Source organism: Afipia sp. GW821-FHT04G03, from assembly GCF_059419985.1.
Window position 1 is genome coordinate 115,344 of record NZ_JBWKSV010000004.1, and the last position, 57,671, is coordinate 173,014.

Annotated in this window: 52 protein-coding genes and 1 pseudogene (2 of these 53 cut by a window edge); 15 read left to right on the top strand and 38 right to left on the bottom strand. The window is 56.5% G+C overall.

Annotated elements, in window-relative coordinates; translation table 11 throughout:
- The 3 genes in view from AC07UB_RS18675 to AC07UB_RS18685 are tightly spaced (each overlapping or abutting the next) and all read right to left on the bottom strand, a layout consistent with a single transcriptional unit that may run on beyond the window.
- On the bottom strand, positions 1-1,650 hold the 5' portion of the coding sequence (locus AC07UB_RS18675) for a MazG nucleotide pyrophosphohydrolase domain-containing protein (protein ID WP_062316922.1). Its footprint begins 36 nt before the window's first position; only the first 1,650 of its 1,686 coding nucleotides appear in the window; its start codon is at positions 1,648-1,650; the stop codon falls past the left edge of the window.
- Positions 1,647-2,285, bottom strand: a complete 639-nt coding sequence (locus AC07UB_RS18680) for an Nmad2 family putative nucleotide modification protein (protein WP_062316924.1) — start codon at positions 2,283-2,285, stop codon at positions 1,647-1,649. Before AC07UB_RS18680 ends, AC07UB_RS18675 begins: the two co-directional genes overlap by 4 nt.
- Positions 2,282-2,734 carry a hypothetical protein gene (locus tag AC07UB_RS18685; protein WP_062316926.1) on the bottom strand — a complete coding sequence of 151 codons (453 nt, stop codon included), beginning with the start codon at positions 2,732-2,734 and terminating at the stop codon, positions 2,282-2,284. Before AC07UB_RS18685 ends, AC07UB_RS18680 begins: the two co-directional genes overlap by 4 nt.
- A 413-nt stretch (positions 2,735-3,147) precedes the next feature.
- Here AC07UB_RS18685 and AC07UB_RS18690 point away from each other — a divergent pair, with 413 nt between their 5' ends.
- The 3 genes from AC07UB_RS18690 to AC07UB_RS18700 all read left to right on the top strand — a co-directional run bounded on the left by AC07UB_RS18690 (position 3,148) and on the right by AC07UB_RS18700 (position 8,476).
- Positions 3,148-4,314, top strand: coding sequence for an ImmA/IrrE family metallo-endopeptidase (locus tag AC07UB_RS18690; protein WP_062316932.1), 1,167 nt, complete (start codon positions 3,148-3,150; stop codon positions 4,312-4,314).
- Between the two features lie 464 nt (positions 4,315-4,778).
- Positions 4,779-6,641: an ATP-dependent nuclease gene (locus AC07UB_RS18695; protein WP_062316934.1), complete on the top strand. Its 1,863-nt coding sequence runs from the start codon at positions 4,779-4,781 to the stop codon at positions 6,639-6,641.
- Positions 6,642-6,652: 11 nt separating this feature from the next.
- Positions 6,653-8,476 (top strand): UvrD-helicase domain-containing protein, encoded by a 1,824-nt coding sequence (locus AC07UB_RS18700; RefSeq protein WP_062316936.1) that lies wholly within the window; start codon positions 6,653-6,655, stop codon positions 8,474-8,476.
- A gap of 301 nt (positions 8,477-8,777) precedes the next feature.
- Here the strand turns inward: AC07UB_RS18700 and AC07UB_RS18705 are convergent, their stop codons facing one another.
- Positions 8,778-9,659, bottom strand: coding sequence for a hypothetical protein (locus AC07UB_RS18705; RefSeq protein ID WP_062316939.1), 882 nt, complete (start codon positions 9,657-9,659; stop codon positions 8,778-8,780).
- 189 nt (positions 9,660-9,848) lie between these two features.
- Between AC07UB_RS18705 and AC07UB_RS18710 the strand changes: the two genes are divergently transcribed.
- The 5 genes from AC07UB_RS18710 (at position 9,849) to AC07UB_RS18730 (ending at position 16,139) form a co-directional block, all read left to right on the top strand.
- Complete coding sequence (locus AC07UB_RS18710; RefSeq protein ID WP_062316941.1) at positions 9,849-10,796, top strand: trypsin-like serine peptidase; 948 nt, start codon at positions 9,849-9,851, stop codon at positions 10,794-10,796.
- A gap of 136 nt (positions 10,797-10,932) precedes the next feature.
- Positions 10,933-11,709: a trypsin-like serine protease gene (locus AC07UB_RS18715; RefSeq protein ID WP_184087195.1), complete on the top strand. Its 777-nt coding sequence runs from the start codon at positions 10,933-10,935 to the stop codon at positions 11,707-11,709.
- A gap of 41 nt (positions 11,710-11,750) precedes the next feature.
- Positions 11,751-12,659 (top strand): hypothetical protein, encoded by a 909-nt coding sequence (locus AC07UB_RS18720; protein WP_156449424.1) that lies wholly within the window; start codon positions 11,751-11,753, stop codon positions 12,657-12,659.
- 190 nt (positions 12,660-12,849) lie between these two features.
- Positions 12,850-14,775: a hypothetical protein gene (locus tag AC07UB_RS18725; RefSeq protein WP_184087197.1), complete on the top strand. Its 1,926-nt coding sequence runs from the start codon at positions 12,850-12,852 to the stop codon at positions 14,773-14,775.
- Positions 14,776-15,047: 272 nt separating this feature from the next.
- On the top strand, positions 15,048-16,139 hold the full coding sequence (locus AC07UB_RS18730; RefSeq protein WP_062316949.1) for a helix-turn-helix transcriptional regulator: 1,092 nt from the start codon (positions 15,048-15,050) through the stop codon (positions 16,137-16,139).
- A gap of 127 nt (positions 16,140-16,266) precedes the next feature.
- Here the strand turns inward: AC07UB_RS18730 and AC07UB_RS18735 are convergent, their stop codons facing one another.
- The 6 genes from AC07UB_RS18735 to AC07UB_RS18760 form a co-directional block, all read right to left on the bottom strand.
- Positions 16,267-16,875, bottom strand: coding sequence for a hypothetical protein (locus tag AC07UB_RS18735; protein WP_062316951.1), 609 nt, complete (start codon positions 16,873-16,875; stop codon positions 16,267-16,269).
- Positions 16,876-17,809: 934 nt separating this feature from the next.
- Complete coding sequence (locus AC07UB_RS18740) at positions 17,810-18,796, bottom strand: helix-turn-helix transcriptional regulator (RefSeq protein ID WP_156449426.1); 987 nt, start codon at positions 18,794-18,796, stop codon at positions 17,810-17,812.
- A gap of 902 nt (positions 18,797-19,698) precedes the next feature.
- A complete protein-coding gene (locus AC07UB_RS18745; protein WP_494654106.1) occupies positions 19,699-20,436 on the bottom strand; it encodes a glutathione S-transferase N-terminal domain-containing protein in 738 nt (245 codons plus the stop codon).
- A gap of 10 nt (positions 20,437-20,446) precedes the next feature.
- Entirely contained in the window at positions 20,447-21,979 is a 1,533-nt protein-coding gene (locus AC07UB_RS18750) for an acyl-CoA synthetase (RefSeq protein WP_494654105.1), read from the bottom strand.
- A complete protein-coding gene (locus AC07UB_RS18755) occupies positions 21,976-22,992 on the bottom strand; it encodes a glutathione S-transferase N-terminal domain-containing protein (RefSeq protein WP_494654104.1) in 1,017 nt (338 codons plus the stop codon). The genes AC07UB_RS18750 and AC07UB_RS18755 overlap by 4 nt, the downstream gene beginning before the upstream one ends.
- 14 nt (positions 22,993-23,006) lie before the next feature.
- Positions 23,007-24,203, bottom strand: a complete 1,197-nt coding sequence (locus tag AC07UB_RS18760; protein WP_494654102.1) for an ABC transporter substrate-binding protein — start codon at positions 24,201-24,203, stop codon at positions 23,007-23,009.
- Between the two features lie 138 nt (positions 24,204-24,341).
- Here AC07UB_RS18760 and AC07UB_RS18765 point away from each other — a divergent pair, with 138 nt between their 5' ends.
- Positions 24,342-24,992: a TetR/AcrR family transcriptional regulator gene (locus AC07UB_RS18765; protein ID WP_494654100.1), complete on the top strand. Its 651-nt coding sequence runs from the start codon at positions 24,342-24,344 to the stop codon at positions 24,990-24,992.
- A gap of 480 nt (positions 24,993-25,472) precedes the next feature.
- On the opposite strand, the gene AC07UB_RS18770 is transcribed toward AC07UB_RS18765, so the two are convergent.
- The 5 genes from AC07UB_RS18770 to AC07UB_RS18790 all read right to left on the bottom strand — a co-directional run bounded on the left by AC07UB_RS18770 (position 25,473) and on the right by AC07UB_RS18790 (position 30,797).
- Positions 25,473-26,090: a TetR/AcrR family transcriptional regulator gene (locus AC07UB_RS18770; protein ID WP_492792215.1), complete on the bottom strand. Its 618-nt coding sequence runs from the start codon at positions 26,088-26,090 to the stop codon at positions 25,473-25,475.
- Between the two features lie 72 nt (positions 26,091-26,162).
- Positions 26,163-26,570 (bottom strand): PaaI family thioesterase, encoded by a 408-nt coding sequence (locus AC07UB_RS18775; protein WP_492792214.1) that lies wholly within the window; start codon positions 26,568-26,570, stop codon positions 26,163-26,165.
- A 121-nt stretch (positions 26,571-26,691) separates the two neighbouring features.
- The gene (locus tag AC07UB_RS18780) at positions 26,692-27,912 is read right to left on the bottom strand and encodes an ABC transporter substrate-binding protein (RefSeq protein WP_492792213.1); all 1,221 of its coding nucleotides are present in this window, start codon (positions 27,910-27,912) and stop codon (positions 26,692-26,694) included.
- A 308-nt stretch (positions 27,913-28,220) separates the two neighbouring features.
- Positions 28,221-29,897, bottom strand: a complete 1,677-nt coding sequence (locus AC07UB_RS18785; protein ID WP_492792212.1) for an AMP-binding protein — start codon at positions 29,895-29,897, stop codon at positions 28,221-28,223.
- 93 nt (positions 29,898-29,990) lie between these two features.
- Entirely contained in the window at positions 29,991-30,797 is an 807-nt protein-coding gene (locus tag AC07UB_RS18790; protein ID WP_492792211.1) for a crotonase/enoyl-CoA hydratase family protein, read from the bottom strand.
- Positions 30,798-31,027: 230 nt separating this feature from the next.
- Here AC07UB_RS18790 and AC07UB_RS18795 point away from each other — a divergent pair, with 230 nt between their 5' ends.
- The 3 genes and pseudogenes from AC07UB_RS18795 to AC07UB_RS18805 form a co-directional block, all read left to right on the top strand.
- On the top strand, positions 31,028-31,714 hold the full coding sequence (locus AC07UB_RS18795) for a hypothetical protein (RefSeq protein ID WP_492792210.1): 687 nt from the start codon (positions 31,028-31,030) through the stop codon (positions 31,712-31,714).
- A gap of 316 nt (positions 31,715-32,030) precedes the next feature.
- A complete protein-coding gene (gene tnpA, locus AC07UB_RS18800; RefSeq protein ID WP_002714872.1) occupies positions 32,031-32,171 on the top strand; it encodes an IS66 family insertion sequence element accessory protein TnpA in 141 nt (46 codons plus the stop codon).
- Positions 32,172-32,456: 285 nt separating this feature from the next.
- A pseudogene (locus tag AC07UB_RS18805) lies at positions 32,457-32,943 on the top strand (IS66 family transposase); the annotation flags it as partial.
- A 196-nt stretch (positions 32,944-33,139) separates the two neighbouring features.
- On the opposite strand, the gene merA reads toward AC07UB_RS18805, so the two are convergent.
- The 3 genes from merA to AC07UB_RS18820 all read right to left on the bottom strand — a co-directional run bounded on the left by merA (position 33,140) and on the right by AC07UB_RS18820 (position 35,416).
- Positions 33,140-34,579 (bottom strand): mercury(II) reductase, encoded by a 1,440-nt coding sequence (gene merA, locus AC07UB_RS18810; protein WP_494654097.1) that lies wholly within the window; start codon positions 34,577-34,579, stop codon positions 33,140-33,142.
- A 118-nt stretch (positions 34,580-34,697) separates the two neighbouring features.
- A complete protein-coding gene (locus AC07UB_RS18815) occupies positions 34,698-34,985 on the bottom strand; it encodes a cation transporter (RefSeq protein ID WP_494654096.1) in 288 nt (95 codons plus the stop codon).
- Between the two features lie 17 nt (positions 34,986-35,002).
- The gene (locus AC07UB_RS18820; RefSeq protein WP_494654094.1) at positions 35,003-35,416 is read right to left on the bottom strand and encodes a mercuric transporter MerT family protein; all 414 of its coding nucleotides are present in this window, start codon (positions 35,414-35,416) and stop codon (positions 35,003-35,005) included.
- 94 nt (positions 35,417-35,510) lie between these two features.
- Between AC07UB_RS18820 and AC07UB_RS18825 the strand changes: the two genes are divergently transcribed.
- A complete protein-coding gene (locus AC07UB_RS18825) occupies positions 35,511-35,981 on the top strand; it encodes a MerR family transcriptional regulator (protein WP_494654093.1) in 471 nt (156 codons plus the stop codon).
- A gap of 140 nt (positions 35,982-36,121) precedes the next feature.
- Here AC07UB_RS18825 and AC07UB_RS18830 read toward each other — a convergent pair whose 3' ends face one another.
- The 8 genes from AC07UB_RS18830 to AC07UB_RS18865 all read right to left on the bottom strand — a co-directional run bounded on the left by AC07UB_RS18830 (position 36,122) and on the right by AC07UB_RS18865 (position 44,555).
- A complete protein-coding gene (locus AC07UB_RS18830) occupies positions 36,122-36,385 on the bottom strand; it encodes a hypothetical protein (protein ID WP_034473580.1) in 264 nt (87 codons plus the stop codon).
- A complete protein-coding gene (locus AC07UB_RS18835; protein ID WP_494654091.1) occupies positions 36,382-36,780 on the bottom strand; it encodes a hypothetical protein in 399 nt (132 codons plus the stop codon). Before AC07UB_RS18835 ends, AC07UB_RS18830 begins: the two co-directional genes overlap by 4 nt.
- Before the next feature lie 593 nt (positions 36,781-37,373).
- Positions 37,374-38,015, bottom strand: a complete 642-nt coding sequence (locus tag AC07UB_RS18840; protein ID WP_002714864.1) for an NrsF family protein — start codon at positions 38,013-38,015, stop codon at positions 37,374-37,376.
- On the bottom strand, positions 38,012-38,569 hold the full coding sequence (locus tag AC07UB_RS18845) for a sigma-70 family RNA polymerase sigma factor (protein WP_002714863.1): 558 nt from the start codon (positions 38,567-38,569) through the stop codon (positions 38,012-38,014). Before AC07UB_RS18845 ends, AC07UB_RS18840 begins: the two co-directional genes overlap by 4 nt.
- Positions 38,570-38,688: 119 nt before the next feature.
- Positions 38,689-39,399 (bottom strand): c-type cytochrome, encoded by a 711-nt coding sequence (locus tag AC07UB_RS18850; RefSeq protein ID WP_002714862.1) that lies wholly within the window; start codon positions 39,397-39,399, stop codon positions 38,689-38,691.
- A gap of 139 nt (positions 39,400-39,538) precedes the next feature.
- Positions 39,539-42,736, bottom strand: coding sequence for an efflux RND transporter permease subunit (locus tag AC07UB_RS18855; RefSeq protein WP_494654088.1), 3,198 nt, complete (start codon positions 42,734-42,736; stop codon positions 39,539-39,541).
- Positions 42,733-44,151, bottom strand: a complete 1,419-nt coding sequence (locus tag AC07UB_RS18860) for an efflux RND transporter periplasmic adaptor subunit (RefSeq protein WP_002714859.1) — start codon at positions 44,149-44,151, stop codon at positions 42,733-42,735. Before AC07UB_RS18860 ends, AC07UB_RS18855 begins: the two co-directional genes overlap by 4 nt.
- On the bottom strand, positions 44,148-44,555 hold the full coding sequence (locus AC07UB_RS18865) for a FixH family protein (protein ID WP_002714858.1): 408 nt from the start codon (positions 44,553-44,555) through the stop codon (positions 44,148-44,150). The genes AC07UB_RS18860 and AC07UB_RS18865 overlap by 4 nt, the downstream gene beginning before the upstream one ends.
- 312 nt (positions 44,556-44,867) lie before the next feature.
- Between AC07UB_RS18865 and AC07UB_RS18870 the strand changes: the two genes are divergently transcribed.
- Positions 44,868-45,131 carry a hypothetical protein gene (locus AC07UB_RS18870; protein ID WP_157170045.1) on the top strand — a complete coding sequence of 88 codons (264 nt, stop codon included), beginning with the start codon at positions 44,868-44,870 and terminating at the stop codon, positions 45,129-45,131.
- A gap of 10 nt (positions 45,132-45,141) precedes the next feature.
- Here the strand turns inward: AC07UB_RS18870 and AC07UB_RS18875 are convergent, their stop codons facing one another.
- The 12 genes from AC07UB_RS18875 to AC07UB_RS18930 form a co-directional block, all read right to left on the bottom strand.
- The gene (locus tag AC07UB_RS18875) at positions 45,142-45,630 is read right to left on the bottom strand and encodes a DUF411 domain-containing protein (protein ID WP_002714856.1); all 489 of its coding nucleotides are present in this window, start codon (positions 45,628-45,630) and stop codon (positions 45,142-45,144) included.
- A 66-nt stretch (positions 45,631-45,696) separates the two neighbouring features.
- Complete coding sequence (locus AC07UB_RS18880) at positions 45,697-46,863, bottom strand: OpgC domain-containing protein (protein ID WP_002714855.1); 1,167 nt, start codon at positions 46,861-46,863, stop codon at positions 45,697-45,699.
- 140 nt (positions 46,864-47,003) lie between these two features.
- Entirely contained in the window at positions 47,004-47,336 is a 333-nt protein-coding gene (locus AC07UB_RS18885; RefSeq protein WP_002714854.1) for a four-helix bundle copper-binding protein, read from the bottom strand.
- A gap of 29 nt (positions 47,337-47,365) precedes the next feature.
- On the bottom strand, positions 47,366-49,294 hold the full coding sequence (locus tag AC07UB_RS18890; protein WP_002714853.1) for a DUF4396 domain-containing protein: 1,929 nt from the start codon (positions 49,292-49,294) through the stop codon (positions 47,366-47,368).
- Between the two features lie 10 nt (positions 49,295-49,304).
- Positions 49,305-50,030: a GNAT family N-acetyltransferase gene (locus AC07UB_RS18895; protein WP_002714852.1), complete on the bottom strand. Its 726-nt coding sequence runs from the start codon at positions 50,028-50,030 to the stop codon at positions 49,305-49,307.
- 153 nt (positions 50,031-50,183) lie between these two features.
- On the bottom strand, positions 50,184-50,489 hold the full coding sequence (locus AC07UB_RS18900; protein ID WP_002714851.1) for a copper-binding protein: 306 nt from the start codon (positions 50,487-50,489) through the stop codon (positions 50,184-50,186).
- Between the two features lie 35 nt (positions 50,490-50,524).
- Positions 50,525-51,010: a cupredoxin domain-containing protein gene (locus tag AC07UB_RS18905; RefSeq protein WP_002714850.1), complete on the bottom strand. Its 486-nt coding sequence runs from the start codon at positions 51,008-51,010 to the stop codon at positions 50,525-50,527.
- A gap of 62 nt (positions 51,011-51,072) precedes the next feature.
- Positions 51,073-52,440, bottom strand: a complete 1,368-nt coding sequence (locus AC07UB_RS18910) for a multicopper oxidase family protein (RefSeq protein WP_040301659.1) — start codon at positions 52,438-52,440, stop codon at positions 51,073-51,075.
- Positions 52,441-52,453: 13 nt separating this feature from the next.
- On the bottom strand, positions 52,454-53,926 hold the full coding sequence (locus AC07UB_RS18915) for a TolC family protein (protein ID WP_002714848.1): 1,473 nt from the start codon (positions 53,924-53,926) through the stop codon (positions 52,454-52,456).
- Positions 53,927-53,935: 9 nt separating this feature from the next.
- Positions 53,936-54,229, bottom strand: coding sequence for a hypothetical protein (locus AC07UB_RS18920; protein WP_002714847.1), 294 nt, complete (start codon positions 54,227-54,229; stop codon positions 53,936-53,938).
- A gap of 76 nt (positions 54,230-54,305) precedes the next feature.
- Positions 54,306-54,743: a hypothetical protein gene (locus tag AC07UB_RS18925; RefSeq protein ID WP_244432852.1), complete on the bottom strand. Its 438-nt coding sequence runs from the start codon at positions 54,741-54,743 to the stop codon at positions 54,306-54,308.
- A 166-nt stretch (positions 54,744-54,909) separates the two neighbouring features.
- Positions 54,910-55,185, bottom strand: a complete 276-nt coding sequence (locus tag AC07UB_RS18930; protein ID WP_024575748.1) for a metal-sensitive transcriptional regulator — start codon at positions 55,183-55,185, stop codon at positions 54,910-54,912.
- A 53-nt stretch (positions 55,186-55,238) separates the two neighbouring features.
- On the opposite strand from AC07UB_RS18930, the gene AC07UB_RS18935 reads away from it, so the two are divergent.
- Positions 55,239-57,671, top strand: partial view of a heavy metal translocating P-type ATPase gene (locus AC07UB_RS18935; protein ID WP_029659692.1) — the 5' portion only. 33 nt of this gene lie beyond the right edge of the window; 2,433 of the gene's 2,466 nt are visible here — the first part of the coding sequence; it begins with the start codon at positions 55,239-55,241; the stop codon falls past the right edge of the window.

Consider the following 57,671-nt stretch of genomic DNA (forward strand, 5'->3'; position numbering starts at 1 on the left):
GATCGCCGTGGCGGTACAGAGAACACTGCCAGCCGACTCGATAAACGCGGCCTTGTAATCAACGGCCCGTAATGCCCACGCCCGGTCGAGGGCCTTATCCCTGGCCTTCACATAGAGCGTATTCATGTCGTCGAGGCGGACTTCGATCTGCGACCAATAAGCCTCACTGGCCGCCTCCAGTCCGAGAGCGCCCAACAGCGCCCGCTTTGCGGCAAGCACGTAAGCTAGACGCGACTGCGCTGTCGCCGCCCGCTCCTGCGTCGATAACATCTTCTTCACCTCGCAGTCGGACGGAGCAAGAACCGCCGCTCCCATGCCGAGGCCGACGGTGATCCCCTGAACGTTGGGCGACACGATGGGCTCGAAAGTAAGACGGCGGTTCGCAAGATCGACGTGCACGGTCCCCTGCATCTCTTGGCATAACTGATGAAACATTTCGCAACCGGCGAAGATCGCATCTTCCCATTCCCAATAGGTGTTATGCCAAACCTCCAAGCCTTCGACATACATGCGCAGCGTTTTCAGAAGACGGAAGTTGATCAGCGAGCGACGCGGAAACAACCGCGTCGGTTGGCCGACGATACAACGGCCTGACGCTCTTGCTTGCCGGTCACCTTCGGAATGGATGGCCTTAATCACGAGCTCTTCGACGACCTTCGCGCGTCCTCCGTCCTCGACTTCATCGACCCGGTTGTTACCGCTCTTGCGCTTACGCTTCATGAGGCCGCGGATGACCGGCGACCAGCCAAGATGAGCGATGAAAGCGAGGTGGATCACGTCGTGAAAACGGTAGCCGTCGTCGTCATAGAAGTTGTCGGTGAGATCGTCGCCGAGCGGCCTGCCGCCGAAATACATGCGTGATTGCCCTGGCCCGACGCGAACGAAAGATACATCGAAGCAGCGCGGAAATTGTTCTTTTGGATCGCGGGCCTCGTCATGCAGGACAGTCGGCGTGCCGCGCTCAGAACGGAAGCTGACCTTCGTGCAATTGAACGCAATGACATTGTCGAGCGAAAGGTGGTAGAGACTCGCCATTGCCGACAGATGCCATGCGATTTCGCCGAGAACGACGTTGGTCGGTCGGTCGGCGACATTCTGGTTTAAGTCGATCTCGATGGCGGGCAACGACGGGCGAAGAAGTTCGGCACCGAGTTGCCACAGGACCGCCTGGCAAACCTCGATAAGCACTTTGCCGTCGGTGCGCGCCGTTTTGAAGGCGAGCTTCTGATAATCGTCGAATAGGAAGTCGGGCGATTCAGGAAAGCGCACAGCTTCTTTCATAAAGTCCGTACGCGCCTGAGGATCGAGTGCTGCCGCGATTGTACGCGCGCGCTCATCCGTCCCGCCGATTTCGGCGCGGAGATTCTCGATGTCACCAGTCAGAACGTCGAAGGGACCGTCATTGGCGAGCTGCGCGGCGGCGAACAGATACCAGAAGGCATCGCCTAACTCCTCGCGAATCTCGTCGTTAGGCTGATCCCAGTTCGTCTCGCCACCTTCGCCAAGCACTTTCTTCTTAACGGCGGCCACCAGCTGGCCTATTTCACCGACGAGGCCGTACATTGCGATCGAGAGCGCCTCATCGCGTGGCTTAGTAATAAACTGATTGGTGTGCCGAACGAACTGTTGGTAATGAGCGACCTGCATCATACCTTCCTCTGCCGCGTGTTCGGCTTGCGCTTCTTCTTTTCGAGGAACTGCCAATGCGCGGGCTCGTCGATATTGCCGCGCGCGGGCATGCCTTTAATCCAATCCACAATCTCCTGTTTCTGCGGCTCGGTAAATCTGTATCGGTGACCGGGGCCGGTCTTGAGGAAGCACGCAATATCCGGCGGGATCGGAATGCCAGCGCGCCCCCAGAATGCGAATGTCCGCCCTAGAAGAACCTTGTCGGTCTTGCCGGTATCCCGCTTCAGATCGCCGAGCGACACGCTGCCGTCGTCATTACTATGGAAGGAGTCCTCCTGATGGTACGTGCCGTTGTCGTCGCGGTGATAGATATTGTCGCCGTAGCGCAGGTGCGTCGTGCCGTGCATTACCGCCTTCTTATGGCGAAAGCGCCGGTCTTCCCAATACTGATCGAACGTCAGCACTTCGTCGATCTTCATCCAATAGGTCAGATGGCCGCGCAACTTCGGCTTCACGGCGCCGGTGCCCAGCACATAATCGCCGACCTTCGCTACCTTACGAATATCGGGCTTGCAGCATCCTAGGCTGCACACGCCGTGAAAGGGATTCGGCGCGAACCCGAGATCATGCTCGATGACATAGAAGAAGACGTTCATTTCGGCTGGGCCTCCTCGTCAACGCACAGATTGCGCTCGGTGTAGACCTTGGGCATTACGTCTCCGGACGGCATCTCAAAGATCAACACATCATCGTCGGCCGCGGCTGCCTGTAACTTCTCGGCGTTCCACGGCACAATGGAATAGGCATATTTGCGTGCCGATGCTGGCACCTCGACCTCGGCCTCAGCGTCTTCGGGCCACACACATATTGCGCGGCGCGCCCCGTTGGAGACCTGCTTCACATCGTCTTCGAGGTCGGGCGCCGCACACGCCGCTGCGGATATCGGGATCAAGATCACCTCGTCGTCGCAATCAACCAGGGGCGCGCCGATCTCTAAAACCGTCTCGATTTCGTCGGCGGCAAATCCGCTAGCGGCCGCTAGCGCCGAAAGGGCGGCGATTTCCTCGGACGTCAGATGCTTCGTAAAAATCCGTAATCGGCGCATAAAGGCCTCCTACCATACGTTGCAGTTACTGAGCGATACACTTCGATTGATTGGTCCCATATTGGGATCATGCATGATTTTAAACTTGCCGTCAATGAAAAATGGTCCCAATATGGGAGCGCGGAGTGCAATGTGCGATTCTTAGGGCAAAGTGAAGTTTCGGCCTTTCTAAGCGAACGACCAGACTACAGCCTGCTGGTGCGGGCCTGGGTATCGGAAATGAGGCACCGCGACTGGGACTGCGCCAGCGCGCTAAAGGCCGATTTCGGCCTCGTCGATATTTCGGCTCTACCCGCAGTAGTTTTTTACCTTCAGCCTACCGCCCTGCGAATCGACACTCTCATCGACTTTAGGAGGCGCACTGTCCTCCTCACCGCGCTAGCTGCCCCAACGCCTTACCGGACTATAAAATAATGACCATCAAGCCCATTCGCACGCCCGCCGACCTGAGGACATCGAAAGCCCGATTGGCTTTGCTAATGACGGCGCCGAATACGGATCAGCACGATGATGAAATCGAAGTTCTGACTACGTTGATTGAACAGTACGAACAGAAGCACACGCCGATTGATGCGCCGACGCCTGTCGCGGCGATAAAATTCCGCATGGACGAGAAAGGACTTTCTGCGCGTGAGCTGGAGCCGTTCATAGGAACGCGCGCACGCATCTCCGAAGTTTTTTCCGGAAAGAGGCAACTCTCAATTGATATGATTAGGTCCCTCCATGAAGGCTTGAACATACCATACGAGTCTCTCATAAGCGGACGTAGCCCAACTCACGATTCTGGAAATGTATCTACTCCAGCTGTCGATAAGTTGAATGAGCTCGGCTTCAACATCAAAGCAAATGACGTTGGCGCCTTCATTTCAGCGTCTATGAGCAATCCTTCACTTACCCTCTTGAGGAAGACGCGTACTCAGCGCGCCGTGTCCAAGACCGATCAAAACGCTCTTCTTTTATGGCAGGCAGCAATACTTCAGCGCTCAGAACAATCACCTCTCAGGAGCCTATTCAAGCCCTCCGCATTTACGAAAGACAGCTTGAGACAGCTTGCCAAGCTAAGTGTGAGAGCAGACGGCCCGAGACAGGCGATCGACAGGCTCATCACATTCGGAATTTCTGTTGTGATTTTACCTGCTCTTCCCGGCACATTTTTGGATGGCGCCGCCATGGTCAATCAAAAAGGCGCTCCTGTAATCGGCCTTACCTTGCGTCACGACCGCATCGATAACTTCTGGTACACGCTCTTGCACGAATGCGCGCACATAGCGCTTCATTTCAACGAAATGATTCAGACGCACGAAGCGTTCATCGATGACATGGACATACGTGGTGAGGACGAATTCGAAAGGGAAGCTGACGCCCTTGCGAGAGACACTCTTATTCCTCCGCAAATTCATTCAGAAACTGACTGGAATGAAAACACAAGTCTTGATGAACTACATACGCTTTCGTCTCGGGCACGCGTGCATATTTCAGTTGTTGCCGGCCGTTGGCAGCGAGACCACCAAAATTACAAACGCTTTTCGCGCTTGATCGAACGAAATTCCATAAAGCCAATGCTTAATTTAGGAGACTAGAGAGTAGCAACATTCAAAATCGAGCGCAGCGAGAGGTCAAAAAGCCGCAAAACCTCATAGATTTTATCTTGAGCGGCGTTGAGGGAACGATAGCGCGCTTTTGCGACACGAATGAAGTTCGGTGTAGATGATTTCTTAAGGTTTTCTTTCGGTCAGCAAGAGACGTTCGGATACCGAATGTTGTGGAATTTACCTGAGCGAAGTTGTCGTCGCATACCCAGCGTTGTGGAATTCCGCGACTGGTAGCTGGTTAGCATGAGGCGCCCACAGCCCCGCCGCCGTGCCTTTGAACCTACACCCGACAGCCCAAATTGCGGGGCACGTGCGGAAAAACGGCTATCGAGCAAGCAGACCGCCAAACGAACGTGGCCTGCTCGTACTTGTGAAGAACACGTCGCTGTGTCCTAGTTATTTCAACAGACAGTTGATGCCATGATCAGTCAAATAAACGGCCGGGGGGCGACGTGAGAATAAGCAAGATATCGATCCAGAATTTCAGAGGAATACTACTCGCCACTCTCACACTTCCTGATCATGCGGTGCTTATCGGAGACAACAACACGGGAAAGTCGAGCGTTCTTGAAGCAATCGACTTGGTCTTGGGACCTGATCGCCTCAATCGCCGCCCGCCAGTCGATGAACATGACTTCTTTCTCGGCAAGTACCTCGCCAAGCCAGCGGCGAAATCTGAGCCAGGCGCCTCAAGTATAGTGGACAGCCTCGCGCAGGCCGACGTTGGAAGCCCTGACGAGGTAGAGTCCGCACCCAGGATTGTAATTGAGGTGACCATCTCCGATTTATCGGAAGAGCAGCAGGCGCGATTTGGGGATTATATCGAATGGCTGAACATCACAAGCGGCCTGCTTTATGACGTACCGGATCCGGCTGGTGTTGATGCTGCAGCAATCGTCGCGGCGCTGCGCGTCACCTTCATCGGCCAATACGATCAAGACGAGGACGATTTTGGCGGGAATACCTACTTCTCTAGAAGCCTTACGGAGAGTGATACGCCGCAGCCCTTCACAAAGAAAGACAAGCAGAAATGCGGCTTTCTCTATCTGCGGTCCTTGCGGACGGGATCCAGAGCGCTCAGCCTAGAGCACGGAAGCCTTCTAGACATAATTCTGAGGCTGAAAGAGATCAGACCCCAGATGTGGGAAGACACTATCTCAGGTCTCTCGTCTTTTAATGTCGCCAACGACCCGGAACTTGGCATTTCGGGAGTGCTGGAAACCATCAACAGGTCCCTTAAGAAATATGTGCCTCGCGAGTGGGGTGTGAAACCGCACTTAAAGGTTTCGACTCTGACCCGCGAAAATTTGCGCAAGGTCATTACCGCCTTCATCGCGACTGGCGACGGAGATCACGCTGCGCCCTTTTTTCGCCAGGGAACGGGCACGATCAACATGCTCGTTTTGGCTATGCTTTCGCAGATCGCCGAAGACAAGCAGAATGTGATCTTTGCTATGGAGGAGGCAGAAACGGCGATTCCGCCTTACGCGCAGAAGCGCATCGTTCATGAGCTTCGCAAGCTGTCCTCACAGTCGATCTTCACGTCACACTCACCTTATGTGCTGGAAGAGTTTAGCCTTGCAGAGACGGTCATTCTCTCCAGGTCATCGACAGGCCAACTGACCCAAGCTTCAATCGTGCTCCCAGATAGCGTGAAGCATAAACGCTATCGGCAAGAGTTCCGAACCCGTTTCTGCGAAGGCCTGCTTTCGCGCAGGGTGCTGATCGCGGAAGGCGCGACAGAGGCCGCTTCCTTTCCGGTAGTGGCAAGACGCTTAGCCGAACTCAATCCCGACAAGTACGACTCGCTGGAAGCCTTAGGTATTTGCACGATCGATGCGGGGACGGAAACCCAGATTGCTGATTTAGCGGGACTGTATCGCAGCTTGGGAAAGCGAACCTTTGGCGCATGCGACAAGCAATCAATCACAAGCAAAGCCGCGATTGAGGCGCAAGTCGAACACCTCTTCATGCATGATGAAAAAGGCTTTGAGGGATTGGTGCTAAAAAACACCACTCAAGCCGCACTGGAGCGCTTTGCGGATGTGCTCAGTTGGCCTCCCCATCTATTGGTAAAATATCCGAATCCGAAGACCAAGGCCATCGCAGCAATCGGCGAATATTTCGCGTGGTCGAAGGGAAATTGGGGTGTCGCTGATTTCCTCGCGCAGTGCAGCGAGGCCGAAATCCCGCAATGGCTCCGCGAGTCTTGCGCGAAGCTTAAGGCGCTATGCGATCCACCGCCTGTCGCCGCAGAGGATCTGCCAACGACTGCGAAGAAACTTCCTGACGATGTCGCCGCGTTGCTCGGATAGGGGCAGCAACATTGGTTGACCTTACCAAAGTACAGCAACAGATCCTCGATACGAATGGCCACTTGCTGGTCACGGGCGGTCCCGGTTCGGGCAAGACAACGGTTTCGATCTTGAAGGCTGCCAAGATCGCCCGCGAACATCTGCGGCTAGGTCAAACAATTCTCTTCCTGAGTTTCGCGCGAGCTACCGTCTCTCGCGTCCTGGAAGCCATTGACGAGGAGCGTCAGATCGCGTCCGAGGAGAAGCGACGGATCGAAGTCGATACTTATCATTCATTCTTTTGGCGAATCCTGAAGGCCCACGGATACCTCGTCGGCTTTCCACGAAAGATGACCATTCTCACTCCGCCAAACGAAGCAATCGCGCTTTCCGCCGTCCGCAGCGGGTTCAAGGCGAATGCAAAGCTTACAGACATAGAGAAAGCGGTGAAACGTCAGCGGGAGGACGACGAGAGACTTCGCCTAGCCCGGGACGAGGGAAAGATTTGCTTCGACCTCTTCGCAGCCCAGGTCGGCACTCTTCTCCACAGATCCGCAAAGATACGTAAACTTGTTTCAACCAAGTACCCGTTCATCATCCTAGATGAATTTCAGGACACGAGCGCGGACCAGTGGCGTGTCGTGAAGGCTTTGGGGCAGAATAGCACCCTGATCGCGCTTGCGGACCCGGAACAGCGGATCTTCGATTTCATCGGTGCCGACCCCGCACGTCTCGATCATTTCAAGATAGCCTTCGCACCGACGACGCACGATCTCAGCACCGACAATCATCGGAGCAAGGGGACCGACATCGCGGCCTTTGGTAACGACATCCTGACGGGGAAATTTCGGCAGGACACATACCTAGGCATTGATTTTCAGGGCTTTGAGTCGAACCCCAACCAAGCGTTTAGTACACTCACCACACAAATCTTGCAGGCGCGTGCGCGCCTAATCAAAACTGGCAAGAAGAATTGGTCCCTAGCGATCCTCGTGCCGACGAAGAAAATGACTCGACTCGTGTCAGACGCGCTTCGAGAGCCGCATGGCACGCTGCCCGCCATATCGCACTCCGCCGCGGTCGACATGGAAGGCCCTATCCTAGCCGCCGAGGTCGTCGCGTTCTTGTTACAGCCTCGCCGTGGCGAGCGTCATTTTGGCGAATTCGTCGATCTACTGTGCAGTTTCTTTCATGGAAAAGGCGGCAACGCACCCTCTAAAAGCAATATGGATGAGGCCAATAGACTTCGGATCGCATTTCAGAAGTGGACGCTATGTCTGACCGCAGGGAAGCCCATTCCCGGCAGGAGCGTCCTTATTGCCGTTCAAGCGGTCTATTCTCAAGCATGCGCTGCGGTGTTGATTGGCGATCCAGATGTGGACTGGATAGCCATTCGATCGATTCTGGAGCAAGGAGGTTGTTCGCGCTTGAAGGAGATCGCCGTCGAAGTACGAAATGTCAGACTCCTGGAGCGAGGAACCCAATTACGCCAGGCACTGGCGCAGGACTGGCGCGAAAATGCCGCCTATCAGAACGCCTTGGCAGTTACCCGTCAGTCGTTTGTGCAAGAGCATTTTGCGACGGGCCATAAGCCGGAGCGCGGTGTCGTTGTTATGAACATGCACAAGGCGAAAGGTAAACAGTTCGACGAAGTAATCATCTTCGAAGGTTGGCCGCGCAGAGCAAAACGAGAGATTGTCGCTAATCCTGATCGTATAGTTCAATCAAACTCACAGGTAAATCGATCGAGCCAAGCGAGACAGAACTTTCGGGTCAGCATCACTCGGGCAAAAACGCGTACAACTATTCTATCGCCCAACGACGATATCTGCGTTCTCTTGCTTTCTGATGAATAGTGACCTGGCAACACACTCATTCGCGTGAATTTAAAGCAGCATCTTTGCACGGGGCAACTTGATACAATGACGTTCTGAGATCAGCTCGGCGGTTGCTTGCTACACGACATGGCGCCGCGACAGCTGATTGTACTCCGCGCCACCTGCCGCATCGTGTGACCGTTGATAACAACGAGCCCTTCAAATCCGTGCGGGACAACGCACTCTCTAGCGCCACCGGCCGGCTCTACCTCTGGACTAATCTCTGCCAAGTTGTAGCCTTGCATGGACAAGACCTGCGCGAAACACTGGGCCGACGAACCTAGTAACGGACGGCAGATTCTAACGACTTCAGAAACCTTCCGGCGACGGACACATAGATTGAGTACCAATCGCGCACATTGTAAATCCTCTGATTGAAGCGGTTCTCTTTCAAAGCCTCGTCCGCCATCTCACGAGACTCGGGGGTTCCCTTAAAGATGCCAATAAGTACATCACCGTCATGGAGTGGGCGAAGGAGCGATCCGCCAGAACTATACAGCGATCCATCGCAATCGGTCTTTACGAAGGCGCCATTTCCGCTCACCCAACGAATGTCGCTCACCCTGCAATCTTCGATCGTGCGCGGAAATATTTTGTTGCGGCTGCGATCCGTAACGAAAAAATCGTAGGACGCCCCTGCAACCGCGACCACTTTCTCGTCCGGCTCAAGGACGCTCCCTTCGGAAGGCAGTTTATAAGGAGTAACACCTTGGACGCTTTTTTCGAGGCGAACAATTGCCCAGTCATCACCGGCTTTAATTTCGGCATTGTTCGGGCACGTAAAACCGGTAGCCGCGCGAGCGGCGACCTTGTAGTTCAATAACTTCGTGCCTACAGAAATTTTGAAAACGCATTCTGAAGGCGTCGCCACGACCGTACACGTTTTCTCATCTTCAAAAACATGAGCCGAGGTCGTGATAATATTGCTCGCTCCGGTTAGTTGCGCCGATGCCTGCATGTTTCCGCAAACAATGATCCCGGTCGACGCATAACGATTCGCAATCACCGACGCACTTAAGCCCTTGCGCGCAGCGTATTGCTGAAAAGTATAGCGACCCGCTTCACCGATGACCGCGATTTGCTGAACCGACGATTTGTCAAAAGCCAGCGCACTATTTCCCAGCAAGACGGCAATTGCCAGGATAACGATTAGCGTGTTCATCACTCCTCCAATTTAAGCAAAGCCTTTTCCGCAATGTCAGGAGCGTCAATAGCCCGTTTGGGTCATTCCAAGAGTAATGACCTCTGGCAATCTATCGCGCTTGGCCTGCACAGATATGCGACCTGTATCCGCTGAGCCATCGGCAGGTTGAATCCGTCTCAGGGATGGTGCGTCTGGAGGTGACTTTCCATGATGAGATTTCCACTCATCTCTCTTTCCGCCCTGGCGCTCCTGATGCATCCCGGTTCAATGGACGTTCCTCTCGCCGGTCCGTTAGGGCGCGATATCTCCGAAAGACGTTCAACCCATATTTTCGAAAGTGTCGCGATCGTCGATGAATACGACGAGGAAGGTCGATACACCGAGAACGAGTATGCGATCAAACGCGGGCTGTCAGTGCCGGACGTCCAGACCCGATTTGCAGCAACGGGAATCATCACGTGTGGCAAATATCGGGGTTCGGCACAATTAACTGGCAACAATGACACAATCACAACCTCAGCTCATATGTTCACCGGGGCCAGAGATTGTGATCCGGGCACGCCTCCCGAATCCTGCACCTTCACGACCAAGAAGGGAAATGACACTCAGACCCGAAGGATTTCGAAGGTTGTGGGAAATGGGTTCAAATGCCCTGGCAAGCAAAAAACGGGTAATGATTGGGCGGTCTTAAAACTTCAAAGGCCGATCGAACGGGTCGAACCGTACCTTCTTCCCTCGCTGAGCGACTTCTATATCAAAACTGGGGACAAAATAGTAAGTGTCGCCGGTATGAGCATCGACTTTCACAGGCGCCACCCAACGACCGGCAGCAAGTCTTTTCCAAAGTCGATTGAGGACTGCCAAGTTGGAACGGTTTATTATCCGCTGGGAAAATTCAGCACTTTCGATACGACGTGTGACTTCTCCGGCGGTGCTTCGGGAGGCTCGATCTTGCGAGCGTCAGAACGAGGGACGGTTCTCTTGGGGATCAACAAGGGAAACAATGAAACACTGAAGGAGAGGGAAAACGCACGCGACAATGGTATTGTGAGACGAGAGAAATATTCAGCGGGTGAATACGCCTCCTATCATGTGCCAGTGGATGGCGAATTCCTGAAGGCAATTGAAAGAGCCATCAGTGGCGGCGCGAAGTAGTCATTTGCTCGCCGCCCTATCGTTGCTCGCGTCTGCGGGCTCTGAGGCGCATGCATTCTCCGCCTTACGTCCCGAGGACGACGCCAAGACTCAAAGCCAGTTTCAAAAAACTGCCGTCATAGATGAAGACGGACGAATGACCGAGGAAGAGTACGCGCGGAAGAAGGGTATTCCGTTGACGGAAGTGCAGAATCGATTCGCTGCAACGGGTGTCCTGAAGTGCGCCAAACATTCGGCAAGCGGACAACTAACGGGCTCAGATAATACAATCACCACTGTCGCGCACATTTTTGTGGGAATGGGATGCAACGCGAAAAATACACCTCGCAATTGCTCCTTTACCGCAAAGTTCAGAGATAGAGAGCAAACCTCCGAAATCTCTGAACTGGTCGGCATGGGATTCAAATGCCCGATCCGGCCAAAGCGACAAAACGACTGGGCTGTTCTCAAACTGAAAAGCCCAATGAGGGGCATAACGCCATACACGTTGCCTTATCCCGACGAGGACGTGAAAGACCGGGATGATGTGATTTCCGTTGCGGCATCCGGACGTGATTTTGATCGCGCTGATCCAAGAACGGGAAAGAAAGTTTTTACGAAGTCCATCGAGGAATGCCAAGGGCGGCAGCCCTATTATGAAGATGGCTTCGAAGTTCTCTTCTTGTCCAATTGTGATTCGTCCCCTGGATCATCGGGCGGCTCCATCCTGAGGGCGCGAAAGCGATACGACGTCCTGATGGGAATAACGGCAAACAACAATGAAACGGATACTCAAATCGCTCAAGCAGCGAAGCGAGGAACTCCAAATCATGGACCTTACGTCGAAGGGAAGTGGGCAACGTATCAGGTGCCTCTTAGTGGAGAATTTCTTCAATTGCTGGAAACAGCAATCGGCGGACGGCCGCCGCTATAGGCCCTCCGTGTCATAGCAATACGAGAACCTTGGAAGTCACAATGTCTTGTCGCCGATACATCGCACTTTGGGTGGTGGCGGTAATCTGTAGCACCAACGCTCTCGATTCAAACGCCCGTTCCGAAGATATCTACACTTCGCATCATCCGATCCACAAGATCGCTGTCATCGACGACGACGGTCGAATGACCGAGGAAGAGTACGCGCAGAAGAAAGGCGTGCCGGTAGAAGAAGTGCAGAACCGGCTCGCCGCGACGGGGGTTCTGAAATGCGACAATGATTCAACCAGCGCGCAGATCACCGGAGCTAATGACACAATAACGACCGTTGCACATATGTTTAAGTCGAAAGAATGCGCCAAGCGGAACGAGCCCAAGAAATGCTCGTTCACGGTTAAAGTTGGAGGCAAGGAACTGACGTCGCTGATCGCTTCACTTGCGGACATTGGATATAAATGCCCCGGGGGACGACGAAAGGACGATTGGGCCGTCCTGAAGCTTCAAACTCCGATCGGCGTCAAGCCATACGCTCTTCCGTACTCGGACGAAAAAATATGGCCAGACGACCCCGTGATTTCGATCGCGGCAACCTCCACAGATTTCTATCGGGTAGCTGGAAGAGATAGCAGAGCCCCGCCAAAATCGATCGAAGAATGTCAGGGAAGATATCCGTACTTTGAAGACGGACTTCAAGTCATGTTCGCTTCAAACTGTGATTCATCTCAAGGCTCGTCCGGTGGATCCATGCTCAGAGAGCGAAAACGTCATGACGTTCTCATGGCCATTACTGCCGGCAACAAGGAAACGGCTGCTCAGATCAACCGAGCTGAAAGGACGGGCGTACCAACCAGTCGTGCTTTTGCCGAGGGAAAGTGGGCCTCTTATCACATTCCGCTTAAAGGCGCGTTCCTCGAAGCAGTTGAAAAAGCAATCGGCGGGCGATCGCCCTGATTGCCAGGACTCGAGCTAAGTTGGCCGCGCGTATAGACCTTCTCGGAGGCAATAATGTCGCGAACTTCTGGTTCGGGACACTAGGTCATCTTCCGGATGATGTTCTAGCCTAACCCGTTTGGGTCATGTGATCCGCCTTCCCCTTTGTCAAACTGGCGACGTTGATACGAAGTTCGCGGGAAGGACGACTGTGAAAAAGGTCTTCGTCTTTGCCATCGTGATCGCATTGCTTCTGTTTGCCGGCGGGCGGTCTTCTTCAGCACAGCCTTCCTATCTTCCCTACGTCGGACCGATCTGCAACGGGCCGCGCGGTCCCGCCCCCTGTGCAGTCATTCAGCGGTGGATGCAGACGCAGCAGCAGTTGGCGCAAATTCAACTCCAGCCGATCGGCTTCCAACAGGGTATCGGCCCCATTTGCGTCGGCCCGCTCGGTCCCGGACCGTGCGAAGCAGTTCGTCGCTTCATCTTAATGCAACAGCAATCCGGCCAGACGTCGCACGTGATCAGCAACCAGCCCGGCGTCGGACCTATCTGCGTGGGACCGTTCGGGCCTGCGCCGTGCGCGTCAATCCATATCTATACGGTCGGACAGCGCATGGCCGCCGATGAACCTCCGCCGTTTGCGCCTCTCCAGTTCCAGGTCCTCAACACGTCCGGCCCGTATGGTCCCATCTGCAATGGCCCCCAAGGCCCCGCACCGTGCAGCCTCGTACAGCAATACATGTTGGATCAGTCGACAGGAGCAATTCCTCCAGCCAGCAGCTTCGGAGTGCCAACCGGACTCAACGCCCAGGATCTCGCGCGCCAGTGCGCCGCAAGAGCAGGGGTAGACATAATGGCGTTTGCCAGTTGTGCCGGGCAGAACGTCATCCTGCCGCCCGACAAGCAGGCGATCCTCGACTGCGCGCTGACAAATACTAACTCCACGGCGAAGTTTGCCGAGTGCGCAGCCCCGAACTTCGGCATCAAGCTGACGGACGACCAGCGTATCGTCGCCGCGTGCGCCCAGCAGTCTGGCGGAGACACATCGGCATTCTCAAGGTGCGCAGCAAGTTCCTGGAGCGGCAAGCTTTCGCAGGATCAGCAGGCGGCGATCCAATGCGCCACCAACTCGGGCGGCAATGCCTCGCAGTTTTTGCGATGTGCCGGCGGGGCCTGGGCGCGCCGAAGCCTGTCCGAGGATCAGCGGGCGATCGTGCAGTGCGTGGCAGACACGAAAGGCAACACAGCGGACTTTCTGACCTGCGCCGGAACCTCTTGGGCAAGTAGCAATCTGACCCCCGAGCAGCAGGTGGCCGTGCAGTGCGTTGCAAACGCTAAAGGCGACACGGCAAGCTTCCTCGGGTGTGCCACACCATGGGTCACTAAGAATCTGACGCATGGACAGCGCGCGGTCGTCCAGTGCGCCGCCACGTCCGGCGGCAATAGTTCGAATTTCCTCAACTGCGCTGGATCCTCCCTAATTGGGCCAAGCCTGTCACAGGACCAGCGGGCCGTCCTTCAATGCGCAGCGACCTCCAGCGGAGACGCGGGCAATTTTGCCGGCTGCGCGGCGGGTCGCCTTCTCGGATCGAAAGCCAGCAAGGAACAGCAGATTGCGATCCGGTGCGCGGTGGAATCCGGAGGCGACTATGCCACCGCTGCGACTTGCGCCGGCGCCAACCTTTTCAACATGCAACTAAACCAGGACCAGCAGATCGCTATCCAATGCGTCGTTTCAACGGGCGGTCAGCCCTACGCCGCAGCCGGCTGCATGGCGACGCGGTTCGTCATCCGGGAGTTGACGAAGTGTATGTCGGACGGCATCGGCGGTAAGGGATGCTTCGGCGACAATAACGAACTCGTAGGCCGAAACGGCTGGGTCGCAAGGAATCTTCGTCAGGTCGCGGGTGGCCCCAACTCCACCATTAACAACCCCAACCAGATTTGGGGTGGCGATAACTCCTTCGTCAGGAATCCGGGTCAGGTATTCGGCGGCTCAAATTCCTTCGTTCGCAACCCGTCGCAGTTCTGGGGCGGCCACAATTCAATCTTCAACAATGCCAGCCAACTCGCGCCGAAACCAGTCACGTTCGGAAGGGTGGGAGGAAAGCGGATTTGTCTTCCGTGGTGCTGAGTTAGCTTGCCACAGGTTGGATAGTTGCTTGATTTCCACTTTGCAGGCGAGACTGGTTGCATCTTCGGCAAGCTCGATTGTTGACCCGGGTAACGGCTCATCGAAGTCGCTAAGTCGGGGCAATAATCTATATGGCCCATGTCACTTCGGATGCAGAGTTCGGGGCCCGGGTAGCGATGCATTTGACGTTCTCTCAGAGGCAAAAGAGCAACGATTTCGCTTGATGGAGGCTCAGATTCTTGCCACTTAATTGATCTGGCGGGAGTTTTGAGATGCGCCCGGCGTTCGATCTGGAAAAGATGTCTGCGGCCCTCGCTTCAGCGGCACTGGACTCATCGCGCTGGGTCGAAGCTATGGAAACTGTAGCGACTTCCACCGGATCCTTCGGCGCTGCGATGTTTCCAGTCGTTGGACCACTGCCCTTTGTTCCGGCCAGCCGATCGCTCGAACGTTCATTCGAGGCTTACATCGATGCCGGCTGGATTCACAGAGATGAACGATACCGGGGTGCCGACAAGCTGATACACAACGGCATCTATACCGATTTCGATTTCATGTCCGAGCAGGAGATGAAAAAGCACCCTTATTATCAGGAATTCCTGGCTCCCCTCCGCTTGCAAGGGTTCGCCGGTATAAAGATCGGTAGCGGCAAGAACGTATACTGTATTTCGATACAACGCTCTTTTGAGCAAGGCCTGTTTTCAAGTACTGAACTTCGCAGCCTGCAACGTCTCTCTTCTGTCTTGGACAGTGTTGCAGCAACGGCTGAAGCCTTGGCATTCGCACGTGGAGAAGCTGCGTTATCATCATTCGATATAGCGAGTACCGCAGCTCTGTTGCTGGATCGCAAGGGAGACGTTGTTCGGCTGAACGTCGCGGCCGAGAAACTAACTGTTTCCGACCTTCAGATCGTAAACCGAAAATTGGTGTCGTGGGATCGTGAAGCCAATCGTCGGCTGGATGATGCAATAAAGCAGTTAATTTGGACACGAAGGGCGACGTCGGTTCGACCCATTATTTTTCCTCGCGTGGGTCGCAGCCCCATCGTTATTTACGGAGTGCGAACGGCCGACCTTACGGACACTCCATTCTCAAGATTCAACGCCATTCTGGTTCTGGCCGACCCCGATTCTCGGCCCCGCCCCGCCGCGGAGACCTTGCAGGCTGTGTTTGGCCTGACGCCAGCGGAAGCCCGATTGGCCGATGGCTTGGTTTCCGGTGGTGACCTGAATTCGGAAGCCGAGAGGCTCAAGCTTTCACGGGAAACGGTTCGAAACCAGCTAAAATCCATTTTTGCAAAAACCGGAACACATCGGCAATCCGATCTGGTGGCAATGCTTTCACGCCTGCTTTCCGGTAAATAGATGCCGGATCAATCCTGCTCAGATACGTGACACCAGAACTGCTTTCTATCTGTGCCCGCCTTTAGCCCATTTGGGTCATTCCAGAACAAGCCGGTGTCTGTGACCTTACAAGAGTATCAAACATGCACTAAAACGGCGCTGAAGTTCCGCCATTCTCCTTTATCAGAAACGAGATTGCATTAGCGATTCGGCGCGCTGTTTGCTCGTCGCAAAAATCATAGATTTCATGCGTTGTATTCTTTTTCCTCTGTCCTAGATCTTTGTCCTTGTAGTCTTTCTGGCTTTTGAAACACGCGCCCACCCGACATTGCAGTCGCAGTTCTGTCCAGCCTCTGACAGAGTCTTTCGATATACCAATATTAGGGTCGAGATCTTTAAATGCGCTCTCTGATTTGTACTCGTAGCTGTTATCAAATTTAACATCGTTGAATACATTGCGAAATTTGACAGTCACCTTCTCGACGACGCTCCATGTTTCCGAATTTCCCACAAACGCATTTGTTTTTGCCAAAAGACCAGAAAGCTGTGGGTTTGGGGGCCGTTTGTCGAATACATCGATCGGCGGATTGCATTTAACAAAATCAGTCAGAAAAGCCGCCGCTTCTGAGGCGGTTTGTGCTTTCGATGGTGGCGCAACAAAACCGAAGCTAAATAGAATCGCTGAATAGAAAAATGCCTGCTTAATCACCGAGCTATCAAGAATTAGCGCGCACGACACAAGTTTACGGAATTGCATATCGTACACCTAAGGCAACATGTGGCGATTCGTAGTTTATGCGAGGAACAAAATTGTGTACGTCATAGCGCTTCTGTTGAGATGACTAAGCGCAAATGGCAATCACAGTTGTATTCGTCGCAATATCAATTGCTGCAGTTTCTATAACAATTTCGCGAAACATCAGAGGCCTCACGAATACATGCCGCGCGTGAATCAGCCGTACTGCGCGAAGAGCAGTCGCGCTGTGCGGCAGAGTATTGAACTGAGCATTGATTGCAGGCGCTTGGTCCCGGCCCAGCACCTGCACGTTCATGTGGCCTTTGTGCATATGCAGCCTGAGGCACCGCAACCAAAAGACCAAAAGCCATAGCGAATACGATGTGGCATAACATCTTCATCATAAGACCTTTCTCAGCGGACGAACCTCAAGGGATGGAATGTCGCCGGCGTCTCTAGCAAGTTAGAAATTGGAGTATCAAAGCGAGCTTGATGACTTGGCAAAGCAATTATCTAGTTGCACAAGGCGACGCCCTGCCACCTTCCCACTCGCATTGGCACTGAGGCCGTTGGCTGCAACAGCCTGTTGGTCCACAGGTTTGCGCCATCTTCGTTAACGTAAGACCGAAGTACGGACGAGGCGGGTCTGGAGATTCTTGCCACGGCGAAAACTTAGGCTGATCCGCCATTGCGGCCGTGATGCCGATAAGAAGCATTACAGTACAGATCGATATCGACCTTGTCATTTTTCATCTCCGTTGTCAGTGCGTTACGGCGGTTAGGATCAGACCGATATAAACGCTGCGCAGGTCATCATTCCCGACTCTTAGCGAGAAATCGACCAAGCGCATGACCCAGACGGGTCATGCCTCGAAGTTTCTGACGTCTTTAAATGCTAAGTGAGAGAGCGATGCGATCTCGGACTACAAAGAAATCACGGAACTAACTTTGCGGCTCAAGATTGCAGCGAGCGTGGCACTGCAATCCCGTTGAGCAAGGCCGCCAAGTCACTTTGCCGCGAGAGACCAGTCTTCGCTAGAATGCCCTTGAGTTGATTACGCACGGTTTCGCGCGATATCATTCGCGTTTGAGCTATCGTATTGATAGTCTCGCCACTTGCAATGCCTCGAGCAATACGGGCCTCTGCAGGAGTGAGGTCAAATAATCCTGACAACACCTCGGCATTTGGTACGACGCCACGATCGACAGGTGTCACGACAAGAAGGCCGGACCCACGTGAGAACACGTCCTGAGCCGCGCGCCGCACAGGAAGAAGATGCACGATCATCGCAGGAGTGCCATTATTTGCAGGAATGGGAATCGAACGTGTAATATTCTCATTCAAATCAACAGCAGTTAAATTCTCAACTGCTGTCGCATAGAGCGCATCGGCCGCTGAATTAGACAGCTTCAGACGAGCGTGACTGTCTTGAAAGATGTCCGGAATCATGCGCTCCAGCAACAAATTTGCGGCGTAGAGTCGACCTCTTCCTCTCAGAACGGCGGCAGGCAAGCCAATGACGGCCAATGCATCGGCCATCGCCCGTGCGCGTTCAAGGCCGAGTCGGGCCGACAGAAGCGCTGCGCGGGACAGATGCGGCCCAAAGACATCGAGACGGTGGATCATGTCCATTTCAAATGGACCACGAGTGTAATTCCGCTCGATAGCCACGATAAGAGTTTCACCGCTCGGCGGACGAACGCAAGTACCAGAAACCCATCCATAACCTCGGGGGCGCATAAAATCGCGATAGAATGGGTCGTGATCCATTTCCTCGCTAGTGAACATGTCCGAGTCGGTGCAAAAGCCGGGGTTGGCAAGCCGCGCTCGCCTCTCAATTCGGGTGTTGAGGTTGGGTTGCCCTAACTTCACATAGGCGCCAATTAGCTCATTCGCTGCTGAAGTACCCACCCAACTGAGATCGCCGTTCTTTTCGACCAATAAACTCGCGAAAGCTGCGTCGCCTTTTTTTTGTCAGTATTTCGAGGACGCGTAGCCAGCCCTGTGGAATGACAGCCGCTTCGTAGATCAAATCGATGAGATCTCCGTCCAACATACATTGCTCTATCGGCTACCGAAGACTGTCATTGTACTCAGTGCTGAGAGAATGATCGGTTTCCCCCGAAATCTGGTGCCAGACAGCAAAGAAAAATCCATGTCCTATGCACGACCGGGGTGGCGGACTGGCGTTCAAAACACCGCCTAAGAAATGTTCAGATTATCGCGGAAAAGTAACAGAGCAAACGATCGCCGCAATAGCGACAACCACACTCAAATTCGCGCGAAGTGAGCAGTCTTCACGGCGCAAGGACGGAGCGGAAAGCAACTTGCAGTGAGATCGTCCTCCGAAGGGCGCTGAATCACGCCGTATGACTAAGCCATTTCTGCCTCCATCCACTGCCATCCCTACCGCGCAGTGGTTTTATTCTCCGGTCTCTGAGGCGAGTCTCCAGAAAACGGGAATTCTTCAATGGTTAGGTGGAGACTAAGGGCCAATTTCGGAAGGTGATGGTTCGACTTCCGTCTCTGTAGAGACTCAGCATGCACGAAAAGCCCGCTATTGGCAGGCCTTTCTCACGCAAAAAAGGAAATTCTCCGAAAACGAGACTGGCTGGCTGACCTGGGAGGATTCGAACTCTCACATGGCGCTTTGGAAAATAGCCTTTGATATGTCGCACGAATTTCGCCGAACTTCGGCAAACATAGGGTTGGAGACTTTTGCACCCAATAGGCGAAGAATTACCGGGCAGCACCTGGGTTGAAAGTCCTGGAATGTCCGACACCGCGATGCTGCAGTGCAAAATGGGACCAATGTCCAATCCGATTTTGATACAGATGAACTGCTAGCGCGCCTGATACTGCTCCTTGCCGAATAATTGATTCCATTCGGCACCGGTCGGCTTCTGTTTGGAGGGGATATCCGACAGCACATCAAATCCACGCCGGACGGCGGGGCGGCTTTTCATTTGTTCGTTCCATCGCGCCACGTTTGGAAAGTTGTCCAGCGACACACCTTGAAGCTTTCGCGACGGCAGCCAAGGCCAGATCGCCATGTCCGCTATGGAAAAGTCATCCACCACATATTCTCGATTGACGAGACGAGTATCCAACACCCGATAGAGCCGCCGCGCCTCGTTGCTATAGCGTTCGGCCGCGTAAGGAATTTGCTCCGGCGCGTAATAGTTGAAATGATGTGCCTGCCCCAGCATCGGGCCAAAGCCGCCCATTTGCCACATCAGCCACTGGATGCATTCTGAGCGCTTGACTGAATCGGTAGGCAAAAAACGCCCTTCCCGTTCGGCTAGGTGGATTAGGATCGCACCGGATTCGAACACAGGCTGCGGGACCGCACCGCGAAAATCGACGATTGTCGGGATTTTGTTGTTCGGATTGATCGCGAGATACGCAGGCACGAACTGATCGCCCTTCGTCGTATTGACCGCTACGAGGTTATAGGCCACGTGGGCTTCCTCGAGAAAGATCGCGACCTTCCTGCCATTCGGCGTCGGCCAGGTGAAGAAGTCGAGATCTGCCTCCCCATGTGGTGTAAATACGAATGACTGCACGAGTTGAGAGGTCAATTGTCTTTCCTCATCTCGCTCCTTCGGCAAACAGCGCGCGCAATTCTGGCTTTGATATTTTGCCGGCGGCAGTGTGCGGTATCTCATCGACAATACGCAGATGCTTGGGCAGCTTGAACCGCGCCAGCGATTTCTCGCAAATCGCCAGGAGTACAGCGAATGTCAGATTGAACTCTTTTCGTACCACGAGAAATGCACAGCCTACCTCGCCCCATTTCTCGTCCGGGACACCGATCACGGCGGCCTCGACAATATGGGGAATAGCCTGCAACACGCTCTCGACCTCAGCGGGATAGACGTTCTCGCCGCCCGAAATGTACATGTCCTTCCAGCGATCGACGATGTAGAAGAAACCGTCATCATCCTGCCGAGCGGCATCGCCGGTCAGGAACCAGCCGTCATGGAAAGCGCTCGCCGTCGCATCGGCCTGCTTCCAATAGCCCGGTGTCACGGTCGGCCCGCGAATGACGAGTTGCCCGACAGCGCCGGGAGGCACCGGCCGAAAGCCTTCGTCGAAAATCGCAAGGTCAGCATGCATCACCGGGCGTCCCGCAGATCCGATCCTCGATATCGCCGCGTCTGGCGCAAGCATCGTTCCCAGCGTAGCGGTTTCCGTCATGCCCCATCCCTGCTGAAGCCGAATGCCCTTTTCAGCGTAAGCCTCCAATAGGCTGAGGGGGGATGGCGCGCCGCCAACGACCAGGCATTTAACATGCGACAGATCGCAACCAGCGAAGTCTGCCAATTGCGCCATCATCAGAAAATTGGTGGGCACGCCGAAGGCGTGCGAAACGCACAATTCGGGATCGGCGAGCATCGCAAGCGCCGCCGCTGCGTCAAAATTGCGCATCAGGACGTTTCGCCCACCTGCATGGAAAATGAAATTGGCCATGAGAAACAAACCGCCGACATGGAACAGCGGCAGGAAGGTGAGACCGGTGGAGCCCTCACTCACCTGCGCCTTCATCATCCCATTAACGCCAGAGAAGATCGTCATACGATGAGTTATAATCGCACCTTTCGGCAGGCCGGTGGTGCCGGAGGTATACATGATCGCAAAGATGTCATCGTGCGTAACATGCTCGGTCTGCGCGAGCGGAACGGCATTCGCGATGCCTGTCTCGTAGGCTGAGAGGGCGCCATCACGCGCGTCGATGTATTTCGACGTAACGCCCGCATCGCGCAGATAGTCCGCGACGTCTTGGAACTCAGAGCCAAAGACGATCAGGGCCGGCTCGGCGTTTTCAAGGATGGCTTTCAACTCAGCCTTCGACAGCCGCCAATTGAGCGGGACGAACACCGCGCCAATCTTCCGGCACGCGAACTGAACCTCGAAAATGTCCGTCGAGTTGAAGGCAATGACTGCGACGCGGTCGCCTTTGCGCACGCCGTAGTCATTCCGGAAAAGCGACGCGAGACGCGCACAGCGCTGCTCCATCTGGCCGTAGGTGAAGCTCCGGCCAGAGTGAACATCAGTCATTGCGATCCGGTTGGGTGCGCTGAGCGCGTGATGCGCAATCCAGTCAGGCGCGTGGTTCGTCATAAGCTACCTGCGACAAGATGAGGCCAGCACCCGGTGCGTTCGAGAACGCCCTGTAAAGCGCTCCGATCGGCAGAAGCTAACGCAGCGAACTTCTCTCGGAGTAGACGAAGGCATTTCACCTGATACTTGAACGGACTGAGCGCATATTCCAACCCCCAGACATTGATCTCAAGACGTTCGAGGCCTTTCGCAAATGCTTGCTCGTTCGCGACGAGAAACGGCAGATAAAGTTCACCCGCGATCTTCAGCAGTGCTTCGGCCATTCCCGACAATGCCTGCTCGCGCGGATACCATTCGCCATCGACGCCCGACGCATCGTCCAGACGCCGCACCCAGTGATCGGTGAACGGTGCCTGCTCGCGCATGATCCGCATCGGCGTGGGATCTGTCGCAAGTTCACTCAATTGGCCGTACCACGCGAAATCCGCAAGCGACGGCCGGCTGCCGAACATATATTTCGTCATTCCGACGTACGGCTCGAAAGCGGCGAGAATCCTGCGATAGCTTTCCTCGAGCAGCGGCTTGTTCTCAGCCGTTGCTCCGAGAATCGGCATTCGCGATATTTGCCTGCGGCGCATAAACTCGATCTCATCCGCGCTTCCAGGCGCCGAGTCCGCCACCGACCATTCTTCCGCAGCCCAGCGGGAGACGTAGGCTTGATCCTCCGGCTCCCACCAGCGAAAGAGAAACAGCGGCTTCACCGCCCACTCGTCCGCAAGATCCTCAAGCAGATCGCAAACGAAAGCTACCGCTTTGTCGTCGGGAATCGTGGATCGACCTTGGTGGCGAGCCTCCAGATCGTAGGCGAGCGTCGTGGTTTCGCCGCGATACGTCCCGTCCGGATATCGCAGGACAGGGATCAGGTTCGGACGCAGGTGCTCCGTCGCCTTCCGCAACTCCCGGGTCATGATGACCCAGTCGAACGGAATTCTCCGGTAGCGCAGCAGCGCGCGCAGCTTAATGGCGTATGGCGACGCCGTGGACCCGATCAATCGATAGCGGCCATCCGGCATCGAAGCTGCTCCGCTCACTTGGCTACGAGCGGGCAATTCCCCGCAGACATCGGACGGAATGCGTCGTCGCCCTTGATCGTCCGCACTACCTCATAATAATCCCAAGGCGCCTTCGACTGAGCTGGCTCCTTGACGCGTACGAGGTACATGTCGTGCACCATGCGTCCGTCCTCGCGCACCTTTCCCCCGGTCGTGAACATATCGTTGACCGGCGTCGCCTTGATCTTGCTGACGACGGGTCCGGCTTCGAGTGTTTTTGCCGCCTTCAACGCGCGCAGATAATGTAGGATCGACGAATAAACGCCCGCCTGCGCCATGGTCGGCATGACGCCGGTGCGCTCAAAGAAGCGCTTGGACCACGCACGGGTCGCGTCATTCATGTCCCAGTAAAAACCGGTCGTCAGATAGACGTTCTTCGCCGCGTTCAGTCCGAGCGAGTGCACGTCGGTGATGTAGACGAGCAGCGCCGCAAGCCGCTGGCTCTTGCCGATGCCGAATTCATTGGCCTGCTTGATGCTCGTGACGAGGTCTGCGCCCGCGTTGGCAAGACCGATCACGTCCGCCTTTGAGGCCTGCGCCTGTAGGAGGAACGATGAGAAATCGGACGTATTGAGGGGGTGACGAACGCTGCCGACGATCTCGCCGCCCTTAGCCTTCACGGCGGTCGACACGTCCTTTTCGAGAGCCTGACCGAAAGCATAGTCCACCGTTAGGAAAAACCAGCGCTTGGCACCCTGCTCCATGATCGCGACGCCGGTGCCGTTGGCGAGCGCATAGGTGTCGTAGGTCCAGTGAAAGCCGGTCTTTGAACACGACTTGCCAGTCAGATCGGACGAGCCGGCGCCCGACACCATCACGATCTTGTCCTTATCCTCAGCGAGCTTCTGCACGGCTAGCGCAACAGCCGACGTCGTCAGTTCTGAGATCATCGAGACGTTTTCTATCTCGAACCACTTGCGCGCGATACCGGTCGCGATATCAGGCTTGTTCTGATGGTCTGCCGTTACGAGTTCGACTTTGAAATCCGGTGCCTCCTTAGCGAAATCCTCGAGCGCAAGGTTACCTGCCTCAACTGCTCCCTTCCCGGTGATTGCTGCATAAGGCCCCGACATATCTGTCAGGACGCCGACTTTCACCGATTTCGGTTCGGCGGCATAGCCCGACTGCGCGTACAGCAAAACCGCGACGAAACATGCGACTGATTTAAACATTGCTTCCTCCAATGGCGCCCGTTTGCCGGGCCTTGGAGCCTAATTTGACAACGTGCAATCCGCGACGCAAGCTAAAAGTGACTAATGGATCACTAATCACCTTTTGTCTATTTGCCGCAGGTCAGTTACTAATTGGGGATGCCGCAAACGAAAACACCCCTCCTTAAAGCCCCTCCCAAGGTGGAGGGCCCAGCAAAGCCAACGCGCGCTCAGAAAGTGGCTTCAAATAGGCTTGCACTTCTTCGTGCGGGAGCCGAGATCGTCGGCGAACGTGGGTATGAGGAAGCATCCGTTGCTCGAATCACGGAACGAGCCGGGTTTGCTCATGGCACCTTCTACAAGCATTTCGAATCGCGTCAGGCGATGTTTGACGAATTGCTGCCGGGCATGGGCAAGGACCTGCTGGAGGAAGTCCGCGAGCTTGTGCGCGGATCCAAAGACATCCTGGACGTCGAAGAAAAAGGATTCCGGGGATTTTTCGAGTACGTCGTGAAAAATCCCGGCTTCTATCGCGTCCTTAACGAGGCCGAAGTTGCAGCACCCGCCGCTTTCGACGAACACATCAGCAATCTCGCACGACACTATACCAGAGCGCTGAGGCGAAGCCGGACCCGCGGAGAAATCCAAGGCTATGACGAACGCGAACTCGAAGTCGTGGCTTTCGTCCTCATGGCCGCAAGATTTTACGTGTATCTGCGATTCTCAAAAAGCGGCTCGAAAGCGAAGCGAATTCCCGACTGGGTCGTGGACGCTTATATGAAGTTTGTAACGCGCGGCTTGAAGGGATGAATGCGCAGTTGTCAGCACAAGCAAGCAGCTCTTCCAAATCCACCACTGAGCGCACTACCGCGTAGTGGTTTTATTCTCCGGTCTCTGGAGTGAGTCTTCAGAAAATGGGAATTTTTCAATGGATACATGGAGACTTTCGGAGATTTCCGGAGAAATTGGTGCGAGTATCGGTCTCCACAGAGACTCCTTACGCTGAAAAGCCCGCCATTGGCGGGCCTTTCTCATGCCTGAAAAGGAAATTCTCCGAAATCCGGACTAGATGGCTGGGGCGGGAGGATTCGAACCTCCGCATGGGGGAATCAAAATCCGGCCGGACCGTGAACAATATCAATGTTCATTCTGAATAGAGCGCAGAATCTGCCCCTAGATCTATCAATAGGTTAGCTGGGATTTCAGAACGACTCCCACGTGCAAGAGCCTGAGAATTTCTCTTGATACGATATGGATTGCTGGCTCGAATTACTTGGAATAAGGGCGATCCTAATCAGACGCTGGATGCGCACCCGAAACAGCTAGAACAAAAGCCCAGAGTTCTCGTGCGAGGATACTCTTGCGAGGGACCGTTTTTCGAGCCAGCGCATGAACAATGGCCTGCCGAAGGCCTCCCAGAATCATCGCTGCTGCAAGACCTGGATCGATGGAATCCGATATGTCACCATCGCGCTGTCCTTTAGCAATGTTCCTGGCGCCTTTGGCGACATGTGCTGAAAGCCATCGAGCCTCGACCTGGGCGACGACGGGATCGCGACTTAGCTGTGAAAGAATGATTGGCGCTAACGGATCACTGTAGTGATACTCAACGATCATACGCACACGCCTTTCTTCTCGATCGGCCCAGTGCTCCCCGTCGAGCTCCGCATTCATTACTGACGCGTCGTACCGTTCATAAAAATCATCAACGACCGCTGCTATCAATTCGCTCTTTGAGCCGAAGTGGTGATATGGCGTTCCAACGGAAACGCCAGCACGCTTTGTTACATCCCCAATCTCAAGCGTGCCCTTGTTTGCAACGAGCTCCTGCACTGCGCTGTTGAGGAGAAGCTCCCTCGTTTCGGCTTTGGCCGTTTTGCGCTTGGGAATGACACGGGGCGTTTTCATAAAGTGACTTCAATTCTTATGTTATTAGAGATATTGCGCTATTTTAGTGTCGGGATGTCGTAAAACACTAGCTCAAAACATCCGAAATATGGCGGTTGCTGTGAGCAATAGCGTTTCAGAAGATTTGGCTTCGGCATCAAGGAAGGCGAGCGTCTTCGAGAGTTTGCGAACTCGCACCCGCGCTTCGATCCACGAACCTGAAGCAATCGCTGTCACAAACTGGCTGTCGAGCGCAACGGTTGAGCATCGACGGCCCGTCGCAGTCAGCACGGTATGACCAAGTACGGTGTCAACGAAGGTGACGGTTGCCCCGCCATGCATAACGCCGTACGGGTTGTTGTGGCGTTCGTCGCTTTGAAAGCCATAAATATGACCGCCGTCAACATCCTTCGACCAGAAATAGGGGCCGCTAAATCCGGCATAGCCGTTCAATTCGGGGAGCATGCTGTAACCGGGTGGCACGGTTGAAACGATCCTCACGATGAAAATCCCAAAGAGTTATCCTGCGATTGCACCCGCCTGCACGAAAGCAGCTTCTTCTGTGCCTTCCAAATCCCAAGGTGGAGATTCCCAGCGGTATGTGTACCGCCGGGAATTGTCATTACTTCTTCAACAAGGGGCAAGTGCTCTTATCGATTGGTGTGAAGGCCTGATCCGCAGGAATGGTAGAGACCACTTTGTAATAGTCCCAAGGTTCCTTTGATTCAGATGCAGTCTTCACCTCGAAAAGATAGGCCGGATGGATCTTGCGGCCGTTAGGTTCGATTTTTCCCTTTCCGAAGAGCGGATCGTCAGTCGGCATCGCCTTCATTGCGCTGACGATCTTGGCGCCGTCGCGTGAATTCCCGCCCTCGTTCTCCAGAACCTTCAGGTAGTGGAGAGTCGACGAATAGACTCCCGCCTGAACCATGCTGGGCATCGCACGGTTCTTCATGCGCGCGGAAAAGCGCTTTGAAAAAGAGCGAGTGCCGTCATTGAGGTCCCAATAGAATGTCGCTGTCAGGTTGAGGCCGGCGGCCGCCTTTAAGCCCAGCGAGTGGACGTCCGTTATGAACAACAATAGCCCAGCAAGCTTTTGGCCACCGCTAATGATGCCGAACTCGGATGCCTGCTTGATGGCATTGATGGTGTCGCCGCCAGCGTTCCCCAGTCCGATAACCTTTGCCTTGGAGGATTGTGCCTGCAGCAGGAATGACGAGAAATCGGCCGTGTTGAGCGGGTGACGAACACTACCTACGACTTTTCCTCCAAGTGACGTGATTGCTTCGGTCGTGTCCCGTTCAAGCGCGGAGCCAAAGGCATAGTCAGCGATGAGAAAGAACCACGTATTGTCTCCGCCCTTGGTGAGCGCCGAGCCCGTCCCATGCGCGAGCATATAGGTGTCGTAGGACCAATGAACTGTATTTGGAGTGCACGCCTTGTTTGTCAGATCTGACGAGCCACCACCTGAGTTCAGGAGGACGATGTTTTTGTCTTTGACCAGATTGTTGACCGCCAGCGCAACCGACGATGTCGGTACGTCCGCGATCACGTCGACCTTCTCAACATCGATCCATTGACGCGCAATATTTGCACCAATGTCGGGCTTGTTGTGGTGGTCTCCAGCGATAACTTCAACCTTCCAGCCTCTGTTCGTCAATCCAGAGTCTTCAATGGCCATTTGTGCAGCGAGTACGGATCCCGCGCCGCTAATATCCGCATAAAGTCCAGACTGATCGGTCAACACTCCGATCTTCACGTTTTTATCCTGCGCAGTCGCCGCAGAAGACACGCCAAGCACAAGAGATGTGCCAAGCATCAGTGCCGAAATCATCTTAGTCATGTCATCTCCACTAGATTCTACTTGATCTCAGTTTTTCTTGTTGATGAAGCAATGCCCGACTTCAGCGCATGATCGATGATCACCTCGGATTCGAGCGCATGTTCCATTGCTTTCTTTCAGAGTCGGTTGGATCCACCCTCGACGACCGCGCTGTCCTCGGCCCGATTGCTTGACCCTGGCGCGCTGCGGCTTGGCATCCAACCAAGAACGCCGCCCGAGCTGACTACGCGACCCTTAATGCAATAAGGGGTTAGCCGGACTTGGCCATGGAGCCGATCGCTGCAGTCTGAGCTCTAACGCTTTCCGAACTAGCACTGCTTCATCCGCTCGATCATCGTATCGCGCATAACAAATTTCTGAATCTTGCCGGTAGCCGTCATCGGGAAGCTGTCTACAAAGACAACAAGCTTCGGAATTTTGTAATGCGCTATTTGCCCCTTACAAAAATCTCTCATTTCCTCTTCGGAAGACGTTTGTCCGGCCTTCAGGCTTATCCATGCGCAGAGTTCTTCTCCGTACTTTTGATCGGGTACACCAAAAACCTGCACGGTCTCGATCTTGGGATTCCTGTAAAGGAATCCTTCGATTTCAGCCGGATAAATGTTCTCACCGCCACGAATAACCATATCCTTGATGCGGCCTACGATCTGAAAGTATCCATCGTCATCCATGACGGCCAGATCACCGGTATGCATCCAGTCTGCAGCGTCGATTGCCATGCTTGTCTGAGCGTCATCATTCCAGTAGCCGCGCATAACATTGTATCCTCGAGCAAGAAGCTCTCCGGACTGCCCGGCCGGAACAACACGTCCCGCGTTATCCACGATCTTGATCTCCACATGGGGAGCAACGCGTCCGACTGTGCCAACCCGTCGCTCGATCGGATCGTCTTTATCCGTCTGAGTGACCGTTGGACTTGTTTCAGTCATGCCGAAACCAATGGTAATTTCCGTCAGCCCCATTTCGGTGGTTACGCGCTGCATCAGTTCGAGTGGGCAAGGGGCCCCAGCCATCATTCCCGTTCGAAGGCTGGACAGGTCGAATTCTCGAAATCTGGGATGCTCAAGCTCGGCGATAAACATCGTCGGGACACCGTGCAGTGCCGTGCATTTCTCCGACTCAACAACTCGAAGCACTTCGAGCGGATCAAACAGCTCTCCTGGGAGCACGACCGTCGCCCCGTGTGTTACACATGCGAGAACACCAAGGACCATTCCAAACGTATGAAACAGCGGAAGCGGGATGCAGAGCCGATCCCGCTCGGTGAATCCCATTCTTTCGCCTACAAAGAATCCGCTGTTCAGTATTCCATGATGTGTCAGCGTGGCGCCTTTCGGCAGGCCGGTTGTTCCACTCGTGAACTGAACATTTATCGGGTCATCAAACTGAAGATCGTCGCACTGCTTTCGTAAGGAAATCAGATCATCGTCATTGGCTGTTCGAGCGACATCGTGGAATGGGACTCCCGCTCTGTTGCATCGATCGCCACCAATGACAATTAAGAACTCCAACAGCGGTAATCGAGAAGCTTTTTCGTTTGAATCTTGATTGAACAGCTGGGGTGCAAGGCCCTCCAGCATCTCCATGAAATTTGTTGTCTTGAGTGACGGTGTCGCAATTATCGCTCGGCAGCCCGATTTACTCAGGACATGCTCCAGTTCGGAGAGGCGGTAGGAGGGGTTGACTGTGATGAGGATCAAGCCCGCTATCGCCGTGCCGAATTGGGCGATCACCCATTCTGCATTGTTCTGAGAGAGGATGGCAATGCGGTCCCCCGGTTGCAGTCCCATCTTCTTGAGACCAGCGGCGAACCGTTCGGCATCACGATATAGCTCGCGGTATGTTATGCGAACATTCTGGAACGGAACTATGAGCGCCTCGCGATCTCCGTGTTTTTGGCTGATAGTCGAAAGAAAGGATCCGATCGTCTGCCCGATCAAAGGTGCGGATGACGCGCCATGCCTATAGCTTTGCTTGAGATCCATGATAGCCACCAAGAAAATGAAAAGTCTGCGGAAAGCTCGGAAGCAACCTCTGACATCAGCCAGAGGTTGCTTCGAACCAGACGGTCGGGAAAGTTAGCTCAAATATCCGAAGTCACCGTGCCGTCCGGTGCCTCCCACAAATCGCGTCGCGCCTGCGATGCCCTCGCCTTGAAGAGGCTTCTCTCCGTTCACCCATTCGACAGCCAGCGCATCCCTCACCTGGAGACCGTATGTTTCATAGACCGATTTGCGGTCTGCTTTCACACACTCAGGCGGAAACCGCCCGATCTCGTGAGCAAGCGCTTCGGCCGCCTGCCGTACCGTTCCAGCCGGAGCGACTCTCTCGCAGAGTCCGATCCGAAGCGCTTCCTCGGCACGCACGGCGCGTCCGGTCATGATAATTTCGAGAGCCCGGCCCTGACCGACGAGTCTAGGTAGCCGCACAGTGCCTCCGTCCAACAGCGGCACGCCCCAACGCCTGCAATATACGCCGAAGTAGCCGCTTTCTGCATCGACAACCCGGAGGTCGCACCAAAGCGACAATTCCATTCCTCCAGCAACTGCGGGACCATCGACCGCAGCGATTGTCGGCTTGGTTGTCGAAAGCCGGGTCGGCCCAAGAGGACCTCTCGGCATTGGCTGTCCCGCAGGCACCGGCAACTTAAGGCTGGTCAATTCCAGATGAGCAGCTCCTGCACTTGCGTGCTTGAGATCCCAGCCGGCGCAGAACGCTCCGCCGCTGCCAAAAAGCACTGCAACCCTGGCGCTATCGTCATTCTCAAATTTCTGAATCTCCGCAACAAGCAAATCTGCTGTTTCTGGGTTCATTGCGTTACGTGCTTCCGGCCTGTCGATAATGATCGTGGTGACAAAGCCGCTTTTCTCGACGCGAACTGTCATTCTAGCTTCCTCTCAATTTCATCGCTGGCACCCGTGAAGCCCTCACGAGGTCGTCGGTATCAGGTCAAGGTAAAATGAATTGAAGTCAATTCAATTATTGCTGTCAAGCTCGACATTTGCGAAAGTGTGACTATTCACTGCATTATGACCAACCGTTGGGCATCTTACGCGGGCAGCGAGACTGGCCTGCGCTCCCGCAGCTTGGCGCTGTAACAATACACGAAACGCGCGTGAAGCTGACCAAACCCGCCGTCACCCGTGAACAGGTCTACAAGTTCGCACACGGTTGCATCAAAGGCGGCGAACCGGAGTGCGGCGCTGCTGCCGTGATCTGCTTTGAATGGTTGCAGCGACCGGAGAATGTCATCGCGGGCCACATCAGATGGTCCGGTTATCGCACGGGGCCGGCGCCGACCATTCAGATTGAGCACCACAAGACCGGTGCCGTCATCGAACATCCGCTCGAGGAAAATCTCGACGATGGGACAATCGTCAGATTTTACGAAGACGCCGAAGCGGTGCTGTCGCATCTCAAGCGGCGCGGCACTCCCATGATTTTGCGCGAAGTCGAAAAGGGCAAATCGAAGCCGTACTCGTTCTCCGGAATGCAGAAGATCGTACAGCGGATGCGCAAGGACATCGGCCTGCCCGTCGAGTTCACCCTGGACGCATGTCGCCACGGCGGCATGACGGAATTGGAAGAGGCGGAGCTGACGGACGGTCAGGGCCGCGCCCTGTCTGCCCATAGGACCAAGGAGAGCTATGCCGGCTACGCCAAGCGGACAGCCCCGCGCGTGCTTTCTGCCACACGAAAACGGCACGCTCACTGGCTGGCGAACCAAACGGCAACATCTATTCAGAATGAGGCAGGTGAGCCCGTTCAGAATGAAAACCTGCAAAACGAGAAAAGTGCCTGAGCCGCAGGGCTTTTAGCTGGCTGGCGACGCAGTGCTGATCGCACCCGTCTCTAAGCGAATTCCCTGGTAACAGGGAATTTTACAGGGAAATTCGCGATTTTGGCCTCCCCAGAGGAGCTTGGAGGCGAGAAACCACTGCGGCGCAGCGCTTTTGGCGATAATTCCCTACAAAATTAACAGGGAACGCATTTCGAAGAACAGGGAAACCTCGCGCGGACAACAGGGATCTAGGTGAGCGCTGAATTCTTACACGCTTGAATAGGCTCTGGCGGACGCGATCTGTTCTCGCTCTCGATTTGTAGATGAGGAGAGCGAGATGGCGAGCAAGAACGGAGTGTGGAGACGTCAGGGCGAGACTTTCTGGCGGGCACACCATGAGGCGTGGAAGCGTAGTGACTTGAACCAACGGCAGTATTGCGAGGCGGAGGGTATTCCGCGCAAGGCCTTCGAGAACTGACGCGCGATTTTTGAGGCTGAGCCGCAGCCTCCGGAACGCAAGCTGCTTTACCGGCGGCGCAACTTAAGTCCTCCCTTTAGTCCGCCGCTTAGTCCTCTCGTTAGTCCGGGGGCTTATCCCTCCTCGTGGTCGGGAGCGCCGATCGTGCAGCGCTGGCGACCGGCCCTGGCCGGATGATCTGAGACGGATTGAATGGTGCATTCGGAGCGGCGGAAGCGGACACGAGTCGGCTACACTCTATCGTCATGAACATCGATCTCACCGCCCTGCCGGCCGATGTAGAGACGCTGCATCGCCGAGCTCTATGCGATCGAGGCAACGATCCGGGGCAAGACCGCCGACGCACGGCGGGACGTACGACAAGTTCGCTCGTTGCCGCTGGTTGCTGCGATGAAGGCCTGGCTCGAGACGCAGCTGACCCACATCCCGCCGCGCGGCGGGCTTGCCGATGCGATCCGCTACGCACTGACCCGCTGGAGCGACCTCAGCCGGTTCCTCGATGACGGGCGCATCGAACTCGACACCAACACCGTGGAACGCGCCATCCGCCCCATCACACTCGGCCGCAAAAAAACACCTGTTCGCCGGATTCGATCGCGGGGCTGCGCGCTGGGCGACCATCCGCTCCCTTATCACCACGGCAAAGCTTAACGACGTCGAGCCCTTCGCCCACCTCAAAGACGTGCTTATTCGCATGTCCAACGGTCATCCTATGAACCGACTTGACGACCTGCTGCCCTGGAATTGGACCCCGTCAAATCCCGCAACCTGATCCCACGTGTCAGGAACGGACGCTTACGCAAGCATCGCCGGATGAGGTTTTCGGTATGCGCCCAAGGACGCCTTGCGTGCCGCTGCGCCCGCCACCGCAGATCAGTCCGAACGGAAGACGCCCGGTCTGATCTCCACTGCGGGTTCGGACGCTAGTGACGCTTCTGATTCCATAGCCAGTTCCTTAGCCCGCCCCGTTACCCGGCGCAGCAGGACAGTTTCTTCACGTCTCTGTCGAACGTCTGTGCCGCGAGCTTCAGGCCCTCGACGGTCGTGAGATAGGGGAAGATCGTCTCCGACAGATCATCAATCGTGAGACCGCAGCGGATGGCCAAAGCCGCAGTCTGGATGCTATCGGCACCCTCTGGCGCAAGAATATGCGCTCCGAGCAGCTTGCGCGTTACCCCATCCGCGATGAGCTTGATAAGCCCCCGTGTGTCGCGCGCTGCGAGCGCACGCGGCACGTTGTCGAGCGAGAGCACCGAAGTCCGCACGGCGTACCCGGCGGCACGAGCTTGCGATTCCGTCAAACCGACACTCGCCACCTGAGGGTCCGTGAAGACAATGGCGGGCATGGTGGTGTTGTCATAGCGCAGGCTGTTGCTATTCAGTGCGTTCTTGGCCGCAAGCTTTGCGCCATAAGCCGCCATGTAGACGAACTGGTCCCTGCCCGTCACGTCGCCGGCGGCATAGATGCCGGCCTTCGAAGTGCGCATGCGGTCGTCGATGACGATCGCGCCAGACGATGTCTGCGCGACGCCCACCTCCGGAAGCCCGAGCGTTTCGGTATTCGGGGTGCGTCCTGTCGCCACAAGAATCCGCTCGGCGGTCAATATCTCTGGACCGCCGTTGCGAGTGATCGTGAGTGCGACGCCGCCATCCTCGGTTTTGTGGACGAAATCGTAGGCCAAGCCACCCACAATCGTGATCCCCTCGTCGGCCAGATAGCCCGCGAGCGCCTGCCCGATCTCCGGCTCGGCCTCCGGCAGGAGGCGACTCCGGAAGACGAGCGTCACCGCCACGCCCGCGCGTGCAAAGGTCTGAGCAAGCTCAGCTCCAATGTAGCCGCCGCCGAGCACGATCATCGAGCGCGGTAGCTCCTTCAGCGACAACGCCGTCGTGCTGTCGAGAGGCGCAACCTCTGCGATGCCTGGGATGGTGGGTAGCGCAGGCCGCGCGCCCGTCGCTATGATGATGCGGTCCGAGACGAGGCGCTGATCGTCCACGTCGACGCCTCCTTCGACGAGGCGCGCCCGACCTTCACGGTAGGCTATGTTGTTGTATTCGGGCAAAAGATCGGCGTACTTCGCCTGACGAAGGCTGGCGACCAGCGCGTCCTTCTGGGCGATCTGTGCGGCCCAATCGACCACGCGCGCGCTGCTTTCGATGCCGTCGAACTGAGCCGGGGCGGCGTTAGCGTGGTGCATCGCCTCTGTAGCTCGGATCAGCGTTTTCGACGGCACGCAGCCAATGTTGACGCAGGTGCCGCCAATCGCGCCGTGCCCGACGAGCGCAACGCGCGCGCCCTGCTCGGCGGCAGTGATCGCGGCCGAGAAGCCGGCGGAGCCGGCGCCGACGACAACAAGGTCGTAGCCGCTGCTGCCGCCATTCGTGCTCGGGGTACAGCAGTCGTTCATGGTTTCAACTTTCGTGTGTTCGCATCCACGTTGCAGGAGTCAGGGCCGCACAGCAGACAACCGGAGTACACCGTGCCCCGATGATGATGAGTTTTGAGACGGTCATACCGACGCGGCCTTACTGCACGATGCGCGAGGGATAGCCAGCGTTGGTGGTCGCCGAAATGAGCGTCGGGACGTCCGTCCGGCTATCCTCAAACCGAACCTTTGCAATCGCAGCTCCATCTGCCTCCGACATCTGAACATCGAGCACGCCGGATATGCGGGTGAGAGAGCGTTTCACGATCGGGCCGCAAAGTTCACAGGTAGCGTTGGCGACATTGAGCGTCACGGTTCGCTCGGTGGCTGAAGCCGCACCGTATGAGAAAAGGACAACGGTCAGGGCGACGAGAGGCAGAATTTTCATGGCATGTCTCCTAGTTGTCAGGTGTCGAGGAAAAGGCGACCAATGTGGGGGAAGCCCAGGGCGATTATGATCAGGAGCGTCGCGAACCACAGCCCGACCTTGGCGGTCCGACGAGATGACGGGCTGGCGCAGTAGGAGCCTTCGACGCAATCGGCCGTCTTCGGTTTGCGGTAAACGGCATAGTAACCGCCGCCGAGGCATGCGACCGCGAGCCCGATAAACAATGGCTGATAGGCCTTGAGCGCGGTCAAATTGCCGATCCATGCACCACTGACGCCGGCGAGGAACAAAGCGAACGGGACCACGCAACAGGTCGCGGCGCCAAGGGCCGCCAAGATGCCGCCAACCGACAGCAGCGCTACGCTGTCAAAGCGCCTCTGCGTCGACGTAGCCTTGCTTGGCAGCACAGTCGCCTCGTCTCGCATCGTCATTGAGCCCGCTCCCGCGATTGGTCTATGGTGACCCTAGTGCCTGTAGCGACTACAGGGTCAACCGGGAACTTCTCACGGGTGTGTGAGGCCAATAATGAACCAGAATGAAGATTTTTCGATCGGGGTGCTGTCAGAGCGCAGCGGAGTGAATATCGAGACCATCCGCTATTATGAGAAGATCGGTATTATGCCGTCGCCCGCCCGCAGTGCGAGTGGTTATCGCCTCTACGGCTCTGACGATGTGAGGCGGTTGCATTTCGTTCGTCGCGGTCGGGAACTTGGATTTGCTCTCGACGAGTTGCGGGGATTGCTGCGTCTTGTCGATGGGCACACCTACAGTTGCGAGGAGGTACATGCGCTCACAGTCGAGCATCTCACGGATATTCGTCAGAAGATCGTTGATTTGCGACGCCTCGAACGAGTGATGTCGGACATGGCTGCACAGTGCACGCGGGATCAGGTTCCGGAGTGTCCGATCATCGATGCGCTGTTCGAGATGATGCCCGTCGCAGGACAAACGCGTCGACCCAGCGCTCGCACCGTAAAAGGCACTTCACCACGATGAATATGCCGACTTCGATGCTCTTGGTCGGCAATTGGAACAATGAATAACCGCCAATGTTGGGAAGTTACCTCTGGGCTACGACCTACATTCCGACCGAGCAAATTTCGAGTGGCCACCCCCCGAAACTCTGTGGCTTTTATCTAACCAGGTCGACCTTTCTGCGTCGGATTCTTCTCGTCACGCCGATCGTTCTTGCTCTGCATCATTCGGTTGCAGTTCTCCATCATCTGGTTCATCTGGCCCATCATACCCATCATTGCTTTCATATCACCGCTCATCATGCCGTGATCGCTGGCCTGCGGAGTCGATGGCGTCGGCGTATCTTGGGCGCGAGCAACGGGACCAAGAGCCAAGCCTGTTCCAACGGCGAACAAAACGACTGCTAATGTTGCAACTGTTTTCATGGAAGATTCTCCTCTCTGTTCCAATTTACGAATGAACCGACGTGCGTCTGCGCGCGCCAGTCAATCGGTTCGGTCGCGCATCTATGTTGCAGTTCAAGCGGCTTACCTGATCGAGATGGTAGGATCTTGGTTGACTCCGTACCTGGATCATTTGGCGATTGCGCCCCGTGTTGTTTCATGCACATGAACATCATCAACATGCAGGGAAGAAACGCCAGGATAGGAAGGAACCCCGCTGCTGCCAGCCAGTTCCAATTCAACGCAACGCCGGCAGAAACTCCCGCGCCCGAGAAGAGATACAGCGCCAACCGATACCGAGTGAAATAGCTCGTCACAGTATCGCGAGGTCGAATGCCTGCCCGGCGGGTGGTTGCGTTGTGATCAATCAGGATCATACAATTGTTCTTCCCTTTGGTGAAAATGCAGAATCGTCGCTGTGAAAGGATTGCTGTGACCATTCTGGATCCGAAACCGTTTCCGCTTCGAACCAGCTCTTTGCACGCTCGTCTGATGCATACGTCTTTTGGTTAGTGCGCATCATAATCTCAGGTGCGCGTCATCGGAGAGATTTTGGACCGCCCTGATAGCGCCACACGTTGCCACCCTCGGCGGGATTTTCTGGCGCAGACTATTACGGATTCCGCTTCATCTTCGGACCTTTGGAGCGGTGCTGCGAGAAGGCCGCGCCCGCTCGTCTTGGAGCACGGGGGCAAACGGCAGCACCGTGCTCTCCGTGGGGATTACCACAGCGGGGGTGCGGGCCTCATTTGGCCAATACCTCTTGTCCGAAATTGTCGGGCCCGCCTGGGCGGTTGCTGATATCGCTACAAGCGGCAGCAAGAGCGAAATCGTGAGAAAGCTTTTCTTTAACATGGTCCGGCTCCATTCCCTTGGAAAGGCACGTCATGTGCGCTTCTACAAATGAGTTCGGAGCAAATCGTCGGCCGGTTACAACCTCACGCTGACGTGAAACGACCAACAAAGCCCGTTACCACCGCAACAGCCGCGGTCCCAATATTGCGCCCGCGAACGTGCAAAGCACAATCGTGCCACCGTACCAGACCGCAACAAACGGCAATGAATCGTCCGTGCAATGAAGCGCATAAGCCATTGCGCTTACACCGCCGGAAATGAGGCCGGCGAAAGCACCCGCTCGGACAAGATTTGTTGGGGCAGCTTTTCGCACCGCCCAGATGGTGATTGCGAAAGGCACGATTGCGATGATCGGAATCGAGAGAAGACATTCAAGCCACTGATCGCCGACGATCATCTTGTCCCAATGCGAGCTGGGCGCAAGCCCAAGGCTGATTGCAGCAAGGAGTACAACCGCTACGAAAGGCAATGCAACCAAAACTGCCGAGGTTCTGCGCTCTCCTCCCGGGCGGGCCAACCGCGTCAGATAAACCGATGCCACGCCGACAGTCCCAACCGCAAACGCGAGCTTTAGGAGGATAAAAATCAAGGCACGGGACGTCATCAAGTCCGGCCGAACACCCAGTCCGACGAGCATGATGCCAAGCGCCAACACTGACGCAGCCGCAACGGCGATCCCAACCGTACGAACGACCAGCCGACGGTCGACCGGCTCAACGTTCGTACTCAGCATCGCAACCAAATCATCTGTCTTCATGTTCTGGCTTCCCGGGCAATCAAGGCAGCCAGCGCCTTGAGCCCACGGTGAATGTTCACTTTTACGGCCGATTCCGAAATACCGCACCGGTCTGCAGCTTCAGCGATGCTCCGTCCGTCCAGTTTCACCGCCTCGATGGAACATCGCATTTTTTCCGGCAGCCGCTGCATAAGTCGTCTGATGTCGTATGTACTCTCGGCGCTGAGATTATCATCGTGCGCCACGATGGTGTCAGCCTCGTCGATAGGTACATCGGCAAGTGATGCGCGAGTCCGACGTAAGAAATCGATCAATTTGTAGCGCGCGATGGCATGCACCCACGGCGTCAAAGGCTCGGCGGGGTCATAGGTATGGCGCTTGAAGTGGATCGCCAATACCGCTTCTTGAACCAGATCTTCGGCCTCTGCTGCGCCCCTCCCAATTCTCACGAGCTTGCCCTTGTAATACGCGCGCAGACGGCGGCTCAACCGATTGAGCAGCGCGCGGTGCGAGGCCGCGTCGCCATCCAAACTTGCAAGCATCAGTGCCTTGAGTTCGATTTCGTTGGTCGTCATACTTGCATTATCTCTATGAGTTCGCTGATCCAGCCGGTTTGGTTACAGTTGACGGCGCTATCAATGGAAAATAGTTGGCCCGCTGCCGCGCCGTTGTCGATTGATGGGCTTGGAGCTCATCAACATTGCGGTGAGATGGCCCCGCTAATCTCTTCTGGTGCGGCAAAGATCACGTCAGCCCTGTCTCCCATCATTCCGGCCGCCACGATCGCCGGAGCGCCCTTCTGTGGCCCATCGTCACTCACGTCGGTCTTGAATCTCAGATTTCGCTCCCAGAAATCGCGCGTTTTTCCATCCGCGGTGATCACCCGGTAGGTGTCTCGGCAGTGCGTGATCGCCGTCACCCGTTGGTCAGACTCGAGTTTTTTGAGATTTTGGACAGGGCCACCACCCATCATGCCCATCATCCCGCCCATTTGACTGCCGCGTTGCGCAGTCGATGGCGGAGCATGACCTGGCTGGGTCGCTTCCTTGAGAAACGCCAGAAGATCGCCGCGCCGTCCTGCGTCCTTCATGCCAGGAAACGTCATCGTGTTGCCTGGAATGAGGTGCTGCGGATCCCGAAGCCACTCGTTGAGCGTGGTGCCGTCCCAGATGATTCTCGATGACTTGAGGGCTTGTGAGTAGCGGCTGAAGCTCGGCAAAGAGCCAGCTTTTCGATTCCACAGCCCAGCGAGACTTGGTCCCGTCATGTTTCGGTTCGGCGCGAGCGAATGGCACGGCGCGCAAGCCTGGAAACTCCGTTGGCCACGGGATGCGTCGCCTAGCTGTGCCTGTGCAGAGGGCAGGAACGCGCCTGTCACCAATGCGATCATGATCAATCTGTTCATCGCCGACCTCCCTTGTCTCCATAAAACAGATATTTGACGAGTGCTGCTGCCGATAGGATCAAAACAACGATGATCAGCAGCCACAAAAGCCCCATGCCCCATATCATTCCAGGCGCCATACCATTCATCATGGTTCACCTCACTCGGCGGGTTCCGAAACAAGTCGCGAGTCTTCCTTGGCCGGCTTGATGGCCCGCGATGGCGAATGATCGTTTTCGTGATCATTGGGCGGCAAACGGAAGCCTTTGATCAATCCATAGATCGCGGGAATCACGATCAGCGTCAGCAGTGTCGACGAGATCATGCCGCCGATCATCGGCACCGCGATGCGCTGCATGATCTCGGACCCGGTACCAGTGCTCCACATGATCGGCAGCAGTCCCGCCATGATGGCCACGACCGTCATCATCTTCGGCCGCACCCGCTCCACCGCGCCTTCCATGATGGCGTCGTAGAGGTCGTGACGGGTCAGTGTTCGCTTTTCGGCGTCACGCTGCGCCTTGATCTCGGCAAGGGCTTGGTTGAGGTAGATCAGCATAACGACGCCAGTCTCAGCCGCAACACCCGCCAACGCGATGAAACCGACCGCGACTGCAACGGACAGGTTGAAGCCTAGCGCCCACATCAGCCAGATGCCGCCGACCAAGGCGAACGGCAGCGACAGCATCACGATCACGGTCTCGGCGATGGAACGGAAGTTGAGGTACAGCAGCAGAAAGATGATCAGCAGCGTCACCGGGACGACGATCTTCAGGCGCGCCGTTGCGCGTTCGAGATATTCGTACTGACCGCTCCACATCACGTAGTAGCCTGGCGGAAACTGGACGCTGGCCTGCACCGCCTGCCGCGCGTCGGCAACATAACTGCCGAGATCGCGGTCACGGATGTCGACGTAGATGTAAGTCGCCAACTGTCCATTCTCGGTGCGGATCGATGTCGGCCCTCGCGCCGGTTCGATCTTGGCGACCTCCCCAAGCGGCACTGCACCTCCCGCCGGCATCGGAACCAGGACGTCGTTGGCGATGGCCTGCGGATTCTCGCGCAGGTCCCGGGGGTAACGCATGTTGACGCTGAAGCGTTGTCGGCCCTCCACTGTCGTGGTCACCGTCTGGCCGCCGAGTGCGGTCGCAATCACATCCTGAACGTCCTGGACCATGATGCCGTAGCGCGCCAAGGCCGCCCGGTCCGGTGTCACGTCGAGATAGTAGCCGCCGATACCCCGCTCGGCATACGCCGACGATGTTCCCGGCACAGCCTTTAGAACCTGCTCGATCTGCTTGGCCAGTTTGTCGATCTCGACCAGATCTGTGCCGATCACTTTGACCCCAACCGGCGTGCGAATTCCGGTCGATAGCATGTCGATGCGCGCCTTGATCGGCATGGTCCAGGCATTCGAGACGCCGGGGAATTGCAACGCCTTGTCCATCTCTGCGATCAGACTGTCGACCGTGATGCCGGGCCGCCACTCTTCCTTCGGCTTCAGGTTGACGATGGTCTCGAACATTTCGGACGGTGCCGGATCGGTCGCCGTCAAAGCCCTGCCGGCCTTGCCGTAGACTGACGCCACTTCCGGGAACGACCGGATGATCCTATCCTGCATCTGCAGCAGTTCACCCGCTTTGGTCACCGAAATTCCCGGTAGCGTGGTGGGCATGTAGAGCAGCGTGCCTTCGTTGAGGTTGGGCATGAACTCGGTGCCGAGCTGACGCGCCGGCCACACTGTCACCACAACAATTGCCAGCGCGATAAGGATCACCAGTGCCTTGGCACGCATCACGGCCTTGATCACCGGCCGATAAATCCAGATCAGGAAGCGATTGATCGGGTTCTTGTGCTCGGGCACGATTCTGCCGCGCACGAAGATGATCATCAGCGCCGGCACCAGCGTTACCGACAGCAACGCTGCCGCCGCCATTGAAAAGGTCTTCGTGAACGCCAAGGGGCTGAACAGCCGGCCTTCCTGCGATTCCAGCGTGAAGATCGGCATGAACGACACGGTGATGATCAGCAGGCTAAAGAACAGCGCCGGCCCGACCTCGGACGCTGCCTTTATCAGTATGTCGACCCTTGACCGTTCGGGTTCAGCCCGCTCCAGATGCTTGTGTGCATTCTCGATCATAACGATCGCTGCATCGACCATGGCGCCGATCGCAATCGCGATGCCGCCCAGACTCATGATATTGGACCCCAGCCCGAGCAGCTTCATCGCACCGAACGCCATCAGCACGCCGACCGGCAGCATCAGGATGGCGACGAGCGCGCTGCGGACATGCAGCAAGAAGACGATGCAGACCAAGGCGACGACCACACTTTCCTCGAGCAACGTGTGCTTGAGCGTAGCGATGGCCGCGTTGATCAGGTTGGAGCGGTCATAAACCGGGACGATCTCGACGGATTTCGGCAGGCTGCTGGCGATCTCCTTGAAGCGCTTCTTCACATTCTCGATCACATCAAGCGCATTAACGCCGAACCGCTGCAGCACGATGCCGCTGGCAACCTCTCCCTCGCCGTTGAGCTCTGTGATGCCTCGGCGCTCGTCCGGACCAAGCTCGACGCGGGCAACATCGCGCAGCAGAACCGGCGTGCCGTTGCTGGTCTTCAGCACGATGTTGCCGAGGTCGTTGATGCCTTTAAGATAACCTTTGCCGCGGATGACGTATTCGAACTCGGAGAGCTCGACGGTGCGGCCGCCGACATCGGCGTTGCTGGCGCGAATCGCATCGCGCATCTTCTGCATGGAGATGCCGAGATCGCGCATGCGCTGCGGATCAAGGATGACGTTGTACTGCTTGACGAAGCCGCCGACGCTCGCCACTTCGGCGACGCCTTCGGCCTTGGCCAGCGCGAATTTCAGATTCCAGTCCTGGATGGTCCGCGTGTCGGCGAGGTTCAGCGCTTTCGATACCACTGCGTACTGGTAGACCCAGCCCACGCCTGTAGCGTCGGGACCGATCGTCGGGCTTACGCCGGCGGGCAACCGCGAGGCCGCGCCGTTGAGGAATTCGAGCACCCGCGAGCGAGCCCAGTAGATGTCAGTGCCATCCTCGAAGATGACGTAGACGAACGAAACCCCGAAGAACGAGAAGCCGCGCACGACTTTGGATCGGGGCACGGTCAGCATCGCGGTCGTCAGCGGATACGTGACCTGGTCTTCGATCACTTGCGGCGCCTGGCCGGGATATTCGGTGTAGACGATCACCTGGGTATCGGAGAGATCCGGAATCGCATCGAGCGGCAGATGAACGAGGGCGTAGATTCCCGCTGCCGCGGCAAAACCCGCGCCAAAGAAGACGAGCAGCAGGTTACGAGCCGACCATGCGATGAGGCGCGCGATCATTGCTGGCCTCCCGCTTCAGAAAATCCCTTGAGCGCAGCCTTCAGGTTGCTCTCGGCGTCGATCAGGAAGTTCGCAGAGACGACAACCGGCTCGCCTTCCGCGACACCGTCCCGGACTTCCACGTAGCCGTCGCCACGATGACCGAGCTTGACCTCACGTGGCTCGAACCGCCCTTGTCCTTTGTCAACAAGTACTGATTGTCGTTTCCCCGTATCAAGAACGGCGCTGGCAGGGACAACGAGGACCGGCTCCGGATTGCCGGTGTTGATTTCCGCGTCCACGTACATGTCAGGAAGCAGCGCGAGATCAGCATTCCCAAGTTCGATCCGGACGCGGGCGGTGCGGGTTTCCCGGTTCACCTGCGGGTAGATCACGGATATCTTCCCGGCGAACTCGCGACCGGGAAAGCTGCGAGCCTTCACGGTGACGGATTGCCCGACGGCAATGGCGCCGAGGTCACGCTCTGCGACATCGACCATCGCCCACACCACGGACGTATCCGCAACCCGGAACAACACATCCCCGGGCTGCGCGCGCATACCTTCGATGGCGTTACGTTCGAGCACAATGCCGTCGCGCGGCGCCGACCAGTCGATGGTGATCGGAACAGTGCCGCTCTTCTCCATGGCCGCAATTGCTGTGTCAGGGACGTCGAGGTTCATCAGCCGCTGACGCGAGCCGCGACCATACACGGCGACGCCGCTCGTCCCTTTCGACGTGATGGTGGCTATGTATTCGGCGGCCGCCGATGCCACGGATGGGCTGTAAATCTCCATCAGCGGCTGGCCCCTTTTGACCTGGGTGCCCGTGGTCACATCCGCGACCTTCTGCACCCAGCTCTCGGCTCGCATCGAGATGACCGAGATGCGGCGCTCGTCAAGTTGGATCGTCCCGGGCGCCCGCACCAACGTCCGGATCACTCGCCGTGACGCGGGTTCGGATTTGACGCCGGTGCGCTGGATCTTGCCGGGGGAAAGCTTGACGGACCCGTCGTCGGAATCGTCACCTTCAAAGACAGCGATGTAGTCCATCCCCATCGAGTCCTTCTTCGGTGTCGGCGACGTGTCCGGCAGTCCCATGGGATTGCGGTAGTACTTGATTTTTCGCTCCGTAGTGCCGCTGGCGGATGCCGCCGCTGGTGGCATTGCGTCCGGAGCTGCCTCGCCAAAACTGACGTCGGCGCCCGCCGGAACAGCACGATAGTCGCGGCCATCCCCGGTCTTCCTCGGCGTCAGCGAATATGCAGGCTTGCCGTCCGGATCCTGAAAATAGATCGGGGCGGAATTTCCTTCCGCCCTTGCGGGAGTAACCATGGCGAAGGCGCGCGCCGGCGGCCGCTGCGTGCCGGCGACGTATCCAATGCCTGCCGCCGCGATCAACGCGGCGGCAGCGCTTGTGAGAACGGCGCGGGTCATTTCTGCGCCGTGATGACGAGCTTGTTCTCGACGGTGCCGGTCTCGCCCTGAACCTTGGCGCCGAGCGAAAGCTGCCAGCGGCCCGCCATCCCGAACGTCGCCTTGAACTTGTAACTGCCCGGCTCCGCGCCCGGCATCGGCGCGATCTTGGTTGCCATCTCCTGCATGCCGTCCGGAGCCATGTCGAGACGGGTCGCGAAGATGACGGCGTCAGGCACCGGCTTGCCGGTCTTCGTGTTCATCAGTCGGACGGTGATGACCTTGTCGGGCCCGGCCTGGATGGTCTGATCGACCAGCTCGAATTTGTAGTCCTTGATGTCCGCCAGAGCGGCCGTGCTTGTACCACCGATTGCGGCAGCGATCAGCGCAGCCTGGAAGGCCTGCGCGAAGTTAAACGTCTTCATGTTCGTAGTCCTCGATTGTCCTGGGTCTGCCGCAAGGCGGCATGCGTCATCCGCGCGAACTTGCGTCCGCGCGGCAGCAATCGGCGCTTAAGCGCCGGTCAGACCAGGTTTCGAGGGGGGTGATCCGGCGGAGAACCGTCGAGGCCATCGGCGATCCGATCGTCGAAAGCCGTGAGCGGACGGTGTATTGGCAGAGGCGCCAGGATTCCGGTTGCCACAGGAGGCTGCGCCTGTGCAACGCCCAACGCGCACATCGCACGAAGCGGACAATCCTGGCAGTCGTTGCTCTTTTGTGTCTCCGGACAGCAAGGCATGTCGGCGGACATTGCTGACATATCGCTCATCGCCGACATGTCGCCCATCTTTGCTGCCGGCATCAGTTTAGCCGCCGCTGGCGTGGCCAGCGGCGAAGCAACGAGCCCGATGATCGCAAAGACCGCAAACAAACGGCTGATGAATCGGCATAAATTCATAACCCAACATCCCATAGGATCATGGATTTGGGAAGGCAGATCACATCACAAATCCGCCATAGGCGGAAAACGATCAGATAACAGTTACTTGCGACATGGTTAAAAGATCAGTCTCAACCAGCGATATCGCCGCCGATGAACCGCATGTATGTTCGCCGGCTGGAGGCGTCAAAGAGAACGACGTTATAGGGATCGACCCGGCTGCCCTCCATCCCCGGCGATCCCAAAGGCATGCCGGGAACCGCCAACCCGACCGCGTTCGGACGTTCCTTCAATAGTCGTCGCAGCGCGGCTGCGGGGACATGACCTTCAATGACGTATCCATCCGCCTCGGCCGTATGACACGCCGCGAGGTCGGCAGGTACGCGAAGGCGTTTCCGGACCGCATGAAGATCCGCCGTTTCCTCGATCGTCACGGTGAAACCAGCTTCCTTGAGATGGCGCACCCAACCCGAGCAACAACCGCAATCTGGATCCTTATGAACCAAGACAACGGATTCCGCAGCGGAGGTAGCGCCGTCCGGGAAAACCAGTAGCGCGGCTGTTAGCCCCAAAACGCTCCTGCGAGTCAAAACGCCTGGATATTTTCCTGAGCTATCCATGTCGCGGGGTCCGTACTTCGTTGGTCTTCGAGACTACTCCAAACATCTCTCCCTCCGAACAAACTTCTAAGTGATCGATGTCGAAACCGATTCCGCACTGGATTTGGACGCCGCGGGTTGCCTGTCCAGATCCTTGGACCACGATCGGTAGTAGGCGACGGCCGTCATGAGCGCGATTCCAGACACACTCACGATGATCTGCGCGAGAAGCGAGTCGGAGATCAGTTCGAGAAGGAAATGACCGACGAAGGAGAGAAACACTCCGACGCAGAATACTTCCAATGAGCGCTGACCGCAGATGATCAGTGGGCGAAGCCAGCGCGAGGTCAACCCGGGCCAACCGAAGGGGAGAAACCGAACGACTAGAACGGCCAGGGCAACGAAGTGCAGAACCCGATATGGCGCGAGGTTTGTCTTGTCGTTAGGATTGAATGCGCCCAACAGCCCTTCAGGGATTAGCTTTCCAAGCGGCCCTACATGACCTGCAACCGTCATAAGCAGCGCAAACCCCAGATAAACGAAACAGATCGATATGATCGCGGGCGACCGAATGAATCTCTGCAGCCGCGACGCTCCACCGAGCGCGCTCCAGGCCCCAAGCACGAAGAGGAGTTGCCATGTGAACGGGTTGAAATACCAAACACCCGATGGGTAGGCGGGAAGATTCCATCCGAATTGGCGTGCAGCGAAATAGATGACGAGCAAGCTCGCGATTGCAAGGTCTGGCCGTTGAAGCATCAGCCACAATACCAGCGGAAATGCAGCCATCAGAACGATATAGAGCGGGAGAACGTCGAGATTCAGAGGCTTGAATTTGAGCAGCAGGCCTTGCATTAAGGTCTGCATTGGACGATCGATCAACCCTGCAACGTTGAATTCATCCACAAGGTGAGAATGATTGTAGGCTTCCACGACCCAGCCGATTGCCGCGATATAGAAAACGAACAGCAGCACGTGCGCGATATATAATTGCCAAACGCGTTTTAATAGTCGAGCGGTTCCTGCAACGAAGCCTTGGACGAGCATGCTCTTGGCGTAGACAAACGCGGCCGTATAGCCGGAAATGAAGACGAAGATATCCGCTGCATCGCTGAAGCCATAATTTCTGGTCGTGAGCCACGCGACCGCGTTATTCGGGATGTGATCGAGAAAGATTGCCCAGTTCGCAAGGCCGCGGAAAAGATCGAGGCGGAGATCACGGCCATTGGCAGGAAGGAAAGCACGAATTGTCATGAAAACTCTTGGCGACGGTTTCAGAAAGGCGGGGACGTTTACGTTGGTGACGATTCGACCGGGGAAAGGCACTTCGCCTCGAACGATAGCCCGATCAGGCGCTAGACATCGATCTTGCGCCTGACCGATTGTCAGCTCATCTAGCCTGCCATGGCGCGGCAGCTTTCCGCGCACTGCTTGCAGGCCTTGACGCAATCGTCCATGCTGCCGATGCGTTCGCAGTCCTTCGCACACTCGGTGCAAATTTCCGCGCACTCGCCGCAGACGTGCTTGTGGTGAGGCGTATTCAGCAACATGAAATGCGCGGCCGTGCGGCAGATTTCGGCGCAGGCCATCATAAGCCTGAAGTGCTGGGGTTCGACGTGTTTGCCCCCAGTCTCCAGGCAATGGGTCATGGCTGTTCCTAGACATACTTGGTAGCAGCGCAGACATTCATCGATGCAGCTTTGCATTTCTTTGCTCATTTGATTCATTGAGCTCTCCTGGGTTTGATGGCTGCCCCTTATTGCACGTTGAGAACTAGTGTCAGGCCGCCCGCTCCTTTCTGCTCGACATTGTTGTTGGTGGTGTGATGCGGGATATGACAGTGCACCAGCCATTTCCCGGGTTTGCGCGCTGTCCAAACCACGTCGTATCGCTGTCCTGGTCCGACGTTCACCGTATCGGCAAAAAACCGCTGGTTTTCTGCCAACGTCTCTCCGTCGCGGGCCACTACCTGGAAAGGCCCGCCATGAACATGCATAGGGTGAACGAAGTTGTTGTTGGTGCCGATGAAGCGAATCTTGATGGTTTGCCCAACCTTCATGAAGACGGTGTCTGTCTCCGGATACGACTTCCCATTGATGGTGAAATAGTTCGGAAGGCCACCCTCCATCAGCATCGCGGGATAGGTGAGCCATTCGCGCTTGAGCCATTCCTGGAGCTGGATAGTGTATTCGAGATCGGCTTTTACATCGGCGGCACTGTCCTTCGGCGCAATCAGCAACGCGCCGTAAAGGCCTAGGCCTTGTTGACGATCGGGGTGGTCGTGGCTGTGATAAAAGTAGGTTCCGCTTTGGCTCACGGTGAACTCGTAGGTGTATTGCCCGCCCGGCGCCACGGGCGGCTGGGCTATCTTGGCCGGGCCGTCCATCTCGTTTGGTACGATCAGACCGTGCCAGTGCACAGTCGTGGATTCCGGAAGGTTGTTGCGGAATTTGATCCGGACGTGATCGCCTTCGGTCAATTGAATCCGCGGGCCCGGCACCTGGCGATTGTAGGCATAGGCCTCTACGGAGACATCCGGAAGAATATTCCAGCGTATGATCGAAGCTTCGATATCGAAGACCTTCACCCCGTTTTCGATGCGCGGCTCAAGAACGTTGTCCCCTCGGGCTTCGGCAGGCGCCTTATAGACCACTTGCCGGGGATTGACCGCCGCCATGTCTTTCATGGCTTCGCCGGGCGTGTCGAACGTCATGATCATGCCCGGCGGCATAATGGCGCCGCCGACGTCGCGTACGCTCAGACCTAGATTGACCTTGAAACCTGGGAGCACCATTCCGGAAATCAGGAGGAATGTCGTCACGCCGGCGAGCGCAGCTAACTGTGGCGTTGTCGCGTCGCTCGTCATTTGATGACCGCCGTAAGATTTGCGGCCGTTCGCGGCCGTTTGTTTCTGCGGATGGTCTTCGTGTCCCTTCATGTGGCTTATATCCGCAGCCGACATTTTAGCCATCTCGGACTTCATTCCGGACATTGAGCTCTTCTCGCCAGCTTCCCTATCCGAGCGCTCGGTCATCAACCCGTGCTTGATCTTCTTCTTCACCATCCAGACGTTGAACGGATAGGCTGTCGTGAAGCCGACCATTACGCCGAGCGACATCACGCCCCAGAAAATCAGCTCGAGCGGATCCATCGCGCGCATGTCGCGGCCCATCATTAGCAGACTCATGGTCGGGGCCATGCCTGCCATCATGGCGTTCATGCTGATGAACTCCGGCATGAAACTCTTCCGAACATTTTCCCAATACGTACCGCCCATCATCTTCTTCATAAACAATGCTTGAAAGATGAAGAGACCAAACGAGAAGCCCGCGACATACTCGACGATCAGGTCGATCCACATCGGTAGACCGAGCAGTGCGGTCACGGTCGCTGCGAGAATAATGCCGGTGGCGTCACCAGCGACGCAATGAATGGTGCTTCCGATGCCCTGCTTCCAAAGCGGAGACGTGAACTGCTCATGTTCTCCGGGCCGCGGCTCCTTATCAGCGAGTACGTACAGGAGAAGTCCGAACGGACCCATGTACAGGGTCACAAGGATGAAACCCCACTTCATCACGGTCGGTTCGGGATTCCCATTGAACTGGTCGAAAGCGACGTAGGCCGTGGAAGCGGCCGCAATGACGAACCATGCGATCAGAAAATAGTCGTAAGGGAGAGCAATCATCACGATGTCCTCAAGCTGAAGTCGATGCTCGTTCATCCGCCGATTCTTGAGATTCGGTCGCAAGCCGCTGCCTAACCGATTCGTCCCTTTCACTTACGACCGGCAGCATCATGAGAAGGCTTCCGCCTGTGTGCGGCAGGTCGGGATGCGAGGGGATTTCCGCGTGACGGACCTTTGTGAACCCAGCGGCGAGATAGAACGAGATCGCTTCGGCGTTATCGGCCCAAACATGCAAGGTCACGGACGGGAACGAACGCTGCTTGGCCTCATCGACGACCGCGGCCAGCAGCGCGGCCCCCACGCCTAGTCTGTGGTGGCTGCGCACAACCGCGATGTTGTTCAGCAGGAAGCTGGTGGGATCGTTGAGCTCCGTGCGCGGCCGGAGCAACTCTTCACGCGCGGTCAATGCTGCGTCTGCGGTCTCACTTTCGATGAGCTGGGCAGGAAATGCGTTCGCCAGACCAACAATTACCCCACGCGAAACAGCGACCAGACAATTTCGATACGAATACACTCCGGTCGGCGCAGCAACCATCTCGCGGTAGGTTCGAACTGCTCTCACCGAAGGATCGATGCCTCGCAAGATAAACGAAAGCGTATCTCCACCCGCCATGTTGGCCAACTTCGCGATCTGGCGAATGTCACCAATGTTCGCGCGCCTGATCGGAAACCGTCTTTTCGCGAAGGCTTTTTCCGTAGCTATTCTCGTGCCGCCGCTCCCACCCACACCTGTCATCGGTAACTCCACCTTATTGAGAGCAGTCGATCCAGTGATCGTATCCGATGGTCGGACTGCCGCCGCGATGTCGGATCAGCTCAAGGGTCGCTTCCTTGCGGAGCTTTCACCCAATTCGGCGCGACGCCTAGGAACCGCCGCGCCGAAGAGCCGTCACTTTCCTTTTTGCATCTTTGTGATCGTGATTCCGGCGGTCGCCCGTTCGGCTTCGAACTGCACTTTGTCACCGACCTTGACGGATTTGAGCATCGCCGGTTCCTTCACGCGAAAAACCATCGTCATGCTCTCCTCTTCCATATCAAGACTTTTGATGGGACCATGCTTCAATGTTATTTTTCCAGCCGCCTCATCGATCTTCTTGACCTCGCCGCTCGCCATCGCCGCTTGGGCGAGTGCGACAGCGGACGACAGAGCAAGGGAAAGCGCGAGAGTTGCGGCTGCGATTTTGTTGGTCTTCATATTCAATTCCTTTCGTCAGTTGATTCCGGCTCGGGTTACTTGACTAATATCGTGCCGACCATTCCGGCTTCCCGATGACCGGGGATCAGGCATCCGTATTCGAACTCGCCGGCCTTGGTGAATTTCCAGACGATCTCGTTGGTCTTCTTGGGAGCAAGTCGCTTCCCGTTCGGGTCATCGTGCTCCATGTCGGGATTCTTCTTCATGGCCTCGCCATGCTTCAGATTGTCGGCCGTCGTCGCGAGGATGAATTCATGGTCGAGTTCGCCGTTGTTGCGCAGCATGAACTTAACCTGTTCCCCCTTTTTGACCTCAACCTTGCTCGGCATGAACATCATCTTGCCGTCCATCTCACCCATAGTGACCTGAATAATCCGCGCGGCCTTTTTAGGATCACCCGGCTCACCTGCCGAGAATGTTTCGTCGTGGCTATGGCCCGAAGAACCCGCCCCGGCCCAAGCGGACGGGGAGATGAGCACCGCGCCGATAATAGCGATGCAGGTTTTGTGCAGATATTTCATCTCCAAACTCCTTCTACTGTCTTGCTGATTTTCTTCGCATCTATTTGAATTTCAAGTCTCATCTACATTCCTTTCATTCCCTTCATGCCTTTCATGTCGCTTGGTTTGCTTGATTCCTTTGGGCTCGTTGAGCGAGGCGCCTGAGTATTTGGAGCGTCGACTTGGTGCGCGACGGTGCCGTCAGGATGCTTGTAGGGACCGGGATCCTTGTAATCGTCTCGCGCGAGGCCATCGCGGATCTTCATCACCGTAAACATGCCGCCCATTTCGATCGGGCCAAACTGCCCGGTGCCGGTCATCATTGGTAATGTGTTGTCGGGTGCCGGCATTTCCATGTCGCCCATCGCCATTCCTGTCGATCCCATCACCATGGCGTCTGGCGCGAGTTTTCCGACCGCCTTCGCGAGGTCCTTCCTTGAGACGCCGATCAGGTTCTTCACGTCGTGGCCCATCGCATTCATGGTGTGATGCGACTTGTGACAGTGAAACGCCCAATCGCCCGGGTTGTCGGCAAGAAAATCGAACGCGCGAATCGCTCCGACAGGGACGTCGGTCGTCGTTTCCGGCCACTGCGCACTTTCAGGGACCCATCCCCCGTCGGTGCAACTCACTGAAAATTTGTGGCCATGAAGATGAATCGGGTGATTTGTCATGGTGAGGTTGCCGATGCGGACGCGCACGCGATCACCCAAACGAACGGCCAATGGGTCGATTCCGGGAAACACGCGGCTGTTCCATGTCCACATGTTAAAATCGGTCATCTCAGTGACCTTCGGCAGATACGTACCCGGGTCGATGAGATAAGTGCTCATGATGAAAACGAAATCGCGGTCGACGGGACGGAAGGTTGCGTCGCGTGGATGCACCACGATCATGCCCATCATGCCCATCGCCATCTGCACCATTTCGTCGGAGTGCGGGTGGTACATGAACGTACCGCTGTGTTTCATCTCGAATTCATAAACAAAGGTTTTTCCAGGTGGGATATGCGGCTGGCTGAGACCACCGACGCCATCCATGCCGCTAGGCAAGAGCACCCCATGCCAATGCACTGTCGTATGTTCAGGCAGTTTGTTGGTGACGAAGATGCGGAGCTTGTCGCCTTCCACCGCTTCAATCGTTGGGCCAGGGGACTGACCGTTGTAGCCCCAGAGATAGGCCTTCATGCCTTCTGCAAATTCGCGCTCGATGGGCTCTGCAACGAGATGGAACTCCTTCCAGTCGCCGTTCATCCGCCAGGGCAGCGTCCAGCCGTTCAGCGTAACGACCGGATTGTAGTCGGGTCCGCTCGACGGGCGCAGCGGCGGCTGCATCGTCGCCTTCTCCATGATCGGTGCTTCCGGGATGCTGGCTGCCTGGACGCGGCCGCTGATCGCTGTCGCGCTTGCAAGCGCCGTGGCGGTGCCGAGAAAGTTTCGTCGGGACAACATTGGTTTCTCCATTTCAGTGCCCTCCCCCGCCGGACGCCTGCGCGGTCGGCGACGATCTGGTTTCGGGTTGGCTATCGGCGCGACCGCCGCCATTTACTGCGGTCTTCAGTTCAGACTGCGCGAGCCAGAAGTCGCGCTTGGCTTCAATTGCAGCACGCAATGCCGCGATCCGCTGCCGCGCTTCCACCAACAATGCGAACACGTCGATTTGCATGCTGCTGAACCGCAGCTGCATTTCTTGGGTGATGATCTGGCGAAGTGGCAAGACCTCACGCTGATAGTGACCTGCGATGTCGTAGGTAGAACGGTAGACCCGAAACGCATCGCGCGCTTCAGAACGGACGTTGATCGCCTTTTCGGTTAACCGATTAAACGCCAGATTGTAGGTCTCGATCGCCTGCCGGACGCGGACCTCGCCGCCATCGAAAATCGGAATCTGGAACTGGATGTCGAAGCCACGCTCTCGAAGCGGCGGGCTCCCGGAATCTCGAGTTTTTTTGTCGATCCCCGCAACGTCGACAAGCGTGACGAAGCGGGTGGCTTCGGTGAGATTGAGGGACTTCGCGAGAGCAACCAGTTCAATGCGAGCGATCTGAAGATCGACACGATGTTCAACCGCATCAACCTCGATGCCCGGCAACGATAGCGGCCGGCGTGGCAGCATCGGTAATCTCTGCGGTAGCCGGAACCCTAAATCGCCGTCCCACAATCCAAGGAGGCGGATCAAGCGCTCGCGCGAACTGGTGGCGTCCTGACGAAGGGTGGCGAGATCGGCCGTTACTTCTGCATAAAAGACCTGTTCACGGGCCTGATCGAGCTTGTTCAGCGAGCCGGTTTGCCCGAGCTTCAAAGCGAGCTGAGCCGTGGATTCCGCAGTCGATTTGGCATCCGTCAGAAGTGTAACCAATTCGTTGGCGGCGACGGCGCGGTAATATGTGCGCCTGACGTCGGCTGCGAGGCGTAGGGTGCCTTCTGCAGCTCTCAGCTGTGCCTGCTTGAAGTGTTGCCGCGCAATCTCCGACCGAAACGGCAACGTGGCCAGCGCCAGAATATCGGCGGCGACCTGACGCTCGATCTCGACCGCGCCGCCACCTGCGATGCGACTAATCGAGAACGTCGGATTGGGTGGCAGGCTTTCTTGGACGAGGTCGGCCTCGGCCAACGCCAGTTCATTGTACGCCGCCTGCAAGCCCCGATTGTTGAGGAGCGCGATCTGAACGGCAGTATCCACCGTCAGGCCTCGACGAAGAAGACTTTGGACGGCGCCGTTCGCCCATTCTGCGTCATCTGTGCTGCGAATGGACATTACGTCCTTCTTGATTGTCTCGCCGGCCACATTGGCAACGACGGTCATCCCGCCATCTGGGGAGAATGATGCGCATCCGGAAAGCAGCAAGGCGGACAGGAGGATCGCGACGTGCGTTGGTTTCGGCCGATACGTAACTTCGAAAGTGTGGTTCGCGTTGATATGGATCGCTCGGTTCATAGCGCGCTCCTATTGACCGGATTTCGGCTGAGGGGCGACGCGGTCGTTCTGCTCGCGCCATGAAGACGGAGCTGTCGGACGAAGACTTGTGTAAGGAGCCACCGTCGATCGGTAACCGACACCGGCGACCTTCGCGCCCGGGTCGGCGGGATCAGCGCCGACGAGCGGCGCCGTGATCGGCATGCACCCTCCCAGCGTGACGATCGCAACGGCCAGCCCCGCAAGGATCCGAAATCTGAATCTGAATATTTTTCCCGCCACCGAATGAACGGCGGCGAAGTTCGCCCCAAACTGCGCAAGCATGATTTTTTCCTGAACTGCCGATGAACCACAGGTACGCGTGCCCTTAACGGGCGCGGCACCACGTCATTCCGTCAGTTCAGGAAATGGGGGGGCGGTAATGCCGAGGGGGAGCGTTATCGACGACGTTCCGGTAGCTCTCGGACTCGCAGACAGACGTCGGCGTTGAAGATTTGACAATGTCGATGACTGTGGTCGGCAGCGCGCTCAGGCAGACCATCCCGCAGCATTGTCCACCCGAGGCCTTGTGATGAGCAGTTGCAGGATCCGACGTTTCGTCAGCGACTGATGTCATACTGTCAGGGCTGTTCAATTTGTCGAAATCGGCGTTGCCGTCCGGATGTTCGTGTACGTGACCGTCCTTATGAACGTGCTGCGAAGTGCTATATTCATGCACGTGAACAATGCCCAGACCGTGATTCTCGTCGGTAAGGCAAGGCGCCGCACGCGAGCCGTCGGCGAACGCAAAGGAAACGCCCGGCGCCAGGACACAAAGCATATAGACCAGGGCGATCAACCACCCTGCCCTCAATCGCTTCGGTCTGGTTAGGCGCGTCAACATTTTGGCCTATCTACTTTAAGGTCGAAATCACACTAGTGATGTCTTGAACCTTACGCGGAAATGCTCTCTTCGCCAAGCCTGAACCTACCTGACATACAAAACGGTTCCATTGCGCATCCGTTCACCTGTCCACCCGTCCAATGACTGTCATCAGTTCCGCAATCTTTTTGCGTTGATCGCCCTTATCGCCACTCGTGATCGCGTGTTCCACGCAATGGGCGACATGGTCCTTCAGCACTTCCTCTTCGACTCGACGAAGGGCGGCACGAACCGCGGAAATCTGCGTTATAATGTCGATGCAATAGCGATCTTCGTCCACCATTTTAGACAAGCCACGTACTTGCCCCTCAATCCGGTTGAGACGCTTTTGACAAGATATCTTGATGTCTTTTCGCATATGGCCCATATACCCCTACATGGTATGCGTTGCAAGTGATGATGGAGACTTAGATGACCGCGTCGAAAAATGAAAATTCAGAAGGCGGCTCAAGCGGTTCTGGGTGCTGCTCGTCGAAGACCACTAAAGCTTCACGAGAAGCTGTGAAGACCGGGTGCTGTGGCGGAAGCCATGGTCATTCCAAACATGATCATGGGGGTCATCACCATCACGATCCTGGCAGGAATACGACGACGGTCATCGACCCCGTTTGCACGATGACCGTCGATCCCGCGACCAGTAAGCATCGGTTCGAGCACCACGGCCAGACCTACCATTTTTGTTCGACAACCTGCCGGACGAAGTTCGCGGCCTCGCCGGAGCAGTACCTCCACAAGACGCAACCTCAGCAACCCCACGTTCCGGAAGGTACGATCTATACCTGCCCTATGCATCCAGAGATCCGCCAGGTCGGACCCGGGAGCTGCCCGATCTGTGGCATGGCGCTCGAGCCTGAACTGGTCACTTTGGATGCTGCACCCAATCCCGAACTCGCGGACATGAGCCGACGCTTTTGGGTGGGGCTGGGGCTGGCTTTGCCGGTCATCGTCTTGGAAATGGGCGGCCATCTGATCGGAAGCCATCGCTGGATCGACCAGACGTTGTCAAACTGGATCCAGCTTGCCTTTGCGACGCCAGTGGTCCTTTGGGCAGGTTGGCCGTTCTTCGTGCGCGGCTGGCAATCGCTCGTCACCCGAAATCTGAACATGTTCACCCTGATTGCGATGGGCGTTGGCGTCGCCTACACCTACAGTGTCGTTGCAACCCTCGCACCCGGCATCTTCCCGCCGACCTTCCGCGGTCAAGACGGAGCCGTTGCCGTTTACTTCGAGGCCGCCGCCGTCATTACCGTGCTCGTTCTGCTCGGACAGGTCCTAGAGCTGCGTGCCCGCGAGGCGACGTCCGGGGCCATCAAAGCGCTCCTCGATCTAGCGCCGAAGATTGCGCGCCAGGTGGACGAGAGCGGTGCGGACCACGAGGTTCCGCTCGACAGCCTGAACGTGGGTGACAAACTGCGCGTTCGGCCGGGAGAGAAGGTGCCGGTGGATGGTGTCATTGTAAAAGGACGTTCGTCGTTGGACGAATCCCTTGTTACCGGGGAGTCTATGCCCGTCACCAAAGGGCCCGGGGCCAAGGTGATCGCAGGCACGCTCAATCAATCTGGCAGCTTCGTGATGCAGGCTGAGAAGGTCGGGCGAGACACGCTGCTATCCCAAATCGTGCAGATGGTCGCGCAAGCACAGCGTTCGCGTGCGCCGATCCAGCGCCTTGCCGACCAAGTGGCCAGCTGGTTCGTGCCGGCGGTCATTGTCGTGGCACTTGTCGCCTTCGGCGCCTGGGCGCTTTTTGGGCCCGAACCGCGCCTTGCATTCGGCCTTGTCGCGGCGGTCAGCGTCCTCATCATCGCGTGTCCTTGTGCGCTGGGACTTGCCACGCCGATGTCGATCATGGTCGGCGTTGGCCGCGGCGCCCAGGCGGGCGTATTGATCAAGAACGCCGAAGCGCTGGAGCGCATGGAGAAGGTCGACACGCTGGTAATCGACAAAACAGGAACGCTGACTGAAGGTAAACCGAAGGTCATTTTTATCGCCCCTGCCGCCGGATTTGAGGAGTCTGACATTCTGCAACTGGCGGCCAACGTCGAACGGTCGAGCGAGCATCCTCTCGCGGACGCCATCGTACGTGCTGCCAAGGAGCGGAATCTCAGTTTAAGCAACGTGGAGGATTTCAACTCGCCGACGGGCAAAGGCGTCACCGGCAAAGTGGAAGGCAAAGTCGTGTTTCTTGGAAACGCCGCCTATTTGAATTCAGTCGGTATCGAAACACAGGCATTGGACTCAGAAGCCGAACGGCTGCGCGGAGAGGGAGCAACCGTCATAAATATTGCTGTCGAGGGTAAGCTGGCGGGAATTTTTGCCATTGCCGATCCGGTAAAGGAATCGACGCCGAATGCATTGAAGGCGCTTGCAGCGGAAGGCATCCAGGTCATTATGCTGACTGGCGACAACCGGACCACGGCCAACGCGGTCGCAAAGCAGCTTGGCATTGCCGACGTGGAGGCAGAGGTGCTTCCAGATCAAAAGAGCGCGGTTGTAATCAAGCTGCAGAAGGCCGGACGCATCGTCGCAATGGCCGGCGACGGAGTAAACGATGCCCCTGCCCTCGCTGCGGCAGAAGTTGGAATTGCGATGGGCACGGGCACGGACGTCGCTATGGAAAGTGCAGGCGTGACGCTCTTGAAAGGCGATCTGGGCGGAATTGTCCGCGCTCGCCGCCTCTCTCAAGCGACAATGCGCAATATCCGGCAAAATCTATTCTTCGCTTTCATTTACAACGCAGCAGGAATCCCGGTCGCTGCGGGGATCCTTTATCCGACCTTCGGATTGTTGCTCTCACCGATTATCGCCGCAGCGGCCATGGCTCTGTCATCCGTGAGTGTTGTCGGC

Coding starts and splice junctions, on each gene's coding strand:
- AC07UB_RS18680 (WP_062316924.1), bottom strand. CDS start 2,285: ATGAACGTCTTCTTCTATGTCATCGAGCATGATCTCGGGTTCGCGCCG.
- AC07UB_RS18685 (WP_062316926.1), bottom strand. CDS start 2,734: ATGCGCCGATTACGGATTTTTACGAAGCATCTGACGTCCGAGGAAATC.
- AC07UB_RS18690 (WP_062316932.1), top strand. CDS start 3,148: ATGACCATCAAGCCCATTCGCACGCCCGCCGACCTGAGGACATCGAAA.
- AC07UB_RS18705 (WP_062316939.1), bottom strand. CDS start 9,659: ATGAACACGCTAATCGTTATCCTGGCAATTGCCGTCTTGCTGGGAAAT.
- AC07UB_RS18710 (WP_062316941.1), top strand. CDS start 9,849: ATGATGAGATTTCCACTCATCTCTCTTTCCGCCCTGGCGCTCCTGATG.
- AC07UB_RS18715 (WP_184087195.1), top strand. CDS start 10,933: ATGACCGAGGAAGAGTACGCGCGGAAGAAGGGTATTCCGTTGACGGAA.
- AC07UB_RS18720 (WP_156449424.1), top strand. CDS start 11,751: ATGTCTTGTCGCCGATACATCGCACTTTGGGTGGTGGCGGTAATCTGT.
- AC07UB_RS18730 (WP_062316949.1), top strand. CDS start 15,048: ATGCGCCCGGCGTTCGATCTGGAAAAGATGTCTGCGGCCCTCGCTTCA.
- AC07UB_RS18735 (WP_062316951.1), bottom strand. CDS start 16,875: ATGCAATTCCGTAAACTTGTGTCGTGCGCGCTAATTCTTGATAGCTCG.
- AC07UB_RS18750 (WP_494654105.1), bottom strand. CDS start 21,979: ATGACGAACCACGCGCCTGACTGGATTGCGCATCACGCGCTCAGCGCA.
- AC07UB_RS18755 (WP_494654104.1), bottom strand. CDS start 22,992: ATGCCGGATGGCCGCTATCGATTGATCGGGTCCACGGCGTCGCCATAC.
- AC07UB_RS18760 (WP_494654102.1), bottom strand. CDS start 24,203: ATGTTTAAATCAGTCGCATGTTTCGTCGCGGTTTTGCTGTACGCGCAG.
- AC07UB_RS18765 (WP_494654100.1), top strand. CDS start 24,342: ATGCCGCAAACGAAAACACCCCTCCTTAAAGCCCCTCCCAAGGTGGAG.
- AC07UB_RS18770 (WP_492792215.1), bottom strand. CDS start 26,090: ATGAAAACGCCCCGTGTCATTCCCAAGCGCAAAACGGCCAAAGCCGAA.
- AC07UB_RS18780 (WP_492792213.1), bottom strand. CDS start 27,912: ATGACTAAGATGATTTCGGCACTGATGCTTGGCACATCTCTTGTGCTT.
- AC07UB_RS18785 (WP_492792212.1), bottom strand. CDS start 29,897: ATGGATCTCAAGCAAAGCTATAGGCATGGCGCGTCATCCGCACCTTTG.
- AC07UB_RS18790 (WP_492792211.1), bottom strand. CDS start 30,797: ATGACAGTTCGCGTCGAGAAAAGCGGCTTTGTCACCACGATCATTATC.
- tnpA (WP_002714872.1), top strand. CDS start 32,031: ATGGCGAGCAAGAACGGAGTGTGGAGACGTCAGGGCGAGACTTTCTGG.
- merA (WP_494654097.1), bottom strand. CDS start 34,579: ATGAACGACTGCTGTACCCCGAGCACGAATGGCGGCAGCAGCGGCTAC.
- AC07UB_RS18815 (WP_494654096.1), bottom strand. CDS start 34,985: ATGAAAATTCTGCCTCTCGTCGCCCTGACCGTTGTCCTTTTCTCATAC.
- AC07UB_RS18820 (WP_494654094.1), bottom strand. CDS start 35,416: ATGACGATGCGAGACGAGGCGACTGTGCTGCCAAGCAAGGCTACGTCG.
- AC07UB_RS18825 (WP_494654093.1), top strand. CDS start 35,511: ATGAACCAGAATGAAGATTTTTCGATCGGGGTGCTGTCAGAGCGCAGC.
- AC07UB_RS18830 (WP_034473580.1), bottom strand. CDS start 36,385: ATGAAAACAGTTGCAACATTAGCAGTCGTTTTGTTCGCCGTTGGAACA.
- AC07UB_RS18835 (WP_494654091.1), bottom strand. CDS start 36,780: ATGATCCTGATTGATCACAACGCAACCACCCGCCGGGCAGGCATTCGA.
- AC07UB_RS18840 (WP_002714864.1), bottom strand. CDS start 38,015: ATGAAGACAGATGATTTGGTTGCGATGCTGAGTACGAACGTTGAGCCG.
- AC07UB_RS18845 (WP_002714863.1), bottom strand. CDS start 38,569: ATGACGACCAACGAAATCGAACTCAAGGCACTGATGCTTGCAAGTTTG.
- AC07UB_RS18850 (WP_002714862.1), bottom strand. CDS start 39,399: ATGAACAGATTGATCATGATCGCATTGGTGACAGGCGCGTTCCTGCCC.
- AC07UB_RS18855 (WP_494654088.1), bottom strand. CDS start 42,736: ATGATCGCGCGCCTCATCGCATGGTCGGCTCGTAACCTGCTGCTCGTC.
- AC07UB_RS18860 (WP_002714859.1), bottom strand. CDS start 44,151: ATGACCCGCGCCGTTCTCACAAGCGCTGCCGCCGCGTTGATCGCGGCG.
- AC07UB_RS18865 (WP_002714858.1), bottom strand. CDS start 44,555: ATGAAGACGTTTAACTTCGCGCAGGCCTTCCAGGCTGCGCTGATCGCT.
- AC07UB_RS18870 (WP_157170045.1), top strand. CDS start 44,868: ATGTCGGCGGACATTGCTGACATATCGCTCATCGCCGACATGTCGCCC.
- AC07UB_RS18875 (WP_002714856.1), bottom strand. CDS start 45,630: ATGGATAGCTCAGGAAAATATCCAGGCGTTTTGACTCGCAGGAGCGTT.
- AC07UB_RS18880 (WP_002714855.1), bottom strand. CDS start 46,863: ATGACAATTCGTGCTTTCCTTCCTGCCAATGGCCGTGATCTCCGCCTC.
- AC07UB_RS18885 (WP_002714854.1), bottom strand. CDS start 47,336: ATGAATCAAATGAGCAAAGAAATGCAAAGCTGCATCGATGAATGTCTG.
- AC07UB_RS18890 (WP_002714853.1), bottom strand. CDS start 49,294: ATGATTGCTCTCCCTTACGACTATTTTCTGATCGCATGGTTCGTCATT.
- AC07UB_RS18895 (WP_002714852.1), bottom strand. CDS start 50,030: ATGACAGGTGTGGGTGGGAGCGGCGGCACGAGAATAGCTACGGAAAAA.
- AC07UB_RS18900 (WP_002714851.1), bottom strand. CDS start 50,489: ATGAAGACCAACAAAATCGCAGCCGCAACTCTCGCGCTTTCCCTTGCT.
- AC07UB_RS18905 (WP_002714850.1), bottom strand. CDS start 51,010: ATGAAATATCTGCACAAAACCTGCATCGCTATTATCGGCGCGGTGCTC.
- AC07UB_RS18910 (WP_040301659.1), bottom strand. CDS start 52,440: ATGTTGTCCCGACGAAACTTTCTCGGCACCGCCACGGCGCTTGCAAGC.
- AC07UB_RS18915 (WP_002714848.1), bottom strand. CDS start 53,926: ATGAACCGAGCGATCCATATCAACGCGAACCACACTTTCGAAGTTACG.
- AC07UB_RS18920 (WP_002714847.1), bottom strand. CDS start 54,229: ATGCTTGCGCAGTTTGGGGCGAACTTCGCCGCCGTTCATTCGGTGGCG.
- AC07UB_RS18930 (WP_024575748.1), bottom strand. CDS start 55,185: ATGCGAAAAGACATCAAGATATCTTGTCAAAAGCGTCTCAACCGGATT.